Source organism: Bradyrhizobium sp. 21 (genome assembly GCF_023073335.1).
Classification (GTDB): Bacteria; Pseudomonadota; Alphaproteobacteria; order Rhizobiales; family Xanthobacteraceae; genus Bradyrhizobium.
This window is the reverse complement of the sequence record NZ_JADPJG010000035.1, coordinates 521706-577812: the sequence shown is the minus strand read 5'-3', so window position 1 is coordinate 577812 and position 56107 is coordinate 521706. Positions and strand designations below refer to the sequence as shown.

Annotated in this window: 51 protein-coding genes (1 of these 51 running past the window's edge); 23 read left to right on the top strand and 28 right to left on the bottom strand. The window is 64.6% G+C overall.

The features are described 5' to 3' along the window. Together IVB31_RS31360 and IVB31_RS31355 are read right to left on the bottom strand one after the other, a co-directional pair. Window positions 1-778, bottom strand: a 778-nt coding sequence (locus IVB31_RS31360) for an S-methyl-5'-thioadenosine phosphorylase (RefSeq protein WP_247331842.1), incomplete at its 3' end; no start/stop codon positions are given. A 260-nt stretch (window positions 779-1038) separates the two neighbouring features. Then, window positions 1039-1311: a phosphopantetheine-binding protein gene (locus IVB31_RS31355; RefSeq protein WP_247331839.1), complete on the bottom strand. Its 273-nt coding sequence runs from the start codon at window positions 1309-1311 to the stop codon at window positions 1039-1041. Window positions 1312-1668: 357 nt separating this feature from the next. Here IVB31_RS31355 and IVB31_RS31350 point away from each other — a divergent pair, with 357 nt between their 5' ends. The 4 genes from IVB31_RS31350 to IVB31_RS31335 all read left to right on the top strand — a co-directional run bounded on the left by IVB31_RS31350 (window position 1669) and on the right by IVB31_RS31335 (window position 8040). Beyond that, complete coding sequence (locus IVB31_RS31350; RefSeq protein WP_247331837.1) at window positions 1669-2886, top strand: acyl-CoA dehydrogenase family protein; 1218 nt, start codon at window positions 1669-1671, stop codon at window positions 2884-2886. Between the two features lie 73 nt (window positions 2887-2959). After that, on the top strand, window positions 2960-3940 hold the full coding sequence (locus IVB31_RS31345; RefSeq protein ID WP_247331834.1) for an amino acid--[acyl-carrier-protein] ligase: 981 nt from the start codon (window positions 2960-2962) through the stop codon (window positions 3938-3940). A gap of 37 nt (window positions 3941-3977) precedes the next feature. Further along, entirely contained in the window at window positions 3978-4853 is an 876-nt protein-coding gene (locus IVB31_RS31340; protein WP_247331832.1) for an acyl-CoA acyltransferase, read from the top strand. Window positions 4854-5172: 319 nt separating this feature from the next. After that, window positions 5173-8040 carry a PAS-domain containing protein gene (locus IVB31_RS31335; protein ID WP_247331830.1) on the top strand — a complete coding sequence of 956 codons (2868 nt, stop codon included), beginning with the start codon at window positions 5173-5175 and terminating at the stop codon, window positions 8038-8040. Window positions 8041-8086: 46 nt separating this feature from the next. Here IVB31_RS31335 and IVB31_RS31330 read toward each other — a convergent pair whose 3' ends face one another. Continuing rightward, window positions 8087-9781 (bottom strand): bifunctional diguanylate cyclase/phosphodiesterase, encoded by a 1695-nt coding sequence (locus IVB31_RS31330; protein ID WP_247331829.1) that lies wholly within the window; start codon window positions 9779-9781, stop codon window positions 8087-8089. Between the two features lie 221 nt (window positions 9782-10002). Here IVB31_RS31330 and IVB31_RS31325 point away from each other — a divergent pair, with 221 nt between their 5' ends. Further along, window positions 10003-10263: a hypothetical protein gene (locus tag IVB31_RS31325; protein ID WP_247331828.1), complete on the top strand. Its 261-nt coding sequence runs from the start codon at window positions 10003-10005 to the stop codon at window positions 10261-10263. Between the two features lie 6 nt (window positions 10264-10269). On the opposite strand, the gene IVB31_RS31320 is transcribed toward IVB31_RS31325, so the two are convergent. From IVB31_RS31320 to mtgA, 3 genes are all read right to left on the bottom strand, one after another. Continuing rightward, window positions 10270-10920 (bottom strand): hypothetical protein, encoded by a 651-nt coding sequence (locus IVB31_RS31320; protein ID WP_247331827.1) that lies wholly within the window; start codon window positions 10918-10920, stop codon window positions 10270-10272. Window positions 10921-11062: 142 nt separating this feature from the next. After that, window positions 11063-11245 (bottom strand): 50S ribosomal protein L32, encoded by a 183-nt coding sequence (rpmF, locus tag IVB31_RS31315; RefSeq protein WP_007598106.1) that lies wholly within the window; start codon window positions 11243-11245, stop codon window positions 11063-11065. A gap of 168 nt (window positions 11246-11413) precedes the next feature. After that, window positions 11414-12088, bottom strand: a complete 675-nt coding sequence (gene mtgA / locus IVB31_RS31310) for a monofunctional biosynthetic peptidoglycan transglycosylase (protein WP_247331826.1) — start codon at window positions 12086-12088, stop codon at window positions 11414-11416. A 160-nt stretch (window positions 12089-12248) separates the two neighbouring features. Here mtgA and IVB31_RS31305 point away from each other — a divergent pair, with 160 nt between their 5' ends. Together IVB31_RS31305 and IVB31_RS31300 are read left to right on the top strand one after the other, a co-directional pair. Then, window positions 12249-13172, top strand: coding sequence for a polyprenyl synthetase family protein (locus tag IVB31_RS31305; RefSeq protein WP_247331825.1), 924 nt, complete (start codon window positions 12249-12251; stop codon window positions 13170-13172). Between the two features lie 7 nt (window positions 13173-13179). Continuing rightward, complete coding sequence (locus IVB31_RS31300) at window positions 13180-13872, top strand: DUF1345 domain-containing protein (protein ID WP_247331824.1); 693 nt, start codon at window positions 13180-13182, stop codon at window positions 13870-13872. A gap of 155 nt (window positions 13873-14027) precedes the next feature. Here IVB31_RS31300 and IVB31_RS31295 read toward each other — a convergent pair whose 3' ends face one another. Together IVB31_RS31295 and IVB31_RS31290 are read right to left on the bottom strand one after the other, a co-directional pair. Then, on the bottom strand, window positions 14028-15860 hold the full coding sequence (locus IVB31_RS31295) for a caspase family protein (protein WP_247331823.1): 1833 nt from the start codon (window positions 15858-15860) through the stop codon (window positions 14028-14030). 181 nt (window positions 15861-16041) lie between these two features. Continuing rightward, window positions 16042-16470, bottom strand: coding sequence for a GFA family protein (locus tag IVB31_RS31290; protein ID WP_247331822.1), 429 nt, complete (start codon window positions 16468-16470; stop codon window positions 16042-16044). 94 nt (window positions 16471-16564) lie between these two features. Here IVB31_RS31290 and IVB31_RS31285 point away from each other — a divergent pair, with 94 nt between their 5' ends. The 5 genes from IVB31_RS31285 (at window position 16565) to IVB31_RS31265 (ending at window position 20210) form a co-directional block, all read left to right on the top strand. Continuing rightward, on the top strand, window positions 16565-16939 hold the full coding sequence (locus tag IVB31_RS31285; protein WP_007598116.1) for a nuclear transport factor 2 family protein: 375 nt from the start codon (window positions 16565-16567) through the stop codon (window positions 16937-16939). 189 nt (window positions 16940-17128) lie between these two features. Next, window positions 17129-18010, top strand: coding sequence for a class A beta-lactamase (bla, locus tag IVB31_RS31280; protein ID WP_247331821.1), 882 nt, complete (start codon window positions 17129-17131; stop codon window positions 18008-18010). 47 nt (window positions 18011-18057) lie between these two features. Next, a complete protein-coding gene (locus tag IVB31_RS31275) occupies window positions 18058-19665 on the top strand; it encodes a Na+/H+ antiporter (protein ID WP_247331820.1) in 1608 nt (535 codons plus the stop codon). Between the two features lie 37 nt (window positions 19666-19702). Further along, window positions 19703-19933: a hypothetical protein gene (locus tag IVB31_RS31270; protein WP_247331819.1), complete on the top strand. Its 231-nt coding sequence runs from the start codon at window positions 19703-19705 to the stop codon at window positions 19931-19933. A gap of 85 nt (window positions 19934-20018) precedes the next feature. Further along, on the top strand, window positions 20019-20210 hold the full coding sequence (locus IVB31_RS31265; protein ID WP_247331818.1) for a type II toxin-antitoxin system RelE/ParE family toxin: 192 nt from the start codon (window positions 20019-20021) through the stop codon (window positions 20208-20210). Between the two features lie 12 nt (window positions 20211-20222). Here the strand turns inward: IVB31_RS31265 and IVB31_RS31260 are convergent, their stop codons facing one another. After that, the gene (locus tag IVB31_RS31260) at window positions 20223-21050 is read right to left on the bottom strand and encodes an N-acetylmuramoyl-L-alanine amidase (RefSeq protein ID WP_247331817.1); all 828 of its coding nucleotides are present in this window, start codon (window positions 21048-21050) and stop codon (window positions 20223-20225) included. A 3-nt stretch (window positions 21051-21053) separates the two neighbouring features. Beyond that, the gene (locus IVB31_RS31255; protein WP_247331816.1) at window positions 21054-22391 is read right to left on the bottom strand and encodes a Rieske 2Fe-2S domain-containing protein; all 1338 of its coding nucleotides are present in this window, start codon (window positions 22389-22391) and stop codon (window positions 21054-21056) included. A gap of 170 nt (window positions 22392-22561) precedes the next feature. Here IVB31_RS31255 and IVB31_RS31250 point away from each other — a divergent pair, with 170 nt between their 5' ends. Further along, window positions 22562-23428, top strand: coding sequence for an FRG domain-containing protein (locus tag IVB31_RS31250; RefSeq protein ID WP_247331814.1), 867 nt, complete (start codon window positions 22562-22564; stop codon window positions 23426-23428). Between the two features lie 9 nt (window positions 23429-23437). Here IVB31_RS31250 and IVB31_RS31245 read toward each other — a convergent pair whose 3' ends face one another. The 4 genes from IVB31_RS31245 to IVB31_RS31230 all read right to left on the bottom strand — a co-directional run bounded on the left by IVB31_RS31245 (window position 23438) and on the right by IVB31_RS31230 (window position 27270). Further along, the gene (locus IVB31_RS31245; RefSeq protein ID WP_247331813.1) at window positions 23438-24334 is read right to left on the bottom strand and encodes a TauD/TfdA family dioxygenase; all 897 of its coding nucleotides are present in this window, start codon (window positions 24332-24334) and stop codon (window positions 23438-23440) included. Between the two features lie 156 nt (window positions 24335-24490). After that, complete coding sequence (gene ispG, locus IVB31_RS31240) at window positions 24491-25774, bottom strand: flavodoxin-dependent (E)-4-hydroxy-3-methylbut-2-enyl-diphosphate synthase (protein WP_247331812.1); 1284 nt, start codon at window positions 25772-25774, stop codon at window positions 24491-24493. A 12-nt stretch (window positions 25775-25786) separates the two neighbouring features. Next, a complete protein-coding gene (locus tag IVB31_RS31235; protein ID WP_247331811.1) occupies window positions 25787-26740 on the bottom strand; it encodes a DMT family transporter in 954 nt (317 codons plus the stop codon). A 35-nt stretch (window positions 26741-26775) separates the two neighbouring features. Next, the gene (locus IVB31_RS31230; RefSeq protein WP_247331810.1) at window positions 26776-27270 is read right to left on the bottom strand and encodes a transcriptional repressor; all 495 of its coding nucleotides are present in this window, start codon (window positions 27268-27270) and stop codon (window positions 26776-26778) included. A 154-nt stretch (window positions 27271-27424) separates the two neighbouring features. On the opposite strand from IVB31_RS31230, the gene IVB31_RS31225 reads away from it, so the two are divergent. From IVB31_RS31225 to IVB31_RS31215, 3 genes are read left to right on the top strand one after another with little or no spacing between them, the layout of a single operon-like run. After that, on the top strand, window positions 27425-27907 hold the full coding sequence (locus IVB31_RS31225) for a MarR family transcriptional regulator (RefSeq protein ID WP_247331809.1): 483 nt from the start codon (window positions 27425-27427) through the stop codon (window positions 27905-27907). Continuing rightward, window positions 27900-29075 carry an HlyD family secretion protein gene (locus IVB31_RS31220; protein ID WP_247331808.1) on the top strand — a complete coding sequence of 392 codons (1176 nt, stop codon included), beginning with the start codon at window positions 27900-27902 and terminating at the stop codon, window positions 29073-29075. Before IVB31_RS31225 ends, IVB31_RS31220 begins: the two co-directional genes overlap by 8 nt. Before the next feature lie 4 nt (window positions 29076-29079). After that, window positions 29080-30636: an MDR family MFS transporter gene (locus IVB31_RS31215; protein WP_247331807.1), complete on the top strand. Its 1557-nt coding sequence runs from the start codon at window positions 29080-29082 to the stop codon at window positions 30634-30636. Between the two features lie 163 nt (window positions 30637-30799). On the opposite strand, the gene IVB31_RS31210 is transcribed toward IVB31_RS31215, so the two are convergent. The 6 genes from IVB31_RS31210 to pcaF form a co-directional block, all read right to left on the bottom strand. After that, a complete protein-coding gene (locus tag IVB31_RS31210) occupies window positions 30800-31891 on the bottom strand; it encodes an ecdysteroid 22-kinase family protein (protein WP_247331805.1) in 1092 nt (363 codons plus the stop codon). Between the two features lie 48 nt (window positions 31892-31939). After that, window positions 31940-33631, bottom strand: a complete 1692-nt coding sequence (locus IVB31_RS31205) for a HAMP domain-containing methyl-accepting chemotaxis protein (protein WP_247331803.1) — start codon at window positions 33629-33631, stop codon at window positions 31940-31942. Window positions 33632-33830: 199 nt separating this feature from the next. Further along, window positions 33831-34418 (bottom strand): protocatechuate 3,4-dioxygenase subunit alpha, encoded by a 588-nt coding sequence (gene pcaG / locus IVB31_RS31200; RefSeq protein WP_247331802.1) that lies wholly within the window; start codon window positions 34416-34418, stop codon window positions 33831-33833. A 15-nt stretch (window positions 34419-34433) separates the two neighbouring features. Then, the gene (gene pcaH / locus IVB31_RS31195; RefSeq protein WP_247331801.1) at window positions 34434-35135 is read right to left on the bottom strand and encodes a protocatechuate 3,4-dioxygenase subunit beta; all 702 of its coding nucleotides are present in this window, start codon (window positions 35133-35135) and stop codon (window positions 34434-34436) included. A gap of 95 nt (window positions 35136-35230) precedes the next feature. After that, on the bottom strand, window positions 35231-36124 hold the full coding sequence (locus IVB31_RS31190) for a dioxygenase (RefSeq protein ID WP_247331800.1): 894 nt from the start codon (window positions 36122-36124) through the stop codon (window positions 35231-35233). Window positions 36125-36241: 117 nt separating this feature from the next. Further along, window positions 36242-37450, bottom strand: a complete 1209-nt coding sequence (gene pcaF, locus IVB31_RS31185; protein ID WP_247331799.1) for a 3-oxoadipyl-CoA thiolase — start codon at window positions 37448-37450, stop codon at window positions 36242-36244. Between the two features lie 216 nt (window positions 37451-37666). Between pcaF and mutS the strand changes: the two genes are divergently transcribed. Both mutS and IVB31_RS31175 read left to right on the top strand, forming a co-directional pair. Then, complete coding sequence (gene mutS, locus IVB31_RS31180) at window positions 37667-40405, top strand: DNA mismatch repair protein MutS (RefSeq protein ID WP_247331798.1); 2739 nt, start codon at window positions 37667-37669, stop codon at window positions 40403-40405. A gap of 141 nt (window positions 40406-40546) precedes the next feature. Then, the gene (locus tag IVB31_RS31175; protein WP_247331797.1) at window positions 40547-41473 is read left to right on the top strand and encodes a hypothetical protein; all 927 of its coding nucleotides are present in this window, start codon (window positions 40547-40549) and stop codon (window positions 41471-41473) included. A 396-nt stretch (window positions 41474-41869) separates the two neighbouring features. Here IVB31_RS31175 and IVB31_RS31170 read toward each other — a convergent pair whose 3' ends face one another. The 6 genes from IVB31_RS31170 to IVB31_RS31145 all read right to left on the bottom strand — a co-directional run bounded on the left by IVB31_RS31170 (window position 41870) and on the right by IVB31_RS31145 (window position 48065). Beyond that, entirely contained in the window at window positions 41870-43546 is a 1677-nt protein-coding gene (locus IVB31_RS31170; RefSeq protein WP_247331792.1) for a PAS domain-containing methyl-accepting chemotaxis protein, read from the bottom strand. A gap of 239 nt (window positions 43547-43785) precedes the next feature. After that, window positions 43786-44586 (bottom strand): hypothetical protein, encoded by an 801-nt coding sequence (locus IVB31_RS31165; RefSeq protein WP_247331787.1) that lies wholly within the window; start codon window positions 44584-44586, stop codon window positions 43786-43788. Between the two features lie 158 nt (window positions 44587-44744). Next, complete coding sequence (locus IVB31_RS31160) at window positions 44745-45254, bottom strand: OsmC family protein (RefSeq protein ID WP_247331785.1); 510 nt, start codon at window positions 45252-45254, stop codon at window positions 44745-44747. A gap of 69 nt (window positions 45255-45323) precedes the next feature. Then, the gene (locus tag IVB31_RS31155) at window positions 45324-46109 is read right to left on the bottom strand and encodes an ABC transporter ATP-binding protein (protein ID WP_247331784.1); all 786 of its coding nucleotides are present in this window, start codon (window positions 46107-46109) and stop codon (window positions 45324-45326) included. A gap of 17 nt (window positions 46110-46126) precedes the next feature. Beyond that, window positions 46127-46972 carry an ABC transporter permease gene (locus tag IVB31_RS31150; RefSeq protein ID WP_247331783.1) on the bottom strand — a complete coding sequence of 282 codons (846 nt, stop codon included), beginning with the start codon at window positions 46970-46972 and terminating at the stop codon, window positions 46127-46129. Window positions 46973-47093: 121 nt separating this feature from the next. Continuing rightward, entirely contained in the window at window positions 47094-48065 is a 972-nt protein-coding gene (locus IVB31_RS31145) for an aliphatic sulfonate ABC transporter substrate-binding protein (protein WP_247331782.1), read from the bottom strand. A gap of 188 nt (window positions 48066-48253) precedes the next feature. On the opposite strand from IVB31_RS31145, the gene IVB31_RS31140 reads away from it, so the two are divergent. Further along, window positions 48254-51043 carry a [protein-PII] uridylyltransferase gene (locus IVB31_RS31140; protein ID WP_247331781.1) on the top strand — a complete coding sequence of 930 codons (2790 nt, stop codon included), beginning with the start codon at window positions 48254-48256 and terminating at the stop codon, window positions 51041-51043. A 10-nt stretch (window positions 51044-51053) separates the two neighbouring features. On the opposite strand, the gene IVB31_RS31135 is transcribed toward IVB31_RS31140, so the two are convergent. Beyond that, complete coding sequence (locus IVB31_RS31135) at window positions 51054-51584, bottom strand: methylated-DNA--[protein]-cysteine S-methyltransferase (protein WP_247331780.1); 531 nt, start codon at window positions 51582-51584, stop codon at window positions 51054-51056. Between the two features lie 95 nt (window positions 51585-51679). On the opposite strand from IVB31_RS31135, the gene IVB31_RS31130 reads away from it, so the two are divergent. From IVB31_RS31130 to IVB31_RS31120, 3 genes are all read left to right on the top strand, one after another. After that, window positions 51680-52036, top strand: a complete 357-nt coding sequence (locus IVB31_RS31130; RefSeq protein WP_247332341.1) for a DUF1304 domain-containing protein — start codon at window positions 51680-51682, stop codon at window positions 52034-52036. Between the two features lie 149 nt (window positions 52037-52185). Then, window positions 52186-53427, top strand: a complete 1242-nt coding sequence (locus tag IVB31_RS31125; protein WP_247331779.1) for an ABC transporter substrate-binding protein — start codon at window positions 52186-52188, stop codon at window positions 53425-53427. Window positions 53428-53652: 225 nt separating this feature from the next. Beyond that, on the top strand, window positions 53653-54879 hold the full coding sequence (locus tag IVB31_RS31120) for an ABC transporter substrate-binding protein (protein WP_247331778.1): 1227 nt from the start codon (window positions 53653-53655) through the stop codon (window positions 54877-54879). A gap of 178 nt (window positions 54880-55057) precedes the next feature. Here IVB31_RS31120 and IVB31_RS31115 read toward each other — a convergent pair whose 3' ends face one another. Continuing rightward, window positions 55058-55483: a DUF1330 domain-containing protein gene (locus IVB31_RS31115; protein WP_247331776.1), complete on the bottom strand. Its 426-nt coding sequence runs from the start codon at window positions 55481-55483 to the stop codon at window positions 55058-55060. Window positions 55484-55659: 176 nt separating this feature from the next. On the opposite strand from IVB31_RS31115, the gene IVB31_RS31110 reads away from it, so the two are divergent. Next, window positions 55660-56107: the 5' end (the start) of a penicillin-binding protein 1A gene (locus IVB31_RS31110; RefSeq protein WP_247331774.1), read on the top strand. Its footprint extends 1766 nt past the window's final position; 448 of the gene's 2214 nt are visible here — the first part of the coding sequence; the start codon lies at window positions 55660-55662; the stop codon falls past the right edge of the window.

Here is a 56107-nt window from a genome sequence, read left to right as displayed (position 1 = left end):
GGTCCGAGCCGATCGGGCACGGCTCGTGCTCGCGCGGAAAGTCCTTTGCCAGCCGCGCCACTAGGGCCTTGGCCTTGTCGGCGTTGGACGTCAGCACGCGGATGATGTCCTGCACCGTGACGGCGTCGTGATCGGGATGCCAGCAATCGAAATCCGTCACCATCGCGACCGTCGCGTAGCAAATCTCGGCCTCTCGCGCGAGTTTTGCCTCGGGCATGTTGGTCATGCCGATCACGGAATATCCCAACGTCTTGTAGGTCATGCTCTCCGCGTAGGTGGAGAATTGCGGCCCCTCCATGCAGACATAGGTGCCGCTGCGTCCGATCGCGATGCCCTCGGCTTCCGCGGCCGCGGCAAGATGGATGCGCAGCCGCGGCGAGACCGGGTGCGCCATCGACACATGCGCGACGCAGCCCCGGCCGAAGAACGAGCTCTCGCGCTTGTGGGTGCGGTCGACGAATTGATCGACGAGAACGAAGGTGCCGGGCGACAGTTCCTCCCTGAAGGAGCCGCACGCCGACAGCGAGATCAGGTCGGTGACGCCGGCGCGCTTCAGGACGTCGATATTGGCGCGATAGTTGATGTCGGAGGGCGACAGCCGGTGACCCTTGTCGTGGCGCGGCAGGAACACGATCGGCAGGCCGGCAATGGAGCCCCGCCGCAGGGGGGCCGATGGCTCACCCCAGGGACTCCTGATCACCTCTTCGCGAGCGTCCTCCAGTCCCGGCAGGTCGTAGATGCCGGAGCCGCCGATGATGCCCAATACCGCCTGCGCCATGCCTGCTCCACCCCGTTCGCCACGTGCGACATGGCTAAGCTATGCCAGTTTTGCGGCGGTTTTGGAACGGGGGCGGTAGGGTGGGGTGTCATCAAGAGAATGGCACTGCCCACCACACATTCGGTGTCGTCCCGGCGCAGGCCAAGACCCATACCGCGAGGTCTCTCGACGGCAGATGGTATTAATCCCGAACGACCAGTCTTCGCCAAACTACTCCCTGGGGTAATGGGTCCTGGCTTTCGCCAGGACGACCCCGATCGCTAAGCCGCGTTCGCCGGCTGCAGCTGGGTCGCAACCATGCGCTCCAGCGTCTCGACGGACTGGAAATTCTCCGGCGTGATCTCGGACTGCGGGATGGTGAAGTCGAACTCGGCTTCGACGCCGAGCATCAGATTGACCATGTCCATCGAGGTCAGGCCGACATCGACGAGCTTGGCCTGCGGCGTGATGTCGGCGGTGAGCGAGTTCTGTGCGAGGATGCCCTTCACCAGCTTGATGATGCGATTGCGCAATTCGGTGTCGAAAGCCTGCATCGGTAAATTCCCATCTGTCGATAAAGGTCGGACCGGTTGCCGGCTACGATGGGCACGGTAAGCCGATCCCGCAATGGGCGGCATCATTACTTCGCGTTTCTTAGTAAACGATGACTCAGATTGTCTGGAATTCCCGCTTCTTACAGATCCCTAACGCGATCGCGGAAATCCGGGCGATGCAAACAACCCGAACTTAACTGTTCGTTCGGAATTGGGCTTTGTTTACCCTCTATTTCATCGACGAATTTGAATTAAATCCGTAGCCTCATCTCATAAGCAAAGATGGTCGAAGGATCGCTCAAGCGGCATCGCGAATGATGCCGGCGATCCTGAACGGCAAACCGGAGGCGGACGAGCATGAACGTGCGTGAAGCAGTCCTCACTGTCGACGAAACGCAGACGAGCTTTCTCGAGCAGGGTCCATCCCTCGTCGAGCGCGCCGCCCGGACCGCCGCCGCAGCGGCAGCCGACGCAGACGGTGTCGATCGTGACGCCCGCTTCCCCCACAAGGCTTTCGAGGTCGCGCGTGAGCAGAAGCTGCTCGGCGTCATGATCCCGGTCGAGTTCGGCGGCTTCGGTGCCTCGGTCCACGACGTCACCGACATCTGCTACACGCTCGGGCGCGCCTGCGCTTCCACGGCGATGGTCTACGCGATGCACACCACCAAGGTTGCCTGCGTCATCCGGCACGGCCACGGCATTCCGTGGATGGAAACCATGATGCGCCGGGTCGCCCGCGACCAATGGCTGCTCGCCTCCTCCACCACCGAAGGCCAGAACGGCGGCAACATCCGCGCCAGCGCGGCGGCGGTCGACCACGCCGGCGACACCGTCTCGCTCGTGCGCGACGCCACCGTGATCTCCTACGGCGCCGAGGCCGACGGCCTCGTCACCATCGCCCGTCGCGCCACCGACGCTTCCGCGTCCGACCAGGTGCTGCTGGCGCTCGCCAAGGACGATTATTCGCTGAAGCAGACGCAGGGCTGGGAAACGCTCGGCATGCGCGGCACCTGTTCGACCGGCTTCGAGCTGAAGGTCGATTGCCCCGCCGACCGCGTCTTCCCCGAAGCCTATGACAAGATCCACGCCCAGACCATGACGCCGTTCGCACATCTGTGCTGGTCCTCGGCCTGGGCCGGCATCGCGGCAGCCGCAGTGACCCGTGCGCAGGCCTTCGTCCGCAAGGCGGCGCGCGGCTCCGGCGGCCAGATGCCGCCGGCCGCAGCACATTTCACCGCCGCAAAGATGTCACTGGCCAAGCTGCGGGCGTTGATATCGGCCAATATCGACGCCTTCGCCCACGCCGAGCACGACGAACGCGCCCTCGGCTCGCTCGACTTCCAGTCTTCGATCACGCTGTTGAAGGTGCAGGCTTCCGAGCTCGCGGTCGAGACCGTGATGCATGCGATGCGCACTGCCGGCCTTTCCGGTTACCGCAACGACGGTGAGTTCACCATGGGCCGCCATCTGCGCGACGTGCTGTCGTCGCCGATCATGATCAACAATGACCGCATTCTGGCCAATGCCGCGACCTCCACGCTGATGAGCGGCGTGCCGTCGAGCCTTCGTGACTGACGTGCCTTTTCATAACTGACGTGCCTTGGCGACCAAACCAACAAGAATAATTTCAGATAGCAGGAAGTCGAACATGAACATTGCTGTTCTGCCCAATTCGCCCGAGACCGCGCCGCAGGCTGTCGATCCGCTCGATCATCTCGCCGACAAGCTGTTCCATTCCATGGGCTCGGACGGCGTCTACGCCCGCACCGCGCTCTATGAGGGCGTCGTCGAGAAGCTCACCGCGCTGATCACGAGGCATCGCGAAGCCGGCACCGAAGTGATGCGCTTTCCGCCGGTGATGAGCCGTGCCCAGCTGGAGAAATCCGGCTATCTCAAGAGCTTTCCGAACCTGCTCGGCTGCGTCTGCGGCCTGCACGGCACCGAACGCGAGATCAACGACGCGGTGAGCCGCTTCGATGCGGGCGGCGACTGGACCAGCTCGCTCTCGCCGGCAGACCTCGTGCTGTCGCCGGCGGCCTGCTATCCCGTCTATCCGATCGCCGCGAGCCGCGGACCTTTGCCGAAGGGCGGCCTGCGCTTCGACGTCGCCGCCGACTGCTTCCGCCGCGAGCCGTCAAAACATCTCGACCGGCTGCAATCGTTCCGGATGCGCGAATATGTCTGCATCGGCACGCCCGACGACGTCGCCGATTTCCGCGAGCGCTGGATGGTGCGCGCGCAGGCGATCGCGACCGATCTCGGCCTGACCTTCCGCGTCGACTATGCCAGCGACCCGTTCTTCGGCCGCGTCGGCCAGATGAAGGCGGTGAGCCAGAAGCAGCAGCAGCTCAAGTTCGAGCTGCTGATCCCGCTACGCTCGGAGGAGCAGCCGACCGCCTGCATGAGCTTCAACTATCACCGTGAGCATTTCGGCATCACTTGGGACATCCAGGACGCCAATGGCGAGCCGGCCCACACCGGCTGCGTCGCCTTTGGCATGGACCGGCTGGCCGTCGCCATGTTCCACACCCACGGCACTGATCTTGCCGCCTGGCCCGCCAAGGTGCGGGAAATCATCGGCCTGCAGCCGCCGGCTCCGGCCGATGCCCATGGCGAAGGCTGGCGCTAACTGAACGAGGCCTGTCATTTCCACGGGAAAGACGAGTGTGATCCATACCAAGGTCCGATGCCGCGAGATCACCGAGGCCGACGTCGATGCGGTCGCGGACCTGCTGACGCGCGGCTTCGTCGGCCGCTCGCGCAACTATTGGATCCAGGGCCTGCGCCGGCAGGCCTTCCGGCCCGTGCCGGAGGGCTATCCCCGCTTCGGCTACATGCTCGACAATGACGGCACGCCCGTCGGTGTGCTGCTGCTGATCTACACGGCGCGAAAGGACGGCGATGAGACCGCCATCCAGTGCAATTTGTCGAGCTGGTATGTCGATCCGGCCTACCGCAACTACGCCCCGCTGCTGACCAAGATCGCGCAGCGGCACAAGGACGTCACCTATCTCAACATCAGCCCGGCGCCGTGGACCTGGCCGATCATCGAGACGCAGGGCTTTCGCGCCTATTGCCGCGGCATATTCTTCTCGGTGCCGGCGCTGGCGCGCCCCCCGCGCTGGAGCAAGATCGAGGTCATCTCGCAGCACGCCAAGGCGATCGACGGACTATCCGAGGCCGAGACCGAGCTCTTGACGCGGCATGCGCGCTACAATTGCCTCAGCCTCGTCTGCCGCACGCCAAAGGGAACGTTCCCCTTCATCCTGCAACCGGTGCGCATCCGCCGCGGCTTCATCGCGCCGCCCGCGATGAAGCTGATCTACTGCCGCAGCGCCGCCGAATACACCGAATGCGCCGGCCGCATCGGCCGGCTGCTGCTGCGGCTCGGCAAGATCTCGGTCGCCGTCGATTCCAATGGCCCGGTTCCCGGCCTCGTCGGCATCTACACCGAGCGGCGCGGCCGCAAATATTTCAAGGGCCCGCACCGTCCGCAGCTCGCCGACCTCACGGACACGGAACTCGTCCTGTACGGGCCTTGAACAGGGCCGCAGCTCGCACCCTAGCCCCGTCACCCTGAGGCGCTCGCCGCGCACAGCGCGGTGAATCTCGAAGGATGAACGGCCGGGATGCAGCCGGGCCCGTCGCCCTTCGAGGCCTCCGCTTCGCGCCGGCGCCTCAGGGTGACGGTAAACTGCAACCTGCATTCAAGCGTCGCACCGTGTCAGCACACGCTTCTCTCCATCGCTGGTCACCCTCCGTAAACTACTGCGCTTAAGGGAATTTTCCCGCCTCTTCGCTACCCTCGGCAGCGGAATTACGTTGCGTTAAGTCAATTGCCCGCCGAGACCCAGCCGCCCCATGACATCGATCCGCGACAACGAGCTTGGTGCATGCCGCGAAGAGGGCCCGGAGGCCCTCGTCGGGTTGAGCCAGCTTGCGCTCGACCACATGGAGCAAGGCGTCTGCGTCTACGACGCCGACAACAGGATCGTGCTGGTCAACCAGCGTTACCTCACGCTGTTCAACATGTCGGCCGAGATCGTCCGCGTCGGCACGCGCTATCGTGATGTGCTCGGCCACAGCGTCGTGCTCGGCAACATCCCGGCAGAGGCGGTCGACGCGCTCTACGCTTCGCGAATCGCATTGATCGCGGCTGGCAAACCCTTCCGTACCCGCCAGACACTGCCAAGCGGCCTTGTCATAACACTCGAACTGAAGCCGCTCCCCGACGGCGGCTGGATGACGATCTGCGATGATGTCAGCCGGCTCGCCCGACTCGAGGCTGAGCTGCAGCTTCAGACCGAGCGCAGCCAGCATGCGCTCGCCAACATGTCGCACGGCCTGATCATGTATGATGCCGATAGCCGCATCGTCGTCTGCAACGAGCGCTTCCTGAATCTCTACGACCTCGACCCCGACATCGTAAAGCCGGGCGTCACCCACGGCACGCTCATCGACCACTGGCTCTCGCGCGGCAACATGCCGGGCATGTCGGCCGACGAGTTCCACGACACGCGCCTGGACGACGTGCGCGGCAGGAAGGCAAAGACCCTGCTGGTCATGCGCTACGACGGGCGGATGGTGCAGGCGGTCTCCCGCTTTCTGCCCGACGGCGGCTGGGTCACCGTGCACGAGGACGTCACCGAACGGCTGCAATACGAGGAGACGCTGAGACAGCAGAACTTCATGCTCGACGCGGCGCTGGAAAACATGGCGCACGGGCTCGCCTTCTACGACAGCGACATGCGCCTGCGCGTCTGCAACACCACCTACCGCAAGATCTACCGGCTGTCGCCGGAGGAAACCCGGCCCGGCACGCATCTCGGCGAGCTGATCCAGCGATCGATGGAGAACGGCGCGTTCGCTTCGGAATACACCCCGCAGCAGATCCTGGAAGCCGCCCGCGCGCGGATCGCGGACCGCGATTCCTCCCCGATGCGCCGGAGCATGTCGAACGACACCGTGATCTCGGTGCGCTATTGCGCGCTGGCCGAGGGCGGCTTCGTTGCCACCTACGAGGACATCACCGAGCGCGAGCGCGCGGTCGAGGAGTTGAGCGAGCAATATCGCCGGTTCGACGCGGCCCTGAACAACATGAGCCAGGGCCTGTGCATGCTCGATCCGAGCCTGCACGTCATCGTCTGCAATCGCCGCTATATCGAGATGTATGGCCTGTCGCCCGACATCGTGAAGCCCGGCGTCTCGATGCGCGAGATCATGGAGCACAGCTGCGATCTCGGTATCCACCCGAACACGACGGGCGCGAAGATCTACGCCGACTATGTCGAAAGGTTGCGCGAGGGTGAGCACACGTTGCACCGCCATTTGAGCGATGGCCGCATCATCAAGCTCAATCACAAGCGAATGGAGCACGGCGGCTGGGTCGTCACCTATGAGGACGTCACCGAGCGCCACAAGGCGCAGGCCCGCGTCGCGCACATGGCGCGGCACGATTCGCTCACCGACCTGCCCAATCGCACGCTGTTCCGCGAGAAGATGGGCGAGGGGCTGAACCAGGTCGCGATCGCCGGCGGCGCGATGGCCGTGCTGTGCTTCGACCTCGACAATTTCAAGACCGTCAACGATCGCCTCGGCCACGCCGCCGGCGACCGGCTGCTGCGCTGGGTGGCGGCACGGCTGAAGGAGAATGTCGGCGAGCACGACACCGTTGCGCGCCTCGGCGGCGACGAGTTCGCCGTGCTCCAGCGCGGACCGCAGCCGCAATCGGCCGAACGCCTCGCGCGCCGTCTGGTCGAGATCATCGGCCACCCGCCGCCGCTGGAAAGCCAGTCGATCCATGTCGGCGTCTCCGTCGGCATCGCGGTCGCACCCGATCACGGGCTCGATGCCGACGAGCTGATGAAATGCGCCGACCTTGCGCTGTACCAAGCCAAGGCCAAGGGACGCGGCGCCTATCAGTTGTTCGAACCCGAGATGGAGGAACAGGCGCGCAGCCGGCACGCGCTGGAATACGATCTGCGCGGCGCGCTCGAGGCCAACGAATTCCACCTGGTGTTCCAGCCGCAAGTGCGGCTCGACAGCACCGAGCTCACCGGCTTCGAGGCGCTGCTGCGCTGGAAGCATCCCTCACGCGGCCTCGTCTCGCCGGCCGAATTCATTCCGATCGCCGAAGACAACGGGCTGATCGTTCCGATCGGCGAATGGGTGCTGCGCACGGCCTGCGCGACGGCCGCCGCCTGGCCGGATGTCACGGTCGCAGTGAACCTGTCGCCGGTGCAATTCCGCGCGCGCGGGCTGGTGACGATGGTCACCAGCGCGCTTGCCGAGGCCGGCCTGCCGCCGCGGCGGCTCGAGCTCGAGGTCACCGAGACGGCGCTGCTCGACGACAGCGAGGCGACAATCGAGATCCTGCACCAGCTCCGCGCATTGGGAGTGCGCGTCAGCCTCGACGATTTCGGCGTCGGCTATTCCTCGCTCAGCTATTTGCGCAAGTTTCCGTTCGACCGCATCAAGATCGACCGCTCCTTCGTCGGCACGCTCGGCGAAAGCCCGGAGAGCGTCGCCATCGTCCGCACCATCGCGAGCCTCGGCTCGGTGCTCGGCGTCGAGACCACGGCGGAGGGCGTCGAGACGATCGAGCAGCTCGATTTCGTACGTGAATGCGGCTGCACCGCCGTGCAGGGATATTATTTCGGCAGGCCCTGCCCGGCAGCGGAGGTCGGCCACACGATCGAGCGTCTCAACACAGTTCGGCGGGTGGCGTGACGATCTGCGTAGGCTGGCCTTACTGCGTAAGCCCACCCTAGATTCATCAGCTTGCCGCGGGCAGTGCGCTGTCCGGAGGCGCGCCCCACGGGCGCTCGCCGGAGGCCAGCCCGATCAGGCGGCCCTGGATGTAGTCGCAACCCCAGTCGCGCAGCATGTTTGCGGCCTCTTCGTCCTGCACCCATTCGGCCACCGTCTTGATGTCGAGGCGGCGAGCGAGGTCGATCAGGGTCTGCACGAAAGCGCGGTCGTCGGCGGAACGGGTAATGTTCTGCACGAACGCGCCGTCGATCTTGACGATGTCCACGCCGAGCTTGCGCAGATTGCGGAACGAGGTGTAGCCGGCGCCGAAATCGTCGATGGCGATGCGGCTGCCGAAATTCTTCAGCCGCGTGACGAAGCCGCGGACATCATCGATGTCCTGGATCGCGACCGTCTCGGTGATCTCGACGATCAGCCGCTCGGCGACGCCGGGATGGGCCTGCATCAGCGATTCGATGCTCGCCCACCAGTCCGGATCCATGGTCGTATCCGGCGAGATGTTGAGGCTGAGACGGATGTCGGGCGCGGTCGCGAGCTCGGCGACCACGAGCTCGAGCACGCGATGATCGACCAGGCGGATGAGGCCGAGCCGCTCGGCCACCGGCACGATGTCGGGCGCGAGCAGCACCTGGCCGTCGCCCTGGTCCATCCGCACCAGGCATTCGTGGAACGCGCCTTCGCGCGAGGCGGCCGAGACCACCGGTTCATAGGCGAGCTTGATGCGGCGCTCATTCAGCGCCGTGACGATCTCGTCGGTGACGCGGATGTTGACGCGGCGTTGCGCGTCGCGCGCGGCATCGGGACGCCAGGCGGCGAAGGAGCCGACGCGGCGTTGTTTTGCTGCGTCCAGCGTCTCATGGGCGCGATTGACGGCCTCATCGGCAGTGCGGGCATAGCGCGGCAGGCTGACCGCACCGATCGAGGCGGTGACCGACACCGGGCCGGATTTCGTCGGCACCACCTCGTCGCGGATGCCGGCGAGGAAGCGCTCGGCGGCGACGTTCATGTCGTCGACCGTGCAGTTCTTCAGGATCAGGCCGAACTTGTTGCCGGAGAAGCGGCCGAGCACGTCGCCACCGCGCAGGCGCGCGCGGATACGCTTGGCGACGTCGAGGATCACGGCATCGGCAACGTCGAAACCGAAGGCCTCATTGACGCGCGCGAGATGATCGATGTTGACCAGCATGAAGGCCGCGGTCGAGCGGAAACGGGTCGTCTCCTCGATCGCCTCGGCCAGCGCCGCGATCAGATGCGAGCGATTGAGCTCGCCGGTCAGCGGATCGAGCCGGGCCAGCTTCGTCAGTTCCTCGTCGCGGGCGTGGCGCTCATTGTTGATGCGAACGGAGCCGATCGCACGCACCGGGCGGCCGTCGGGACCCGAGAACCAGCGGCCGGTCTCCTCGATCCAGACCACGGGATCGGCAGCGCTCATGCGCACGCCGTACTCGACCCGATAGGGCGTGCCGTCGGCGCCATGCACGGCGGAGGTCTGCGCCAGCGCGGCGGTCCGTAGCGATTGCGCGGGCTCGATCAGCTTGGCAAATTCGGCGCCGGTGGCCAGCCGCTCGGCGGGAATCCCGGGGAAGACGGCGCTGACCTGCTCGCCCCAGACGATGGCATCGTTGGCGATGTCCCAGGCGAACACGGCCTGGCCGAGGGCGGCCAGGATGTCGGAGGCTTGCGGCAATGCGGGGGTCAAAATCGCCTCGTTCCGGGACAGCGGGGAGTCCTGAGTCGGCACAGGATAAAGCCAGATTCGCCATTGACCCTAGGCAAAGTTGATAAACAATTTGGAAACCACGTTTCCTCACGCCGCGGGAACCAAACGGCCCGCCCGGCATAGGCCTTGCGAGTACATGACACGCACCGGCGCCAGCGTCCCGAAACGCGACAGGCCTTGCCGGATCAACGGTGATAGCGATGTTGAGTACCGACCGATCGGACCAGGCGGACAACGGCACGGGCACGGCCCTGGTGCCGCAGCTACCGATGTTGCAATGGGTCAACAAGGCGCCGCTGCCGCGCCCCGATCCCAGCTTCGTCACCCAGCTCATCGCCAATGCCGAGCATCTGCCCCAAACGAGCCGGCTTCGACGCGCGTCTTCCGGGGATGCGCAGGTCGCCTATGGCAGCAAGCATCCACTTCCGAGCGTCACTGCGCGCACGCGGCAGGTGGCTTGAAGGTGATCAGCGCGGCGCGTCGGGAGACGACGGCGTGCCGTTGCCGGGCTGAAGATGCGGCGAGGGGATTTCCGGTGAGGACGTGCTCTGAACCGGCTTCGGCGCGGGGTGATCCATCAGCACGGATTCGGCGACGGATTGCGCCGTGGAGGCAGGCGGCGCCGCTGGTGCCGGCTGTGGCGTGATGACCGGCTCGAACTTGGGCTCCGAAATCGCTTCATCGGCCGCAGCTTCCACCTGACGTTTCGCCTTGCGCGGAGCGGGCGCCGTTGTCTCGGCGACATAGGCAACGCGGCGGCGCGTGCGCTGGGCGATGCCGCCGAGGAAATCGGCCATCGCGAGCAGCACCAGAAGGAAATAGGTGGAGTTGCCGAATTTCGGCCACATCACGAATTCGGCCGCGGCCGCGCCGAACACGATCAGCGACAGCAAATGATCCATCAGGAATTTCGAGCCGGGCCGCGCGCCCTTGACCACTTCGAGCAGCAGCAGCACGATCCCGAGCGCGAGCATCAAATCGCCGAGCGTGACCGGCCAGGCCTCCCCCGTGATCATCGGCACCTTGAACAGCGCGTCCGTAAAGGACACGCCCGGCATCAGGAAGGCGATGCTGTTGTAGACCGCGAGCGGAATCAGGAGCAGCGGGAAACCGACCATCGGCGAAATGCCTTCTCGATCAAGATATCCAGACAGGACAATGCGGCGGCCAAGCATTCGCTCCGCCGCCGTCACTGTCATATCTCATGGGTTGGCCGAAATCAGGCAGGCCAAATCGTCCCGCCTGAAGAAAAAGTCCTGCTCAGGACTCTTTCTTCTTCAGGACCTGACGGCCCTTGTACATGCCGGTCTTGAGGTCGAGATGGTGCGGACGACGGAGCTCACCGGAGTCCTTGTCTTCCACATAGGTCGGCTTCTTGATGGCGTCTGCCGAGCGGCGCATGCCACGACGCGACGGCGAGGTTTTTCTTCTCGGAACGGCCATTTCAATATCCTCTAGGGATTGGTGTTTTGGGGCATCGTCCGCGAGGGGACGGCTCAGCACCCGCAAACCGAGGCGAGCTGAATGCCGGTCAAGGCCGGGCTTATAGAGGAAGGCCGGCCTTAAATCTAGGGTTCTGGGCCGGAAAATACGCCCGAAAAGGACCCGAAATCAGCGATTTTCCCGCCAGCAGGTCGAAAGCGAAGAGGCCTGCGCCCGCGCCACATAGGTCCCGGCGAGCCGCCGCACGCCGGGCCCGGGGGTCCTGGCGCTGCGTTTGACCGGATTCGGCAGGATCGAGGCCAGGAGGGCCGCTTCCCGGGGCGAGAGGTCCTCGGCCGACTTGCCGAAGGCATAGGCGCTGGCCGCCTCGACGCCAAACTGGCCCTGCGGGCCGAGCTCGGCGATGTTGAGGTAAATCTCCAGGATCCGCGCCTTGGGCAGGACCAGGTCGATCCACAGCGCCAGCGGGAATTCCAGCGCCTTGCGGACGAAATCCCGCCCCTGCCAGAGGAACAGGTTTTTCGCCACCTGCTGGGTGATGGTGGAGGCGCCCCGGAACGGCGTGCCGTCCTCCTTCGCGTCGTCGATGGCCTCCCGCAGCGCGCCCCAGTCGATGCCGTGATGCTTGCAGAAATGGGCGTCCTCGGCCGCCACCACCGCGCGCGGCAGTGCGGGCGACATCGCCGCCAGATCGATCCATTCCCGCTGCATCGGCGCGCCGCGGAGCGAGCGCCAGACCATCAGCGTCGAAACGGGATGCCCGGCGCGGTAGAACGGCGCGACCACATAGGGCGCGAGAGCCGCGACCGCGAGCACCAGGAGAAGGATTTTGACGACGCGCAAATCAACCTTTCCAGCGCAGAACGAAACGCGGCCACGGGCCCGGCATTAAGTCTGTGATAATTCGGGCCTTTTCCAGCACTTTTTAGGCCTTCCAAACGATTGACTGAGGCGGGCGCATAAAGGATTGTCCCGCCGAATTTTAGTTCTGGAGCCCTTCTTGATGACCGGCACGTCCCCGTCCGATTTCGCCAAACGTCTGGACAAGACCGCTGATGACACCGAGGCCCTGCTCGGGCGCCTGTTGGCGGACGACATTCTGCCTGATGAGATCGCCCGGCCCAAGCGACTGATGGACGCAATGCGCTATTCGAGCCTCAACGGCGGCAAGCGCCTGCGGCCGTTCCTGGTGGTCGAGAGCGCGGCCGTGTTCGGCGTGCCCCGCGAAGCCGCGCTGCTCGCCGGTGCGGCGCTCGAATGCATCCACTGCTATTCGCTGATCCATGACGATCTGCCGGCGATGGACAATTCGGACCTGCGCCGCGGCCGTCCGACCCTGCACAAGAAGACCGACGACGCCACCGCGATCCTCGCCGGCGACGGCCTCTTGACGCTCGCCTTCGACATCATCACCCGCGACGAGATTCACCGCGACGCCAATGTGCGGCTGCTGCTGACGCGCGCCCTGGCGCGCTGCGCCGGCATCGGCGGCATGGTCGGCGGCCAGATCCTCGATCTCGCCGGCGAAGGCCGCTTTGGCGATCGCGAGCCGGTCGATGTCGCCCGTCTTCAGCAGATGAAGACGGGTGCGCTGCTGCGCTACGGCTGCATCGCCGGCGCGATCCTCGGCCAGGCCTCGCAAAAGGAATATCAGGCGCTCGATGATTACGGCCGCGCACTCGGCGAAGCCTTCCAGATCGCCGACGACCTGCTCGACGTCGAGGGCGATGCGGCCGCGCTCGGCAAGCCCTCGGGCCAGGACGCAGCGATGGGCAAGACCACCTTCGTCACCCAGCTCGGCATCGATGGCGCCAAGCAGCGCGTTCGCGACCTGCTCGCACGCGCCGATAGCGCGGTGTCGATCTTCGGCGACCGGGCCGCCGTGCTGCAAGCGGCTGCGCGGTTCGTGGCCGAACGCAAGAGCTAGTCGCGCGATGGCGAGCGGCAGCAAGGAAGATCCCGCCCTCGCCCGCTTTCGCAAGATGTCGCGGCCGATGCGGCTGATTTATGCGAGGCCGCGGACGTTCATCTCGCTGGCCGTCGGTGTCCTCGTCTGCCTGCTGATACCGGGCTCGCACCGGCTGGTGACGCGGCTGCTGTTCGGCTGGGATGCGCTGATCGCGGTGTATCTGGTGCTGGTCTATACGATGATGCTGTGCAACGACCACCAGCACATCCGCCGCAGCGCCGCGATGCAGGACGACGGCCGGTTCGTGATCCTGCTGGTGACGGCGATCGGCGCCTTCGCGAGTATCGCGGCGATCGTCGCCGAGCTCGGCACGCCGCATCGCGGGGCGTGGGAGCTGACCATCGCGATCACCACAATCGCGTTGTCATGGGCCGCCGTGCACACGACTTTCGCGCTGCATTACGCGCATGACTATTACCGGCACGCCAAGCCAGGCGGTCTTGAGTTTCCGAGTGGCGACAAGGAAGACCACGCCGACTATTGGGACTTCGTCTATTTCTCGTTCGTGATCGGAATGACCGCGCAGGTCTCCGACGTCGGCATCACCGACAAGACCATCCGCCGCACCGCGACAGCGCACGGCATCATCTCTTTCATCTACAACACGGCTTTGCTGGCGCTGACGGTGAACATCGCCGCGAGCGCGATCTCGGCTTGATCTCCCTCTCAAGGGAGTCGTCCTGGCGAAAGCCAGAACCCATTACCCCAGGGAGACGTCGCAGCGCTCAGTTGCCAGCCACAAGTTTTCGCAAAACCAAGGTTGGTGGTTATGGGTCCTGGCTTTTCGCCAGGACGACCATGTGGACCGCAATCCTAGTTACACACCTCGGCATTGGCATCGTTGCCGGGGCCGCCACCGCCGCGATATTCGAGATGGCAACCACGGTTGACCGCACGACAGCCGGTGTTGTTGCAGAATAGCTGTCCGCCACTCGAGCGGCGGCCGGCGCCAGCGGCAGCAGCGATGCCCGCAGCGCCGCCAAAGCCGCCCGCCGCTCCGGCAGCCTCACCGCCGGCCTGACGGCGCTGCCGTGCCGGACGCTCATCGCCGTCGTCACGCTTGGCGGTTGCGGGCTTGGCAGTTGCCGGCTTGGCGACACGCTGCTTCTCGCACTCATTGTCGTCGTTGATCGCATAACCGTCACGGCAGACAATCTTCGTGCACTTGTCACCGTCGGTCTTGAAGCCATGCTCGCAAACCAGCGGGCACACGCGCGACGGCTTGGCCTTGACCGTATCGAGCGCGTCGGTGCTCGCCACCTTCACGTCGAGCTTGGTGCCGGCGTAACGGTTGAACTGCGACAGCGACCGCTGCGAGGACGTCGTCCAATTGCCATCGGCCTGCCCGGAGTAGCAGCCGACGCGGCCGAGCTCGGTCTGCACCGAACGGCTGAGATCGGCCGGCGCAGTGGCCGGCGTCAGCGACGCGACGTTGGGGCCGGTGGGGCTCGCCGCGCTGGCGGGCGCGGCACTCGGCGCCGCGGCAGCGAGGTTGACGCGCTGCTGCTCGGCGGCGGCCGCCTGCTGCTGCGCCTGTTCCTTGGCCTTCTGCGCGACAAGCTGCGCCTGCTCGGCGGCCTTTGCATCCGCGGTGGCCCTGGCCTGCGCATCCTTCTGCGCACCGACGGCGACGAGGCGATCACGCTCGGCTTCGGCCTGCTTCGCCTTCTCGGTGGCAGCCGCATGGGCCTGCTCCGCGCCGATTTTATCGAGTTGAAGCTTGGCAAGGTTGGAATAGAAGCCGTCGGGATGCTGGGCGAGGAACGCCTCCCATGCCGCTCTGTTGCCGACCTGGAGCGAGAGCTCGTAGTCGCGGCGGATATCGGCCTGCGGGTTCGCCACAGGCGCTGCCGTTGCTGCGGCCACCACCTTGACCGGAACCAGCGGCACGTCCTCGCCGCCGAGCGAACCGTATACGAACGGCTCCTGCTTGTTGGCGGTCGACTTGAGCACCTCGTCACGCACGAAGCCGAAGGCGCGGCGGACGTCGAGGCCCGGCGTCGTCAGATGCTTCGACAGCGCAACCGTAAAGGGGCTGTTGGCGCCGTCGCCATCCTGCGCCGTGAAGCCGGCCTTGGCCGAATAGGCGATCAGCGTGTTCGGGCTGGTCGGCTCGACCTGTGCGAGGCCGCGGCCAATGCCGCGCGAGGCGACCGTGCGCTTCATGGTCCTGCCGAACGGATTATCACGGCAGGCATCCAGAATCACCAGGCGAAGCTGCTTGGCAGGCTCGACCGCGACCAGGACGCGGTCGAGCGAGAGCGCCTCGTCATAGACGTCGGTGTCACGCTCCAGCTTGGCGTCGACAGGGATCAGATAGTTCGAGCCTTCGACCTCGATGCCGTGGCCGGCATAGTAGACCACGGCGATGTCGGCATCACGGGTCCCGTCGGCGAATTCGCGCAGCACGCGCCGGGTCTCCAGCGCCGTCAGATCGTGCCGGGAATCGACGATGTCGAAACCAGCCTCCTTCAGCGTCCTGGCCATCACCGAACCGTCATTGACGGGGTTGGTCAGCGACGGCGCATGCTGATAGGCCGAGTTGGCGATCACCAGCGCGACGCGCTTCCCGGCGAAAGCCGGCCCGGCGCCGAACAGCAGCGCGACGGCGAGGAGAAGGGGGCAAAGTCTGAGCAGATTGCGCATGACACGACTTCCGGGTTCAGGGCAGTTCGAGTCCCTTTGGTATGGCTTTAGCAGGGTCCGCCGCGGGCGCTTGTGATGGAAGTCACGAAAGGCAGCGCCGTGGGCAGGCCGAAAGACCCCTTTTGTTTGTCGCGCCAGTCCGCTCGCGGTTCGCGGGGAAATAGGAGCGCGGCGGGTTCCCCTAGACATCCCCAACGTGCCCCCGATATTGCGGCAGATCGTCCGTAATCTCATGCCAGGGCGCCTTCGAACCGACGAAAATGTGGGCGCTCGGCCTGATCGAGGGAGCGTCGACCAGGGTTCCCATGGCGACATGGACCCATTTTCCCTCGCGCACCCGGGAATAAAGCAGCGAGCCGCAGCGGGCGCAGTGGGCGTCATGAGTGGTGCCGTCACCGTAGATGATGCGCTGGTCCTCGCCGCTCACGAGGCGGAGCTTCTCCTGCGCGATTCCGGCGAACGGCTTGAAGGCGGCGCCAGTGGTGCGGCGGCAATTCGAGCAGTGGCAGTTCATCGCATAGGAGAACGCGTCCGCCACCTCGTAGCGCACGGCGCGGCAGTAGCATTCGCCGATCAGGATACGAGCGTTCGAATTCCCTGATCCGGTCATCACAGTGTCCTCGCGCAAATGGTACGCACTCCCATAGCGCATTTTGATGCGTACGACTAAGTTCGACCCGAGCCATCATTCAAAGGGATGACCCATGAGCCAGAACCGTTCGAGCGTCGAAGCCGTCGTGCAATCCTATTTCGACGGACTCTACGAGGGCGATGCCGAAAAACTCGGCGCCATCTTCCATCCCTCCGCCGATTTGCGCTGGGTCGAGAAGGGCGAGCTGCAGGTGCTGACCGTGCCGGACTGGCTCGACCGCGTGCGCAAGCGCCCCTCCGGCAAGGCGGAAGGAAAGCCGCGCGAGGATTTCATCGTCACCATCGACCGTTCGGACGACAAGACCGCCTTCATCAAGGTCCGGTGCCAACTGCCGCCGCGGTTCTTCACGGACTATCTGGTGGCGATGAAGCTGGCTGACGGCTGGCAGATCGTGTCGAAATCGTATCGGTATGATTTGAGGGAGTGAGGGGCGCGACCTTCCGCTGCCCGAAATCTGGCGCACTCGTCCCACATCCTCCGTCATTGCGAGCGCAGCGAAGCAATCCAGAGTCTTTCCGCGGAGGCAGACTGGATTGCTTCGCAGCGCTCGCAATGACGATGCGGATGGAGTGCATGCCGCATCTCCACCCCGCCCCGTCTCGCCCAAGAGTTCCCCATGCATCTCGACCGCCGTTCGCTGCTCGCCTCACTGTGCTGGATCGCCGCCTCCCCCGCGCTCGCCGCAGACGCGCTGCCTGAACTCGAAGTCTACGAGCGCGAGAGCGGCGGGCGGATCGGCGTCTATGCGGAGAACCTCGCGACCGGTGCAAAGCTCGCATGGCGCGCCGACGAGCGATTCGTCATGTGCTCGACCTTCAAGGCTTCGCTTGCGGCCTGCGTGCTCGCGCGGGTCGATCGTGGCCAGGACCAGCTTGCGGCCATGATCTCCTACGGGCAGGCCGACCTGCTGGAATACGCACCGGTCGCCAGGCAAAACCTTGCCGCCGGCGCAATGTCGGTCACCGAGATGTGCAAGGCGATCGTCGAGCTCAGCGACAACACTTGCGCCAATTTGCTGCTGGCGCGGATCGGCGGTCCCGCCGCGCTCACAGACTTCTGGCGGTCGCTCGGCGATAGCATTTCGCGGCTCGACCACAACGAGCCCGAGCTCAATCGCTCGCCGCCCGGCGACCCCCGGGACACCACGACGCCGGCGGCGATGGCCGGCAATCTGAAGCGACTGGTGACGGGCGATGCACTGTCGCCGGCCTCACGCGCGCAGCTCACCGAATGGATGGTGGGCTGCAAGACCGGCGCGAACCGGCTGCGCGGCGGGCTTCCCGCAAGCTGGACAATCGGCGACAAGACCGGCAACAACGGCAAAGATGCCTCCGGCGATATCGCGGTGGCCTGGCCCAAGACCGATGCCAAGACCGAAGCCAAGACCGACACACCGATCCTGATCGCAGCATACACCCAGGGCGGCACGCCCAACGCTACGCAGTTCGAAGCCGTGTTCGCACGCATCGGCCGCATGGTGGCTGAGCGGCTGGCGTAGCCGCACGCATTGACCTTGCGACCGCTTCCGGGTGAAGACAGATCATCATGGAAGCAAAATTTCAGACCTTTCTCATCCTGCTCGCCGTGCTCGCGGGTACCGCGCTTGTTGCCCGCCGCTTCAACATCGCGCCGGCCATTCTGCTGATGCTCTCCGGCGTGGGCCTCGCTTTCGTGCCGGGCATGCCGCCGGTCGAACTGCCGCCGGAACTGGTACTGCTGATGGTGCTCCCGCCGCTGATCTACTCGGCGAGCGTCGCCATGAGCTGGCGCGAATTCAGGAACAATTTGCGCCCGATCGTGCTGCTCGCGGTCGGCGCGGTGATCTTCACCGCGGCGCTGGTAGCGACCGCGACGCATTATCTGATCGGCCTGCCCTGGACCATCGGCTTCCTTCTGGGTGCCATCGTTGCGCCGCCCGACGTGGTGGCGCCGCTCGCGATCGCGCGCCGGCTGAACCTGCCGCGCCGACTCGTGGTCATCCTCGAAGGCGAGGGGCTGGCCAACGACGCCACCGCGCTGATCCTCTACCGCTTCGCACTTGCCGCGATCACAGTCGGCCATTTCTCGCTGCCATTGGCCGCCGGCGAATTCTCCCTCATCGTCGCCAGCGAAATCGCCTTCGGCATCGGCGTCGGCTGGCTCTCCCTTCGGTTCCGCAAAAGGGCCCACGACCCTCAGGTCGAGCTGACGCTGTCGCTGATCACGCCCTACGTCTCCTATTGGCTGCCCGAGCATGTCGGCGGCTCCGGCGTGATCGCGACGGTGGCCTGCGGCCTCTATGTGAGCTGGAACGGCCCGCTATGGATCTCCGCCTCGACGCGGCTGCAAGGAATCTTCTTCTGGGACCTCGTGATCTATCTGATCGAGGGCCTGCTGTTCCTGCTGACCGGCTTCCAGATGCGCGCGCTCTACGAGAAGTCGAAGGCATTCCCGCTCGACGACATCCTCATCGCGACCGCCGTCGTTCTGTTGATCATCGTGATCGCGCGCTTCGCCTGGCTGTATCCCGCGACCTATCTGCCACGGATCCTCTCCAAGTCGCTGCGTAAGCGCGATCCGTCGCCGCCATGGCAATGGCCGTTCGTGCTCGCCTTCACCGGCGTGCGCGGAGCCGTCTCGCTCGCGGCTGCGCTGGCGCTGCCGTTCACGCTGCCTGTTGGCGAGGCCTTTCCGTATCGCGACCTGATCCTGTTCGTCGCCTTCGGCGTCATCTTCGTCACGCTGATCGGCGTCGGCCTGACGCTGCCACCGCTGGTGCGCTGGCTCGGCGTCGCCGAGGCCGGCCGCAACGAGCATGTCGCCGAGCACGAAGCCGAGATCGCCGCACGCCGCCAGGCCCTCGATGCCGCACTGAAATCGCTCGACGCATTGACCGCGGAAAAGGACGTTTCCGACGAGGTGGTGCTGCTGCTGCGCGCGCGCCACGATATCCGCGTCAACCAGCTCCCGGATTCGCTCGACCCCGCCCACCACGACGTCTCCGCCGCCGGCACCGCGCTAACCCGCGACCTGATCGCCGCCGAGCGCAAATTCATCCACGACCTCCTGCGCGACGGCCAGATCACCGACGAGACACGGCGGCGGATCGAGCGCGATCTGGATCTGGAGGAGGCGAGCTTGGCGAACCGGGAGTATCGGGGAACGCCGCTGTAGGGGTGCAAGTCACCCCGCCATCTGCTACTATTGTCGGATGACAAAGGAAGCCCTCGAAATCCTGCTGGAACGCGTGTCCGCCTGGCCCGAGGAGGCTCAGGAAGAGCTGATGCGGTCCGTAACCGACATCGAGAACAGGCATCTCGGCATCTATCGGCTCAGCGACGACGAACGAAATGCCGTGCGGCGCGGCCTAAAGGATATGCGCGAAGGCAGGTTGGCAAGCGACGAGGCCGTCGCTGCTGTCTTCAATCGCTACAGCGCATGAGGGTGCGCTGGTCCGAAAGCTCGCTTTCGGACATCGAGACATATTTTCGTACATTCACGAACGTAATCGCACAGCTGCGGCCGCCGTGGTCGAGCGCATCAAGGCGGTTGCTAGCCTGCTGCAGGAATTTCCTGACGCTGGTCATCTGACCGACGAGCCCGGCGTCCGCATGTTCCCAACCGTTCGGTACCCATATCTCGTCTTTTACACGATCAATCCTGCCGACGCCGAGGTCATTCTCCACGTACGGCATGGAGCTCAGGAACGTCGACCCTAAATGCCGGGCGATCTACCGCCTCTCGCAAAATTCCTCCACCGCCGCCGCGACGGCTGCCGCTATCATCTCCCGCCGCTCCGTTGAGTTCATCTCCATCTCCTCGTCGCGGTTGATGATCGAGCCGGCCTCGAGCAGCACTGCGGCGCTGCGGGTTTGCGAGAGTACGACGAGCCCGTCATAACGGTAGACGCCGACATCCTTGTCCAGCAACTGACGCCGGTAGCGGCCCATCAGGGGCAGGGTGTATTGGCCGGCATAATGCAGGCCCTGCTCCTTCAACTGCTTGCCGATCATCCGGGCCAGCATCAGGCTAACCGCGAAGTGCGGATTCCGCTGCGATACGAACAGCGAGTGGCCTGAGAAGCGATCGCTGAAATAGCTGTTCGCGCCGTCGAACTCCCAGGTCTCGAGCAGCTTGTCCGGCACCGAATCGTGATGGATCGACAGGAAGAGATCGGCCCGGCCGTCATTGGCGGCACTGACGCGTTTAAGCAGGCTCGGCCGCGCCTTGCCGTCCGTGACGAGCAGGCGGGTCGCGGCGAATCCTTCGGACTTGAGCTTCGCCGCGATCAGCCTTGCGAGCCGGAGGTTAAAGCCGAACTCCGGATCGTTGCGCGCGCTCAACGCGCCGTAGGAGTCCGGGGTATGCCCGACATCGACGACGATCCGGAATTTCGGCATCTCACATTTGGCCGGTGGCTGCGGCGGCCTCGGCCTGGCTTGCGCAGCCTTTGGCGCGACGGCAGCATGACCGGCCTCGGCAGGCGCCAGCGACAATAGCAGAATCGACGCGACGAGCGGCAAGACGAGACTTGCGATGATGCTGCGCGATTGCTCCAAGCGCTACTCCGCTGCCGCAATCCTGGGACGGCCGACGAAGCCCGCCACATCGCCGAAGCGTTCGTGCATCACCGCGGGCAGGTCCTTGGCCTTGCTGGTGACGCAGGCGCCAGAGCGGACGGCGTAGCGATCCTGATGCGCAGCCTGCGGCGGCGGCTCGCCCTGCTGGAGCGCACGGGCCAGCTCCATCACGACTTTCCGGAAATGCATGATGCCGAGATCGGTCGGGCCGAGATGCTCGCGGGTGCGGTCGGCGATCGGGCCCTGACTGTCCTGCACGGCGGCATCCTGCTCGGAAACGCCCTTGATGCCGGTGTAACTTCTGGTCTTCTGGAGCTTGCGGTCGATCAGATAGTCGTTGCCCTTGTGGCGCAGCGGCACGTAATTGTCGTCGACCTCCGCGATCACGCCATTGCCGCGGGCAAAGGCGTCACGCTCTCCTTGTGTCAGCGGGCGCTCCGGATTCCAGGCATAGGTGTAGATCCAGCAATTCGTGTCGGTGACGGGCACGAAGGTCTGGCCAAAAATGTTCTCGCCCGGCATCGCGCTCGGCGCATAGGCGTGGAACGGCATCAGGAATTGCGCGATGCGCCAATAGATGTTGTCCCCGCCGGTGAGACGCCCACCGGCAATCGTCAACCCCGCGTCGTGCGGCTGGATCTTGATCACGGGCCGCGGATCTTCCGCAATCCAGCGCATGTGATCGCTCGACATCCGCGCGATCGGATTCACAAAATGCTTCTTGATGTCCAGAATCTCGTTCTCTTCCTTGTCGAAGGAGAGATGCGCAAAGGTGAAATGCGCCGTGTCGATCGAGCCTTCCAGCACCTGCACCCAGTTGCAGTCCTGCCATTTCTTGCTGACATAGCGGTGCGGTGCCGGCAGCAGCGCCATTTCGAGATCGGGCAACTCGGGCATCGCGTCAGCCGGGCCCATATAGGCCCAGATCATCTCGCCCCATTCGCGCACAGGATACGACTTGATGCGGATGAGGTCTTTGGCGTTGAGGTCGGGATAGGAGGTCGGCATGTCGACGCAGCGACCGTCGGCATCGAACTTCCAGCCATGATAGACGCAGCGGATGCCGCACTCTTCGTTGCGCCCAAGCCAGAGATTGGCGCCGCGATGCGGGCAATACTGATCGATTAATCCGACAACGCCGCGCGTATCGCGAAACGCGAGCAGCTCCTCGCCGAGAACGATGATTTTCTTGGGCTCGCCGTCGGGCTCGGGCAGTTCTTCGGACAGAAGCACGGGAATCCAAAACCGGCGCAACAATTCGCCCATACCCGTTCCGGGGCCCGACTCGGTTAGGAATTTGTTGTCCTCGGCGCGGAGCATGGCGGATCCTCCCGATCTGTTTTTGGCAAGATTGGCGCAGAGTGACGGCATCGTCAATGCGATCGCCATCATCGGCCACGCCACCGCAACAGTCGCCTGATACGGTGGAAGACAACTCAATCCGAGCGTGTTAATATCAGATCGTACTTTTTCGCAGGGGAGCGTGACCAATGCCTCTGGAGATGAAGAAAGATCGCCTGGTCGAGAGCTGGGACCAACTGCACGCGGCGCTGTACGGAATCAAGGTCGATCGTCACAACAGATACCGTTCCGACTTCGTCTATCGCGGTGTCAGCGATAGAAATTGGCACCTGGACACGAGTCTGCAGCGGCTGGGAAGCCATTATGGCACCGTCGAAGGCCCGCTGCTGCGAAACTTCCTGAAATATGCCGGACCCGACGAAGTCGATTCGGATGCTTTGCTGTATCGGCTCGCCCTCGCACAGCATCACGGACTTCCGACACGCGTGCTCGATTGGACGACATCGCCAAAGGTCGCCGCTCACTTCGCCACGTGGGAAGAGGCGCATTTCGACAAGGATGCTGCGATCTGGTGCGTGGACGTCGTGCAGGCGCGCGAACTTTTGCCGCCGGACCTGCGCAACAAGCTGCGTGTCGAGAAGGCCTTTGTGTTTTCAGTGGAAATGCTCGACGACTACAAAAGGCTCGCTCAGTTCGACGAACTGGGCGGCGAGTTTGCCTTGTTCTTCGAGCCTCCGTCGCTTGACGGGCGTATCGTCAACCAGGCCGCCATCCTCTCCATGATGCCCGGCGCGGGCCTGGACATGAAGGCGTTCCTCGAAAAGTACGACCACTTGTATGAGCGTATCATCATCCCCGCAGCGCTGAAGTGGGAATTGCGCGACAAGCTGGACCAGGACAATGTCACGGAACGAATGCTGTTTCCCGGCCTGGACGGCACTTCGCGCTGGCTGAAGCGCTACTACAGCGTCGGCCCCAAAGGCCCGGACGCGCGCGTCAGTGTCAATGTCGAACCGAACCGGCCAAGCGCTGCCGGGAATTCGCCAACCATTTGACGTTCGGGCTCACACCGGCCTTTCTCCCTTCACCGTCACGCGCGTCCCCGAGCGTGTGTGCGGCCAGTAATCCCACATCGCGCGGTGCTGGGCGCAGCGGTTGTCCCAGAACGCGATGGCGTTCTCGGTCCATCGGAAGCGGCACTGGAACAGCGGGTTCTCGGCATGCTGATAGAGATAGGCGAGCATCGCGTCGCTCTCGTCGCGCGGGATGCCGTTGATGTGACGGGTGAAGCCGCGGTTGACGTAGAGCGCCTTCTTGCCGGTGACCGGATGCGTGCGCACCACCGGATGCTCGGCGTTCGGATATGCGGGACGGTCGGCGACGCCGTAGTTGGCATAGAGGCCGCGATAGATCGGCTCGCCGTCATGCAGCGCGGTCAACCCGTCGAGATAGGCCTTCATCCGATCCGATAGTGCCTCGTAGGCGGCATACATGTTGGCGAACAGCGTGTCGCCGCCGCGCGGCGGGCACTGCTTGATGTAGAGGATCGAGCCCATCGGCGGCTCGAGATCGCAGGAGACATCGGAATGCCAGCCCTCGCCGTTGGCGCGCGGCGAATTCGCATCCGCATAGATCTTCATCAGCGCCGGGTCTTCATCCTCATGCGGCGCGGCAGGATGGAAATGCAGCTCGCCGAACTTGCGGCCGAAGGCGAGATGCTGCTGTGGCGTGATGTGCTGGTCGCGGAAGAAGATGACGAGGTTTTCGGCGAGCGCGCGATGGACCTCGTCCATCTGCCGGTTAGAGCGCGCATCGTCCGAGACCAGCTTGCCGATGTCGACGCCGGAGATTTCCGCGCCGATGATGGGGGTCAGCTTTTCGACCGCGATGGTTTCATACGGCGCACCATCCTCGGCCGCGTGGCGATAGCGCGGACCCTGCTTGCCGGCGAGTGAGCTCATGGGCGCTGCTCCCAATCATTATTGATTGGAGGCATGGTAGCCCGGATGGAGCGAAGCGCAATCCGGGAACGGCTTGTCAGCATCTGACGGGCCCCGGATTTCGCTTCGCTCCATCCGGGCTACATTGCAGCGCAAAGCGCGGCGAACGGAGCTAAATCACTCCGCCGCGGTCACCGGCACCTTGGCGCCTTGGCCGTAGCGCTGCTCGATGTAGTCGATCACGAGCGCCTTGAAGTCGGCGGAGATGGTCGGGCCGCGCAGGGTGCGGAACTTCTTGCCGTCGACGAACACCGGGGCAGCCGGCGCTTCGCCCGTGCCCGGCAGCGAGATGCCGATATTGGCGTGCTTGGATTCGCCGGGGCCGTTGACGATGCAGCCCATCACGGCAACGTTGAGCTCTTCCACGCCGGGATATTTCGTCTTCCAGGTCGGCATCTCGTCGCGGATGAAACCCTGGATCGATTGGGCCAGCTCCTGGAACGTGGTCGAGGTGGTGCGGCCGCAGCCAGGGCATGCCGCAACCAGCGGCACGAAGGTGCGGAAGCCCATGGTCTGCAAGAGCTCCTGGCCGACCTGCACCTCACGGGTGCGGTCGCCGCCGGGCTCCGGCGTCAGCGAGATACGAATGGTGTCACCGATGCCCTGCTGCAGCAGGATGCCCAGCGCGGCGGAGGAGGCGACGATGCCCTTGGTGCCCATGCCGGCTTCGGTAAGGCCGAGATGGATGGCGTAATCGGAACGGCTGGCGAGAACCTCGTAGACCGCGATCAGATCCTGCACCGCCGAGACCTTGGCCGACAGGATGATGCGGTCCTTGGGCATGCCGAGCTCTTCGGCGCGTGCCGCCGAGAGCAGCGCCGACTGCACCATGGCTTCGCGCATCACCGCGCGCGCATCGCGCGGATTGGCCGAGGCGGTGTTCTCATCCATCAGCCTGGTCAGCAGCTCCTGGTCGAGCGAGCCCCAATTGGCGCCGATGCGGACCGGCTTGCTGTTCTTGTTGGCGATCTCGATGATGTCGGCGAACTGGGTGTCGCGCTTGTCCTTGAAGCCGACATTGCCGGGATTGATGCGATATTTGGCGAGCGCCTCGGCGCAGGCCGGATAGGCCGCGAGCAGCTTGTGGCCGATATAGTGGAAGTCGCCGATCAGGGGCGTGGTGAGACCGAGCTTGAGCAGGCCGTCGCGGATATGCGGAACGGCAGCTGCCGCCTCCTCGCGGTCGACGGTGATGCGGACCAGCTCGGAACCGGCGCGGGCGAGCGCTGCGACCTGGGCAATGGTGCCGTCGATATCGGCTGTGTCGGTGTTGGTCATCGACTGCACGACGATCGGCGCACCGCCGCCGACGGCAACGTCGCCGACCTTGACCTGGGTGGTGTGATGACGCGGCGCAGGCCCCGCGATGTCGGAATCGATGGTGTTTTCGAGCTTGTTCATGGCGTCCAAATATCAGGTTTTGGTGACGTTCAGCAATGCATCACGCGGCGCCGCCGCGGATTGGCCGGGACGGTTAACCAGAAAAAGCCCAGCAATTACAAGGACCGCAGCGGCCCCGAATGTCAGGCTCAGGGTGTCGTGCATGATGAAATAGCTACCCACCACGCCAAACAAAGGGGTGATGAAGGTAAAAGCCGACAATTTGCTGGCCGAATAGGTCTTCACCAGTGCGAACCAAAGCGTGAACGTGGTTCCTACCACCCAGATGGCCTGGAAGGCCACGAGCACGATCGACTGCGTTGACGGCGCGTGGGGGATGGTCTCGCCGAACAGCCAGGCGGCCAGCCCCAGAATCGGGATCGAGGTCGCGACCTGATAGCCCAGCGCCTTTTCCGGCGCGGCGAAGCGCAGCCGCGTGCCCTTGGCAATCAGCGTGGTCGCCGCCCACAGGCTGGCACCGCCGACGATCATGAGGTCGCCGAGCAGGACCCAGGCATCGACATCCGGCTGCGGCACGCCGATTGCGAGCGCGACGCCAGCAAAGCTCACGGCCAGACCCAGCCATTGCACGCCGCCGAGCCGCTCGCCGAGCACCTGGTAGGAGCCGAGCGCGACGAAGAACGGCGCGGTGTAGAGGAACACGACCGCCCGTGACACCGAGGTGAAGCGCAGGCCCTGGTAGATCAGCACGAACTCGATGCCGAACAACACTCCGGCAACCAGGCCGGGCTTCCACGTGCCATCGCGCTCGAAGAATTTGACGCCGCGCAACGTGCCGATGATGAACAGCACCGGCAATGCACCCATCGAACGGATCGTGGCCTGCAGCATCGGCGGGATTTCCGGCAGCACCAGCTTCACCGCGATCTGGTTGAAGCCCCAGGTCAGACACAGCATCAGCATCAGGGCGATGGCGCCGGCACTGAGAGGACGCCCGGCGGACGGATTTGCTTGAGGTGAGGACATTTCTTCCTGGAAACCGGCTTCACGCCGTTGTTGATTCAAGATGTTTTCTGACAATGGGTACAGATGCCCGTGATCTCGACCACGGACAGCTTTGGTGCGAAGCCTGACGCTCGCGCCGCGGCGTTGAGATCCCCAGCGAAGGACGCGGACGGGATCTCGCCGACAAGGCCGCAGCGCTCGCAGATCAGGAACGCCACCGCCGAGGTCGCGTCATGGTCGTGAGCGGCGCAGGCGAGATAGGCGTTGCGGCTTTCGATGCGGTGCACGAGGCCGTTGGCCATCAAGAAATCGAGAGCACGGTAGACCGTGATCGGCGCCGGCCGCGACATCGATTTTGCCAGTTCGTCGATCACCTCATAGGCCCCGAGCGGCCGGTGGCTGGAGAGCAGGGCCGCCAGCACCTGACGGCGGATTGGTGTGAATTTCTGGGCGCGCTGCGCACAGACGGCCTCGGCATGCGACAGCGCGTCCGCAGTGCAGCGGCCGTGGTCGTGGTCAGGCGCGGGAAAGGCTGGCTTGGCGAGGCTCATGCCGGCGCGTTCTAGCATTTCGGCCCGGGAACCCAAAGGCCGGGCCGCGCGCGGCGATCAGCCATGCTTTTCCGGCGGGGCAGCGGCGCGTCAACCCGCCGTGAAAAAATCATAAGCTTGCTTATTATAGTCAAGCTTATTGGAGACGACGCTTATGGGCCGTGGGTCCGTCGACCAGAACTTCCTCTTTACGCTCGGGGAACTCTACCGCCTGCTGCGGGTCTATGCCGACAAGGAGGCATCTCGCTTCGGTATTACCCGCGCGCAATGGGCCGTGCTGTCCAAGGTCGAGCGCAGCGAGGGCATGAAGCAGTCCGAACTCGCCGAGCTGCTCGAGATGCAGCCGATCACGCTGACGCGCCTGATCGACAAGCTCTGCGACAATGACTGGATCGAGCGTCGCAACGATGCCTCGGACCGCCGCGTCAAACGCCTCTATTTGAAGAAGGCGGGCCGGACGTTGCTCGGCCGGATGAGCGGGCTGAAGTCCGAAATCACCGCCAACGCGCTCGAAGGCATCAGTCCGGCGGACGCCAACCGTCTCGTCAACCAACTCGAGGCAATCAAGGAAAACGTGCGTGACGCGATCCAGACGAGCGGAGCGGAACAAGCACGCAAGGAGCAGCGCTATGGCTGATCAGGTTCTCAAGTTCCAGCCCGAGCAGAAGAGCGACAGCGGCAAGCCCACCAAGAAAGCCGGCACCAATCCGCGCCGCCGCCTGCTGGCGGGCCTGCGCCGCTATCGCCGCGTCCTGCTGCTGGTCGTGCTGCCGGTCGTCGTCGCGGTTGCCGGCTTCACTTTCTATCTCAATGGCGGCCGCTACGTCGGCACCGACGACGCCTATGTCGGCGCACAGAAGGTTTTGGTGACGCCGGACATCTCCGGCAAGATCGAAAAGGTCGTCGTGAAGGAAGGCCAGCTGGTCAAGCAGGGCGACGAGCTGTTCGAGATCGACCCCGTGCCGTTCCGCCTCGCGGTGGACGAGGCCAAGGCCCAGCTCGCGCAGGCGCGTACGACCTATGACAACCTCGTCGCCAACATCAAGATCTACGGTCAGATGGCGGACCTTGCCCAGCAGGGCATGGACCTGAAGCAGCGCGACGTCGAACGCAAGCAGGCTCTGGTAAAGAACAACTACGGTTCGCAGCTCGACCTCGACAATTCCTCCACTGCCTATGTCACGGCCGGCGCGCAGGCCCAGTTCGTCAAGCAGCAACTTTCCAATGCCAAGACGCAGCTGCTCGGCAAGGCCGACCTTCCGCTGGAAGAGTTCCCGCCTTACGCGCAGGCCAAGGCCAAGCTCGACACCGCCCAGCGCAACCTCGACCACACCGTGCTGCGCGCGCCGATGGATGGTGTGGCAACCCAGGTCGAGCAGATCCAGCTCGGCCGCTACGTCGCCGCCGGCACGCCGGTGTTCTCCATCATCGATGTCGCTCATCCCTGGGTCGATGCCAATCCGAAGGAGAGCGACCTCACCTACGTCACCGAAGGACAGCCGGTTACGCTCGAGGTCGACGCGTTCCCGAACCATCTCTTCAAGGGCAAGATCGGCTCGCTCTCGCCCGGCACCGGCGCGCAATTCGCGATCCTGCCGCCGCAGAACGCCAGCGGCAATTTCGTCAAGGTGGTGCAGCGCGTGCCGATCCGCATCTATTTCGACGAGGCCGACAAATACGTGCGCAAGCTGAAGGCCGGCATGAGCGTCTATGCCACCATCGACACCGGCCATCGGCGTTCGCTCGCCGGCCTGCTCGGCCTGTCGGCGACGGCAAGCCAAGATAAAGACCAGGACAAGGACTGATCCGATGGCGGAGTCCAATCCCGCCCTGATGGTCCCCGGCCTGCGCCGGAACATGGTGACGATCTGCGCCATGACCGCGACCATCATGCAGGCGCTGGACACCACCATCGCCAACGTGGCTTTGCCCTACATGCAGGGGACGCTGTCGGCGTCGCAGGACCAGATCAACTGGGTGCTGACCTCCTACATCGTCGCCGCCGCGATCATGACCGCGCCGGTGGGCTGGATCTCCAACCGCTTCGGCCGCAAGCGCATCTTCATCATCTGCGCTGCCGGTTTCACCTTCGCGTCCGTGCTGTGCGGGCTCGCGCAGGACATCAACCAGATGGTGCTGTTCCGCCTGCTGCAAGGCGTGTTCGGCGCCGCCCTGGTGCCGCTGTCGCAATCGGTCATGCTCGACTATTACACGCTGCAGGAACGCGCCAAGGCAATGTCGATCTGGGGCATGGGCGTGATGATGGGACCGATCATGGGACCCTCTCTCGGTGCCTGGCTCACCGAGACCTATTCCTGGCACTGGGTGTTCTTCGTCAATTTGCCGTTCGGCGCCATCACCGTGCTCGGGCTGATCGTCTTCATGGACGAGACCAGGAAGGATCTCAGCCTCAGATTCGACTGGTTCGGCTTCGCGGCGCTGGCGGTCGCGATCGGCTCGCTTCAGCTCGCGCTCGACCGCGGCGAGCAATTGGGCTGGCTCGAATCCGGCGAGATCATCGCGGAGTTCATCGTCTCGGCCGTCGCCTTCTACTTCTTCGTCGCACACTCCTTCACGACCGCGACGCCGTTCATCCGCTTCGCGCTGTTTCGCGATCGCAATTTCGTCACCGGCTGCATGTTCATGGTCGTGATGGGCCTCGTGCTGTTCTCGACCATGGCGCTGGCCTCGCCCTACATGCAGAACGTGATCGGCTATCCCATCATCACCGCCGGCCTGCTGCTGGCGAGCCGCGGCTTCGGCACCTTCTTCGCCATGATGCTGGTCGGCCGCATGATGCGCTATATCGAAGCGCGTACGCTGATCATCACCGGCCTGACGCTGACCGCGGCCTCGCTGTACCAGATGACCGGCTGGACCGATTTGACCCAGGTGCCGGAGATCGTCACCGTCAGCGTCATCCAGGGCTTTGGCTTCGGCCTCGTCTTCGTGCCGCTCTCGACGGTGGCGTTCCTGACCCTGCCGAACCAATTGCGCACCGACGGCACGGCGATGCTGACCCTGATGCGCAACGTCGCGAGCTCGGTCGGCATTTCCGTCGTCATCGCCGAGCTGACGCAGGGCACGCGCAAGACCTACGCGATCCTGTCCGAGCACATCAACCCGTTCAACCACGCGCTCCAGATGCCTGACGTGCGCGGCATGATCAATCTGTCCACCGATGCCGGCCGCGCCATGGCCGACCGCATGGTCAGCGTGCAGGCGCAGATCATCGCCTTCGCGCACGACTACCAGCTCGTGATGTTCTTCATCCTCTGCACCATCCCGCTCGCTTTGTTGATCGGCTCGACCAAGGCCACGCTGCGCAAGCAGGCGGCGGGGCCGGAACATGCGGTGATGGAGTAAGTTGAGCCGGAGCGTCAATCTCCGCCGTCGTCCCGGCGAAGGCCGGGACCCATAGCCACAGGATTGGGTTTGGCGAAGACTCGGAGTTAACAGCTCGCGCTATAACTTCTCCCTGTGGTTATGGGTCCCGGCCTTCGCCGGGACGACACCGATGATGTCGCGCCTACCCCAACAACTCCTCGCATCCCAAATCCTCGACCGCCATCATCACCCGCTCCAGATTATTCCACCAGATCACCGGCGGAATGTTGATGCTCCACTGCCAGACCGGCTTGGTGATGTGCCAGAGCACCGACCAGCGGTAGTCGCGATCGAGCGCGCCGCGCGTGTAGCCGCTGACACCATTCTCGATCAGCGTCTCATGGTAACGATTGAGTAGCGTCCGCTCGAGCGCCTGCCGGCGCTCTGGATACCATTGCACGGCCATCATATAAGCGAGGTCGTTCGTCGGCACATTGATGCGCCACTGGTCGAAATCGAAGATGCGCACGGCGTCCATGACACCCGCGCGCGGCAGCAGGAAATTCCAGGTATGCGCATCGCCATGCGCGACGGTTACGTGGCAATGCGAGTGATATCGCTGCAGCAGCCGCTCCGCCTTCTCGATGAAGCGCCGGTAGAGGATATGCCGCTCTTCGCTGAGACGGGTGCCGAGCAGATCGGCGAAGCGGTCGTAGTGGCCGGCGAAGATCTCCATATGCCTCGCGCTGTCATCGGCGCTCGCCCAGATGCCGACGGTGTCGCCGAGACTCGGATGGTCCCACCAGGCCGCATGCCACCGCGCGAGCGCCATCACAATCTCCATCGCCTGATCGCGCGAGGGCGGCAACGGCCAGTCGGCTGCGACCTCATGGCTCTCGGTTAAGTCCTCGAGCAGAAGGTGCCAAGCCTGGCTCTCCTCGTCGAAATGGCCGTCGTAGCAGCGCGGCACGATCTGCAACGGCATGTTCGGCGCAACTCGGGTGTAGAAGGCCACCTCTTGCCTACCGGAATTGGCCAGCGCCTTGGCATAGGTCGAATGCGGCATCTTGAGGATGATGGAGTGCGGGGCCCCCGCGGATTCCCCGACATAGCGCAGCCCAAGGCGGATGACGTGCGATACGATGGCTGGGTGCTGATGCAGCACCTTCACCTCGCGCACGGCACCCGCGTCCAGCACGCCGCTCCTGCGCAACGCAGCCGTCAGGCGGGCCGGCTCGACGACGGCCGGCAGTTGTGGAGGTGTCATAGCCATGATGCCCCTGCCCGGCGGCATACTGCACGATCACAAGTCCGGGCACCAGCAGACGGCCGGATGCCGGGCTCAAGCCGCGGCGGTCGAGTCCCGCACGGTCCGGACCACAACCGACCGCAACTGTTCGAGATTGGCCGCCATGCCGGCGATCGCCTGCCTGACCTCCGCGGCGCGCTCGTTGACGGAGGCGGCGTCGCGGCTGACATCGCCGATCTTCGCCGAGACCTCCTTTGCCGCGGAAGCCGATTCGGAAATCGAGCGCGTGATCTCGCGCGTCGCGGCGTCCTGCTCTTCCATCGCGGCGGCAACCGAGGTGGCAACGCCGTCGATCTCGACGATGTGGCTTCCCATGGTTTCGACGGCATCGACCGCAGCCTGCGTCGAGGCCTGGATCTCGGCAATCAGTCGCCCGATCTCCTCAGTGGATTTGGCGGTCTGATCGGACAGGGATTTCACTTCGGCGGCGACCACCGCGAAGCCGCGGCCGGCCTCGCCGGCCCGCGCGGCCTCGATCGTGGCGTTGAGCGCCAGCAGATTGGTCTGGCCGGCGATGCCGCCGATGAGGTCGGAGACCTCGGCGATCTTCTTCACCGATCCGGCCAGCGCCTGGATGGTCGAGCGTGCCTGTTCACGACCTGCGACCGCCGATTTGGTGACCGTGCTGGTCCGCGCGACCTGGGTGGTGATCTCGCGGATCGAAGCACTCAATTCCTCGGCCGCGGCCGAGACGGTCTGCGAGCTGCCGAGCGCCTGGCTGGAGGCCGCGGCGACCGCCTGCGACTGCGCGGAGAGCGACCTTGCGATCTCGGACAGGCTGGAGGCGGCGCGCTCCACGCCTTGTGTCGCCGCGCTCGCGCTGTCGACCGAGCGGCCGGTCTCCCGCTCGACGGTCTCGGCCATCTGGTGCAGGGCCCCACGCTTGGCGAGCGCCGCCTCCTGCTCCTGCTGCAGCTGTTCTTCGCGCAGCCGGGAATTGTCGACCGCCGCCTGCTTGAACACCAGCAGGGCGCCCGCCATCGACCCCACCTCGTCCTGACGGTGTGCGAAGGGGATGTCGGCGGCGAGATCGCCGGTCGCAAGCTTCTGCATGGTGCCCGTCATGCGCACGATCGGGCGCACCACGCCAAGGGCGACGCCGAGCAGGCCCGCGGCAATGAAGGCGAGGACGGCGGCGGAAACGCCCAGGAGGATATAAAGCATGGAGCTGTCGCGGTCCGCGGCCAGCTTCTCCATGTCGGCATTCTGCTTGTTGGCGCTCTCGACGATGCTGTCGATGACGGCGCGATGCGCGGTGTAGGCATCCTTGAGCTGCGCGTAAGCGCGCTCGGAAGCAGCAATGTCCTTGGCCTTGAGGGCTGGCAGGAGCTGGTCGGACAACAGCTTCCAGAACTTCTGCACCTCGGCGTCGGATTTCGACACCAGGGCGGTCTTCAGGTCGGCCGAGAGGCTGGAGGTGACCCAGAAGGCTTTGCGCTCGTCGTAATCCTTGCGGAGCTGGACCAGGCGGTCGCCGTGCGCTCCCAGTTGGTCCGGCTCGCGCATAGCGAGGGTGGCCTCGAGATAGGCCTCGATCACGTATTCCGGCGGCGGCAGAATATCCGCGATGAGGTCATTACCGAGCTTGATGTCGGAATAGAGCGGGCCACCGACCTTGAGCTCGCGCACCGCGTAGAGGCTGGTGGAGACCACGGCCGTGAAACCGATGGCCAGAACGATGCCGAAAGCAATGATCGCGGAGGAAAGCGACAGACGAATTTTCATGGAACAATCCGATGGGGCCGCGCCTAATCCAGCGGACCCTAAGGGACTACGGTAAACACGGACTTTCTTCGCGCAGAAATTGCGTCGCAAAGGCCCCGGGAAACTACGGGAATGGTCTACGAGGAGCCGCTTCCGGCGGGACGCCCGACGCTCCATCGTCCCTGACAGGCTCAGGCGCAGGTCCGGGACGCCGCTGGAGTTAAACGTCGAAGAACACCGTCTCGTCGTCGCCCTGGAGCCGCAGGTCGAGGCGATAGACCGCCTTGCCGGCTTCGCGCACGGCCGTCAGCGTGGCGCGGCGGTCGGCCGGCACCAGCGTCAGCACCGGATCGGCGGCATTGCCGGCCTCGTCGCTGAAATAGATGCGGGTATAGAGATGCCGCAGCATGCCGCGGCCGAACACCGCAAGCAGGATGTGCGGTGCCTGCGGCCTGCCGTCGGGATCGGGCGCGGCGCCCGGCTTGATGGTGTCGAAGGAATAATGGCCGTCCTTGTCGGTGCCGCAGCGGGCGAAGCCGCGGAAGCTGGCATTCGGCAGCGCGCGCTTGTCCTGCGGATCGGCAAAGCGACCCTGCGCATCGGCCTGCCAGATCTCCAGCATGACATCGGGCACAACGACCCCGTCGCCGTCGAACACGCGGCCCTCGATGCGGACGCGATCGCCGGTGACGTCCGGGGTCAGCGTCGAGTTCGTGAACGCATCGTTCCACGCGTAGTCGCCGGTCGGCGTCAGGCCATATTTGAAGAATGGGCCGACGGTCTGCGATGGTGTGATCCCATTGTCCATCTCGCTTCCCTGCACTTAATGGTTCTCCGTTGGCGTGGCGTTCTTGCCGCGCAGCACGATGTCAAAGCGGTAGCACAGCGCCCATTCGGGCTGGGTGTTCTCGAGATCGAATGAGGAGACCATCCGCGCCCGCGCCTTCTCGTCCGGCACCGAATTGAAGATCGGATCGAACGGGAACAGCGGATCATTCGGGAAATACATCTGCGTCACCAGCCGCGTGACGAAGGAATAACCGAACACCGAGAGATGGATATGGGCCGGCCGCCACGCATTGTGGTGGTTGCCCCAGGGATACGCGCCGGGCTTGATGGTGACGAAGCGGTAGTAACCGGAGGCATCGCTCACAGTGCGGCCGGCGCCCGTAAAATTCGGATCGAGCGGAGCCGGATGCTGGTCGCGGACGTGAACGTAGCGGCCACAGGAATTGGCCTGCCAGATCTCGACCAGCGAGTTCGGCACGCCGCGACCGTCCTCGTCACGGACATGGCCGTGCACGATGATGCGCTCGCCGAGCGGCTCGCCGGTGTGCTGGGTGGTCAGGTCGCTATCGCCCTCGCGCACGGTCTCGTGGCCGTAGACCGGGCCGGTCAGCTCCGACAGCGTATGGCGCATCGGGATCAACGGCTTGTTCGGCGCGCGCTTGATCGAGCTCTTGTATTCGGGCGACAGCGGCAGCGGATGCGCCTGATTGCTGTCGACGGGATAGATCAATGTCATTGGCGAACTCCTCCCCGGTCCTTGTCGTCCGGCCGGTCAACGCTTCCGCCAATCATTATAGGACATAACTAATTTGGGGAAGCGGGTTTGGGCCCCTATTTGATCGGCGGACGCGGCAATACGGCTTCCCCGGCTTCGAGCCGGTAGACATGATCGAGCGAATACCAAGGCGTCGCGACGTCGCGTTCGGTCGGATGTGGCGCGTCATGACGCAGGAACTTGCCGATGAGCGCCTTCGTCACGCCGAACTGCACGTCGCTGTCGATATGCGGATCAGCGGGGTCGTAAACCTGCGAGATCAGCACCTTGAATCCGGGCTTGAAGACCAGGGCGTGCAGGTGCGCGGGACGATACGGATGCCTGCTCTGCGCCTCCAGGAGACGGCCGACCACGCCATCGGTCGGAATGGGATAGCCGACCATCATCACGGAGCGGAAAGAGAAGCCCCCGTCCAGGTCGGTCGTAAACTTGCCGCGCAGGTTCATGTCGGCCTGCTCGGGGTCCTGGTTTTCATAGAGACCAACGGGCGACGCGTGCCAGACGTCGACCTCGGCGCCGGGGACGGGATGGCCGTCCTTGTCCACGACACGGCCGTTGACGAACAGCGGCGCGCCCGGCGTCTCGGAGCGGACGATCGATCCGCCATTCTCCACCCGCGGCGCGTTCAACCGCCAGAACGGTCCGAGCAGCGATTGGTCGGTTTCCGTGTTGCCCTGATCGCCATTGTTCAGCAGGCACACCAGCGGCGAGACGCCGAGCGAGCCCGCCATCAGCACGACCTCATTATGCGTGTCGGTCGAGAGCTTGCCGAGCTCGGCGATAACAGCCGTGGCGTCGCGGAATTCCTTCTCGGTCAGGCGAACGTCGCGGACAAAGCCGTGCAGATGCTTGACCAGGGAGACCATGATCTGGCGCAACCGCGGATCGGATGTCCGCTCCATCACCGCCAGCGCGGCGGCCGTGACGTCCTGCTCACGCGCGATGACCATGGAACGATCCCTTTCTCTGTCATTCCGGGATGGTCCGAAGAACCAGACCCGGAATCTCGAGATCCCGGGTTCAGCCCTCGCGGGCTGCCCCGGGATGACGAGACGCGACGCGTCCCGTTAGTTCAGTTTCTCGATCGCGACCGCGACGCCCTGGCCGACACCGACGCACATGGTGGCGAGCGCGAGCTTGCCGCCACGCTTTTCCATGCCGTGCACGGCGGTGAGCACGAGACGCGCGCCGCTCATGCCGAGGGGATGACCAAGCGCGATCGCGCCGCCATGCGGATTGACGAAATCGGCCTCATCGGCGACGCCGAGCTGGCGCATGCAGGCGATCCCCTGCGAGGCGAAGGCTTCATTGAGCTCGATCAGGTCGAAATCGCCGATCTTCTTACCCAACCGCTCCATCAGCTTGCGGGTCGCGGGCACAGGTCCAATGCCCATGATGCGCGGCGGCACGCCGGCCGAGGCGAGGCCGAGAATGCGCGCGCGCGGCGTCAGGCCGTGTTTCTTCACGGCAGCCTCGGACGCCAGGATCATCGCGGCGGCGCCGTCATTGACGCCGGAAGCATTGCCGGCGGTGACCGTGCCAGGATTGCGCACGATCGGCTTCAGTTTTGCCAGGGCTTCGAGCGTGGTCTCGGGGCGCGGATGCTCGTCCTTGTCGACCGTAACAGGGCCTGCCTTGCCACCGGGAATGGTGATCGGAATGATCTCTTCCGCGAAATAACCGGCCGCGATCGCCGCGCCAGCGCGCTGCTGCGAGCGGATCGCGAAGGCGTCCTGATCGGCGCGCGAGACCTGGAATTCCTCGGCGACGTTCTCGCCGGTTTCCGGCATCGCATCGACGCCATACTGCGCCTTGAGCAGCGGATTGATGAAACGCCAGCCGATGGTGGTGTCGAAGATTTCGGCGGAGCGCGAGAAGGCCTCCTGCGCCTTGCCCATCACGAAGGGCGCCCGGGTCATGGATTCGACGCCGCCGGCAATGGCCAGCTCGATCTCGCCGGAGCGGATGGCACGGCCGCCCGCACCTACCGCGTCGAGGCCGGAGGCACAGAGCCGGTTCAGGGTCTGGCCGGGAACCGAGTCCGGGAGACCCGCAAGCAGCAGAGCCATGCGCGCGACGTTGCGGTTGTCCTCGCCGGCCTGGTTGGCGCAGCCGAAGAAGACCTCGTCCACCTGTGCCCAGTCGAGATTGGGATGCTTGGCCATCAGCGCCTTGATCGGGGCTGCGGCGAGGTCGTCGGCACGCACCTTGGCGAGCGAGCCGCCGAAACGGCCGATCGGGGTCCGCACGGCATCGCAGATAAAGACGTCACGCATCGTTGTTCTCCCTGAATGCCCCGGTTCGGCCAGAATTCTTCAATGACGGCGGAGTTTTAGGAGGGCGCCCGCGGCAGGTCAATTGACTGATACACGCGCGTTCCGAGGGGGGCGCACGCCAGTGGCGCATGCCGCGGTGCGGACAACGTGGAAAACCTCTCCTCCCCGGCCAAAGCGATAGGAGCAGGTGCCGAAATTTTGTAGGTTGCGCCGCCCATGACCATGCAACAGCCGATACCCGTACCGCCCCCCGACGACACGCTCGCGCCGCAGGCTGAAGCCGCCGCGCGCGTCACGCCGATGATGGAACAGTATCTCGAAATCAAGGCGGCGCATCAGGGCCTGCTGCTGTTCTACCGGATGGGTGATTTCTACGAGCTGTTCTTCGAGGACGCCGAGATCGCCTCGAAAACGCTCGGCATCGTGCTGACCAAGCGCGGCAAGCATCAGGGTGCCGATATCCCGATGTGCGGCGTGCCGGTGGAGCGCTCCGAGGATTATTTGCATCGTCTGATCATCGCCGGCCACCGGGTCGCCGTATGCGAGCAGACCGAAGATCCCGCCGCGGCGAAAGCGCGCGGCAACAAGAGCGTCGTGCGTCGCGGCGTGGTGCGCCTGGTCACGCCGGGCACGCTGACCGAGGACAATCTGCTCGATGCGCGCGCCAACAATTATCTGATGGCGCTCGCGCGCGCGCGCTCATCGGCGGGCGGCGACCGCTTCGGCCTCGCCTGGATCGACATCTCGACCGCCGAATTCATGGTGACGGAATGTTCGGGCGGAGAACTCGCCGCAACGCTGGCGCGCATCAATCCGAACGAGGTCATCGTCGCCGACGCGCTCTACAACGACAGCGAACTCGGGCAGATCTTGCGCGAGCTGCCGGCGGTGACGCCGCTGACCCGCGACGTCTTCGACGGCGCCACTGCCGAGAAGCGCCTGTGCGATTATTTCGCCGTCGCGACCATGGACGGACTGGCGCAGCTTTCTCGTCTCGAAGCCACCGCCGCAGCCGCGGCCGTCACCTATGTCGACCGCACCCAGGTCGGCAAGCATCCGCCGCTGTCGCCGCCCGCGCGCGAGGCATCGGGCGCGACCATGGCGATCGATCCGGCCACCCGCGCCAATCTCGAATTGACGCGCACGCTGGCGGGCGAACGCCGGGGCTCGCTGCTCGATGCGATCGACTGCACGGTGACCTCGGCCGGTTCGCGCCTGCTGGCACAGCGGCTCGCCGCACCGTTGACCGACGCGCCTGCAATTGCGCGCCGGCTCGATGCAGTCGGCGTCTTCGTGGCGGACTCCGCTGCGCGCGAAGACATCCGCAGCATTTTGCGCGGCGCGCCCGACATGTCGCGGGCGCTGGCCCGTCTCTCGGTCGGCCGCGGCGGGCCGCGCGACCTCGCCGGCCTGCGCGATGGCATCATCGCCGCCGACCAGGTGCTGGCACGGCTTGGCGAGCTCGATCAGCCGCCGCAGGAGATCGCCGCGGTCATGGCGGCCCTGCAGCGCCCGTCGCGCGAGCTCGCATCCGAATTTGCCAGCGCACTCGACGAGCAGCTGCCGCTGATCAAGCGCGACGGCGGCTTCGTCCGCCAGGGCTACGAGCCCACGCTGGACGAAACGCGCAACCTGCGCGACGCCTCGCGTCTCGTGGTGGCCTCGATGCAGGCGCGCTACGCCGACAACACAGGCGTCAAGGGCCTGAAGATCCGGCACAACAACGTGCTGGGCTATTTCGTCGAGGTCACGGCGCAGCATGGCGACAAGCTGATGTCGGCGCCGCTGAACGCGACCTTCATCCATCGCCAGACGCTGGCGGGCCAGGTGCGCTTCACCACCTCCGAGCTCGGGGAGATCGAAGCCAAGATCGCCAATGCCGGCGACCGCGCGCTCGGGCTCGAGCTCGAGATCTTCGAGCGGCTCTGCGCTAAAGCGCTCGATATCAGTGAGGATCTGCGTGCCGCCGCCCACGGCTTCGCGCTGCTCGACGTCGCGACGTCGCTGGCCAAGCTGGCGATCGACGAGAACTATGTGCGACCCGAGGTGGACTCGTCTCTCTGCTTCGCGATCGAGGCCGGCCGCCATCCCGTGGTCGAGCAGGCGCTCAAGCGCAATGGCGAGCCGTTCATCGCCAATGCCTGCGATCTGTCGCCGAGCCCTGCGCAAAAGTCCGGCCAGCTCTGGCTGCTGACCGGTCCGAACATGGCCGGCAAATCGACCTTCCTGCGCCAGAATGCGCTCATTGCCTTGCTTGCCCAAATCGGCAGTTTCGTGCCGGCCTCGCGCGCACGGATCGGCATCATCGATCGCCTGTTCTCGCGCGTCGGCGCCGCCGATGATCTCGCCCGCGGTCGCTCCACCTTCATGGTGGAGATGGTCGAGACCGCTGCGATCCTCAACCAGGCCGGCGAGCGCGCGCTGGTGATCCTCGATGAGATCGGCCGCGGCACGGCGACCTTCGACGGTCTCTCGATCGCCTGGGCCGCGATCGAGCATCTGCACGAGAGCAATCGCTGCCGCACGCTGTTCGCCACGCATTATCACGAGCTGACCGCGCTCTCGGCAAAACTGCCGCGCATGTTCAACGCCACCGTTCGCGTGAAGGAGTGGCAGGGCAATGTCGTGTTCCTGCACGAGGTGCTGCCGGGCTCGGCCGACCGCTCCTACGGCATCCAGGTCGCCAAGCTCGCCGGCCTGCCGCCGGCCGTGATCACGCGCGCGAAATCGGTGCTGGCAAAGCTGGAAGCCCAGGACCGCGGCCAGACCGCGCGCGCGCTCGCCGACGATCTGCCGCTGTTCGCGGTACCGTCGCGCGCCGCCGCGGAAGCCGCGCCGCCGAGCGAAGCCGAGCTGCTGATGGAAGCTGTGAAGACGCTGCACCCGGATGAGATGTCGCCGCGCGAAGCGCTCGATGCGCTCTATGCGTTGAAGGCCAAGCTGCCGAAGCAGTAGAGAAACGGGCTACGGACCCCTTCATCAACCAGAGAATGCTGCCATGCTGAGGACATGTCATCGTCCTCACTGCCAGTGCTCTCGCCAATACTTTCGGCCAAGCTTGCTTCTCTGGCGAGACCGACGGCGACCAACCACGAAGTGGACGACATCCTGAGCGAACTCGCTGCCCTACCGGCGCAGCTTGTCGTTCGGGCCAGCCGGGAAATTGCGGCCGGTGCAGGTCTCGGCTGGTGGCAGTTCGATAGGAGGCCGCGCGAAGTTCTCCGCACACATTGGGCGCGTCTCCCTTTCCTTCGGGTCAGAGAGTGGTTCTGGCCAAAATCTATTTCTGAGCCCGTTCCATCTGACCACGAACGGCTTGCCGCGAATGCGAATCTTGCTTGGCTGTTTCTGTTTCACCCCAGCGGATATCTTCGGGCGGCTGCGCTCCACTCCATCAACGTTGCTCCGACCTCGCCATTTTTTCTTGCCGCACTGGCATGGCGGCTCAACGATTGGGTTCCTCAGGTTCGAGAGGCCGCGCGGCTTTGCGCCGAACGCGAATTGCCTCTCGTCGATGCCCGTGTAGCCGCGGTAGCTGCGCCGTATCTTCTTGGCCGCCGGATTGCGTGGCACCGCTGGACGCACGAACAGGACACCCTCGACCAAGTATTTGCGCGTAAGGATGTACTGGAAGCACTGGCTGCGCAGTTGCGGGCCGGAACGACCGGACCGCTGGCTGCTTGCCTCCGCCACACGATGCGATTTGCCGCTATCGATGTGCATTTGATCGAACTGGCACGGCAAGCCCGAGAACCGTCAGTACTCGCTCTTGCATACCGATGTCTGATCTCCGGCCGAGCCGACTGGGTCGTCGGTTTCGAATGGACGTGGATCGACAAGGTCTACTTCCAGCGGCGACAAGTCCCCAAGCTCGAAACGAGATTGATCGTGCGAGTTGAGAAAGCTGCCGACCTCGTCAAAGAGGCGGCGCGCGACAAATCAGCGATCGTGCGAAAGATCGCCGCCGACGCCTTGATTGCCAAACAGTGTCAATTGCCGGACCAGGAAAGTTTCGTTGCATGACTGGCGAATGACAAGAGCGCGGCCATCCGCTCGCGGGCCGCCTACCTGCTGCGCCACCTGCCATCGGTGGATACTCTGGCTGACAAACCATGAAGCGAGCCGCAATGCCGGGCTGGACGCTGAAGGGCAAGCTGCCGAAGCAGCGATAGTGCCGTAGCCCGGATCAGCGAAGCGACATGGGACCACCGCTCCCGCATATCGCTTCGCTCATGCGGGCTACGACGCCTTCTGCGCCGAAAGAAGGTGCTGCAGGTGGGCAAGGCGGCTTATCCGCTGTAGCTCGAAGAGCGCAGGCGGAAGCGAGCGCCACCATGCAAAGGCGAATCCGCCGATTGATAGTGGGCACGGCGCGCGAGGGGCGCGCCTTTGCCCACCCTACGATTCCTGTGCGCTTGGCTACGCCCTCGCCGCGATCGCCGCTGCCTCCGCGGCGGCGCGCTGCATGCTGGTCGACATCTCGCTCGTGACCGTGCTCTGCTCCTCGACGGCGGCGGCCGTGGACGTCACGTATTCGCTGACGTTGTTGATCGCCTGCTTGATCGAGCCGAGCGCGCTGACGACGTCGCCGGAGATGCCGTTGAGGCTGCCGATCTCCTGGCCGATCTTGTCGGTTGCCTGCTTGGCCTGGTTGGCGAGGCTCTTCACTTCGGACGCAACCACGGCAAAGCCGCGGCCGGCTTCGCCGGCGCGGGCGGATTCGATCGTGGCGTTCAGCGCCAGCAGATTGATCTGGCCCGTGATGCTGTTGATCATCTCGACGATGCCGCTCATTGCCTGAGCCGCCTCGGTGAGGCGCTGGGCCTGCGCGTCCGCGGCGGACACCTGCTCCACCGCGCTCATCGCGGTCTCGCGCGACTTCGTCATCGCCGCGGAGATCTCCCGCACCGAGGCGTTGAGCTCCTCCGAACCCGCGGCGACGGATTCCATCATGGCGCGGACGCGCTCGTTGCCCATGCGGACCAGCACCTGCTTGGTGGTGTCGGTGGCGTATTTCACGACCTTGAACGGCTTGCCGTTGAGGTCGAGGATCGGGTTGTAGGAGGCCTGGATGTAGACCTCCTTGCCGCCCTTGCCGATGCGCTTGTATTCCGCCGCCTGGTACTGGCCGCGGCCGAGCGCCGCCCAGAACTCGCGATAGGCGGCACCGTCGCGCTCGCTGGGATCGACGAACATGCTGTGGTGCTTGCCTTGGATCTCGGCCAGCGAATAGCCGAGCGCCCCGAGGAAGTGGGGGTTGGCGGTGATGATCGTGCCGTCCATGTTGAACTCGATCACGGCTTGCGCCTTGTCGATCGCCGATATCTGGCCAGCGAGATCGGCGTTCTTCAGCTTCGTCGCGGTGACGTCGGTCGCGAACTTGACGACGCCATACGGCTTGCCGTTGTCGTCGAGCAGCGGATTGTAGGAAGCGAGAATCCACACCTCCCTGCCACCCTTGCCGATCCGCTTGAACTCGCCGGCCTGGTAGTCGCCGCGGTTGAGCCCGGCCCAGAATTCGCGATAGGCCGTGCCGTTGCGGTCAGCCTCGGCCACGAACAGGCTGTGATGCTTGCCTTGGATCTCGGCAAGCGAATAGCCGAGCGTCTTGCAGAAATTCTCGTTAGCCGTGACGATGGTGCCATCGAGCTTGAACTCGATCACGGCCTGGGCGCGGCCGATAGCGGCGATCTTGGAGGCGTCGGTCATGCTCCGGATCTTCTTCGCAGTGATTTCGGTCGCGATCTTGGCGACCATCACCGCCTTGCCGTCGCCGTCGAGCACCGGATTGTAGGACGCTTCGATCCAGACCTCGTGGCCGTCCTTCGCGATCCGCTTGAACTCGCGCGCCTGATACTCGCCCCGGTTCAATGCGGCCCAGAACGCCTTGTACTCGGCGTTGTCGCGCTGGTCGGCGGGCACGAACATGGAGTGATGCTTGCCCTGGATTTCGTCCAGCCGATAGCCGAGGGCATCGAGAAAATTCTTGTTGGCCGTGATGATCGTGCCGTCAAGCTTGAATTCGATCATCGCTTGCGAACAGCCGATGGCGTCGAGCCGCGCCTGTGCATCAGTGTGGGACTTACGACCGAACATCCAAATGTCTCCTCGTTGGGAAATCGTTTTTGCACGCGCGGCGTCGCCCTCGCGCTTGAAATTTTCGCCCCGCCGTTCACGCGGGTGTCCTGCTGGAATTGTAGCCCGTCATTCAACGTCGGCCGTCTCGACGGCTGACGAGTAAGGTTAGGGTCAAGGCGCAAAGATTAAATTAACAATGGATCGGAATCGCGCACACCGCAGAAGGCTGATCCCGGTAAAACATCGGTGTGAAATGCTTACGCTTCAATGCGCCGACTTCTGCGCCCATTCCACCAAAGCGTCAGATTCCACATCACGCAGGTTGCAAGCGCAAGAAAAAGACCAATCGCTGATCCAAATTCCACCACTGCGACGTGCATAACGGCAATCGCCATTCCGAATCCGAGCAAGCCCCAGGCGGAGTTGGCGAGCACGGCGGCCGTCGGCGGACCGCCGATGCGCGGATGCAGGATCACCATGATGCTGGTGAACACGACCGGATACAGCGCGATGATGCCGCTGATCCTTGGGCCGACCCAGCCCGACGTCGAGACGACGATGGCGACGAGGGTCGCAACCAGCGAGGCCCGCATCGGGATGTCGTACCAGCGGCGCGTCACCAGCGGCATCTTCACATGGCGGTAGCCTGCCAGGAGCGGAATGCAGACGCCGAACGCGATCAGATTGGCGGCGAGCCCGGCCGTCAGGCTCCAGTCAAACATGCGGATGATCGAGGCAATGGCGATCCAGACCGCGAACGCGCTGCCACAACTCACCACCAGGCTGCGCCGCTGCGCCAGCATCACATAGGTGAGGCACATGAAGATCGTCGCAGCATTGATCGGAAGGCTCGACAGAGCACCTTGCGCGATGAAGGCGGCGTCGTGGTCGAGCGCGAGGAAGACGTAGGACGGGCCTGCCGAGATCGGCAGGGTCGCCACCAGCCCGCCGATCACCGGGCCGGTGCGCTCGGCAATGAACGACGCCGACACGACGAACGCCGCGGCGATCGTCATGCGCAGAACGAGGAGAAGGATGAAGTGAAGCTCGGGGGACATCTGGCGCGGGATGATTTTTGTTGAGGCGAATTATCCGCGGGGTCGTTCACCTCTCCTTGAGGGAGAGGTCGATTTGCACAGCCAATCGGGTGAGGGCTTCAAGTCCCACTGGGAGCGCACCCCTCACCCGCGACCTCTCCCTGTTGGAGAGCCGACAGCTACATCCGCTGCATCGACACCGAGACCTTCGGGCCGTTCTTGATGGTCTGGTAGACCACGCAATAGCGCTCGGTGAGCTTGAGCAGCAGGTCGAGCTTGTCCTGCGGCGCATCGGTGTCGACCTCGAAGCGCAGGCGGATCTCGGCGAAGCCGACCGGGGTCTCCTTGTCGACCCCGAGCGTGCCGCGGAAATCGAGATCGCCTTCCGCATAGACGTCGCCGGTCTTGAGCGGCACCTCGATCGCGGTCGCGACCGACTTCAGCGTGACGCCGGCGCAGGCGACCAGCGCCTCGAGCAGCATGTCGCCCGAGCAAAGCTCGAGACCGGAGCCGCCGGTGGCCGGATGTAGGCCGGCCATTGCGATGGCCCGGCCGGTCTCGACTTTGCAGGCGATACCTTCGCTATCCGTCGAGCCCTTGGCCTTCAGCGTGATCATCGCGGTCTTGGGATCGGTCTTGTAGCGTTCCTTGATCGGGGCCTGCATCTGGCGCAGTTCTGCGGCGTCCATCTCGTTCTCTCCCGGAAAATCGTCTCTGCGAAGTACCGGCTTGCGATGTACCGGCTCGGAGAGAAATTGTCACCACCACATGGCCTGACCGGGACCCTGGGTTGCGTCGCGGTCGGGCACGCTGCGGTCGAGCGAACGGTCGAGTGACGTCAGCACACTTCGCTTGAAATTCTCGAACAGCGGCGAATTGCGGTCGCGGGGCCGGCCCAAATTGATCTCGATCTGGTCGAACAGTCGGCCCGGCCGCGGCCGCATCACCAGCACGCGGTCAGCCAGCACCACGGCCTCGTCGACGTCGTGGGTGACGAGAACGAGCGTCGGCCGCGTGTCGGCCCAGAGGTCAAGCAGATGATCCTGGAGGTCGCGGCGGGTGAAGGCATCGAGCGCCGAGAACGGCTCGTCGAGCAGCAGCACCTCGGGCTGCGGCACCAGCGCGCGGGCAATCGCGACGCGCTGCGCCTGCCCGCCCGAGAGTTCGCGCGGCCAGGCCTGCGCCTTGTCGGCGAGGCCGACGCGCTCGAGCGCGCGCGCCACCTTCTCGCGCCGCTCGGTCGCAGGCAGGTCGGCAAGACCAAAGCCGATATTGTCGGCGACGCTGAGCCAAGGCAGCAGCCGCGGCTCCTGGAAGATGATGCCGATCTTGGCGTGCGGCGAGGCGATCGCCTCGCTGTCGAGCGTCACGGTACCGGAACTGGCACGGTCGAGGCCGGCGATGGCGCGCAGCAGCGTGGACTTGCCGCAGCCGGAGCCGCCAATGATGGCGACGATCTCGCCTTGCCTGATCTCGGCGGAAAAGCGCGCCAGCGCATGCACACCGTTGGGATAGGTCTTGCTGACCCGGTCGAGCGCCAGCATCGCTTAAGTCCCCTTTGTCAAGTTTCTTTGGCGCGCCCGAAGGCGTCCTGCCAGCGCAGGAGGGGCGCGGACCCGACCTCGATGAGCCAGTCGGTGAGCTTGCCGAGAATGGCGAAGATCACGATCGCGGCGAGGATCTGCGCGGGCTTGCCGAGCTGCTGGCCGTCGAGCAGGAGATAGCCGAGGCCTTCGGAAGCGCCGATCAACTCGGCCGCCACCACGAACATCCAGCCAAGGCCGAGGCCGACCCGCAAGGAGACGACGTAAGCCGGCAGCACCGCGGGCAGCAGGATACGGCGGATCATGGCGGGTCCGGAGAGACGGAAAATGCGGCCGACCTCGACGATCTTGCGATCGACGGAGAGGATCGCGCCCATCACGCCGAGATAGACCGGGAAGAACACGCCAACCGCGATCAGCGCGATCTTGGAGGTCTCGAAGATGCCGAGCCAGAGGATGAACAGCGGCACCCAGGCCAGCGAAGGGATCGCGCGCAACGCCTGCACGGTCGGATCGAGCAGCCGGCGCGCCAGCGACCAATAGCCGGAGATCGCGCCAAGCAACGTGCCCGCGACCACGCCGAACGCGAAGCCCAGACCGACCCGCCACAGCGTCGCGGCGATGTGACGGAGCAACTCGCCGGAGCGGGCGAGCTCGGCGATGGTGGCGAACACGCGCGAGGGTGGCGGCACCAGCCTGCCGTTGGACCAGCCGGACCAGACCACGAGCTCCCAGCCGAGCGCGAGGATGAGCGGCAGCAAGATCCCCAGCATCGGCCGCGCGTAGCGCGACAGCCGCGAGGGCTTGGCAGCGGCTTCGGCTGGTTCCGAAGATTGTTGCAGGACGGGCGCGTCGGAGATCATGGCCGGTAGCAAGCGCGTCTGGTCGGGGAATGCAACAGTGTTGCCAAGCTCAACAGCTGTCGTCCCGGCGAAGGCCGGGACGACGATGATGGATGTTGCGCCAGCTCCTCTCTTACCGACCTCAATTCGTCGGCAGCGGAACCTGGTCGTCGATCAACGCATCCAGCATCGCCTTCACGTCGACCTTGGCGTCGACGACGCCGGCTTGCTGGAGGGCGAGGCCCGCGGCGAGGATCGACTCGCGCTGGGGTGTGCCAATGCGGCTGTGGGTGAGCTCGGTGCGCTCCTTGAGCTGCTTGTCGACGACGGCGTCGGGCAGCTTGGTAACGGCGATGAAGGTCTTCTTCAGCTCGTCGTAATTGCCCAGCGAATATTTTCGTGCGTCCTCGTAAACTGCCAGCACGCGGCGGACAACGTCCGGATTGTCCTTCAAGAACTGCTCGCGCACATTGAGGATGCCCCAGGTGTTGGCGTCGGCCTTGCGATAGAACAGCTTTGCGCCCTCCTCGACCTCGGCCTGCGCCATCATCGGATCGAGCCCCGCCCAGGCGTCGACGTCGCCGCGGATCAGCGCTGTCTTGCCGTCGGCGTGCTGGAGCAGCACCGGCGTGATGTCCTTTTCGGTGAGGCCGGCGCCGAGCAGCGCGCGTACCAGGAAGATGTGCGGATCAGTGCCGCGCGTCACCGCGACCCGCTTGCCCTTGAGATCGGCAACAGCAGCGATCTTGGAATCCTTTGATGTCACCAGCGCTGTCCATTCGGGACGCGAATAGACGTAGATCGATTTGATCGGGTTACCGTTGATGCGCGCCACCAGCGCCGCCGAGCCCGCGGTCGAGCCGAAATCGATCGAGCCGGCGTTGAGGAATTCGAGCGCCTTGTTGGAGCCCGCCGACTGCACCCAAATGACGGTGATGCCGTCCTTGGCGAACTCCTTCTCCAGCAGCCCCTTCTGCTTCAGGACCATCGACACCGGATTATAGGTCGCCCAGTCGATACGGATTTCCTTCAGCGGATCGGTTGCCCGTGCCGCGGGGGTCATTGCGAGCGCCACCGCTCCCGCCAGCAGAATGCGCCGTGTTATCCCAGTCATGCCCAGCCTCCTCCGAAACTTCATTGTTTTTCAATGAGTTATAACTAGAGGTCAACGAGAAAATCCGCCCCTTGAAAGCCCGCCGTCCGAGAACAGATTTGCTCCAAGCCGGCCTTTTCCAGCATGGATCGACTATTGCCAGCGAATGGCGGGTGACAGCGCCTGTCACCTCTTATATCCGGTGAAGCATGGACAGCGTCGCGACTGAGCAAAAGGCCGAGGTGGATGATCGCTTCGACACCGCGCGGATCACCGCCGCGGTCGATGCGCTTGCCGAAAAGCACCAGGGACGTGAGGACGCGTTCCGCACTGCCACGGCGCAACTGCTCAAGGCCGAGCTGATCGCGGCGCGCGCCGCGGCACAAACGATCCTGCTGAAGGACCGGCACGGCCGGCGCTGCGCCGAGCGGCTGTGCCACGTGCAGGACGAGATCATCCGCATCCTGTATTCGGCGGCGACCCGCCATCTTTACCGTTCGCCGATCCCGAGCGGCGCCGAGCGCATGGCAGTGGTGGCGACCGGCGGCTATGGCCGCGGCCTGATGGCTCCCGAGTCCGATATCGATCTCCTGTTCATCCTGCCCTACAAGCAGACCGCCTGGGGCGAACAGGTCGCCGAAGCCATCCTCTATTGCCTCTGGGACATGGGGCTGAAGGTCGGGCACGCCACGCGCTCGGTCGACGAGTCGATCCGGCAGGCGCGCGGCGACATGACCATCCGCACCGCGATCCTGGAGACCCGCTTCCTGACCGGCGACCAGCCGCTCTATGACGAGCTGGTCGAACGTTTCGACAAGGAAGTGGTGCAGGGCACCGCGTCCGAATTCGTCACCGCGAAGCTCGCCGAGCGCGAGGAGCGGCATCGCCGCGGCGGCCAGTCGCGCTATCTGGTCGAGCCCAATGTCAAGGACGGCAAGGGCGCGCTGCGCGACCTGCACACGCTGTTCTGGATCGCGAAATACGTCTATCGCGTGCGCGACACCGACGAGCTGGCCGAGCGCGGCGTGTTCGACGCGCAGGAGTACCGCACCTTCCGCCGCTGCGCCGATTTCCTCTGGTCGGTCCGCTGCAACCTGCATTTCTATTCGGGACGGCCGGAGGAACGACTGTCCTTCGACCTCCAGCGCGAGATCGCGGTCCGGCTCGGCTATACCTCGCATCCCGGCATGCAGGACGTCGAGCGCTTCATGAAGCACTACTTCCTGGTTGCAAAGGAAGTCGGCAACCTTACCGCCATCCTGTGCGCCAAGCTCGAGGACCAGCAGGCCAAGCCGGCGCCGGTGCTGAGCCGGATGATGGCGCGGCTGCGCCCGACGCCTGTGAAGCGGCGGGTGCCCGACAGCGACGATTTCGTCGTCGACAACAACCGCATCAACGTCGCCGCGCCCGACGTGTTCAAGCACGATCCGGTCAATCTGATCCGCATCTTCCGCCTGGCGCAGAAGAACAATCTCGCCTTCCACCCGGACGCGATGCGCGACGTGACGCGCTCCCTCGGCCTGATCAACGCGCAGATGCGCGAGAATCCCGAGGCCAACCGGCTGTTCATGGAGATCCTGACCTCCGACAACGCGGAAATCGTGCTGCGGCGGATGAACGAGACCGGCGTGCTCGGACATTTCATCCGCGCCTTCGGCAAGATCGTCTCGATGATGCAGTTCAACATGTATCATCACTACACCGTCGACGAGCATTTGATCCGCTGCATCGGCTTCCTCCAGGACATCGAGCGTGGCGGCAACGACGAATTCACGCTCGCCAGCGACCTCATGCGCAAGAGCCGGCCCGAGCATCGGTCGGTGATCTACATCGCGACGCTGCTGCACGACGTCGCCAAGGGCCGGCCCGAGGATCACTCGATCGCCGGCGCCAAGGTGGCGCGACGGCTCTGCCCGCGGCTCGGCTTCAGCCCGGCCGACACCGAGCTCGTGGCCTGGCTGATCGAGGAGCATCTGACGATGTCGACGGTCGCGCAGTCGCGCGACCTCTCCGACCGCAAGACCATCGAGAATTTCGCCGCCGTGGTGCAGTCGGTCGAGCAGATGAAACTGCTGACGATCCTGACCACCGCCGACATCCGCGGCGTCGGTCCCGGCGTGTGGAACGGCTGGAAGGCGCAGCTTTTGCGCTCGCTGTACTACGAGACCGAGCCGGTGCTGACCGGCGGCTTCTCGGAAGTCGACCGCGGAAAACGCCTCGCCGCCGCGCACGCCGAATTCCGCATCGCCTTCGCCGAATGGCCGACCGAAGAGCTCGACGCCTATATCGGCCGGCACTATCCGGCCTACTGGCTCAAGGTCGAGCTGCCGCGAAAAATTCGTCATGCCCGTTTCGTCCGCTCCAGCGAGCAGGCCGGCCACAAGCTCGCGATCAATGTCGGCTTCGACGAGGTGCGCGGTGTCACCGAGCTCACGATCTTCGCCGCCGACCACCCCTGGCTGCTGTCGATCATCGCGGGGGCCTGTGCGTCCGCCGGCGCCAACATCGTCGACGCCCAGATCTACACCACGACCGACGGCCGCGCGCTCGACACGATCTCGATCTCGCGCGAATACGACCGCGACGAGGACGAGGCAAGGCGCGCCACGCGAATCGGCGAGATGATCGAGGACGTGCTGGAAGGCAAGCTGCGCCTGCCTGAGGTGGTGGCGCGGCGCACGGTGCGCAGCAAGGCGCGGCCGTTCGTGATCGAGCCGGAAGTGACCATCAACAACCAATGGTCCGACCGCTACACCGTGATCGAGGTCTCCGGCCTCGACCGTCCCGGCCTGCTCTACGAGCTGACCACCGCGATCTCCAAGCTCAACCTCAACATCGCCTCCGCCCATGTCGCGACCTTCGGCGAGCGCGCCCGCGACGTGTTCTACGTCACCGACCTCCTCGGCGCGCAGATCAGTGCGCCAACCCGCCAGTCCGCGATCAAGAGCGCACTGACCCACGTGATGGCCGGCGACAAGGCGGTCCAGCCGGCGGCGTGAGTGGAGAGGTCTAAACCGCCACCCCCTCATGCCTGAGCAGCCAGCGCTTGCGCTCGAGGCCACCGCCATACTTGACCAGCGAACCATCCGCGCCGATCAGGCGATGGCACGGCAGCACCACGCTGATCGGGTTGGAGCCGTTGGCGTGGCCGACGGCGCGAATGGCTTTTGGCGTGTCGATCCTTGCGGCAAGCGCGCCATAGCTCATCGTGGTGCCGACAGGGATTTGCGCCAATGCATGCCAGACCTTCTGCTGGAACGGCGTGCCGGCGATGCGCCAGGCGATGCCTGAGAGCTGGCCGAGATCGCCGTCGAAATAGCCCGACAGCGCGGTGCGCATGGCTGCCGGCGCGGGCTGGTCATTCAACTCCACCACACCGTAATGCAGACGCAAGAGCTCGCGCATGCGGTGCTCGTAATCCTCCCAGTCGAGCGCGCGCAAGGCGCCCGCGGCGTCGGTGACCAGCAGCGCGATTCCGATCGGCGTCGCCAGGCGATCGAGGCCGAAGCTTACAGACGGTTTGGTTGATCGCGCGGGCATTGCGGCACCATGGCATCGAAACACGCCATCGCACTTGCCACGCCGGCCGTGCTAACGTCCACCCGAAAGCTGACGCTGGGGAGCTCAACTTGATCCTGATCGCGAATATCCTGGTGGCGCTGGTCGCCGCACTGCACGCTTACTTCCTGATCCTGGAGATGTTTCTCTGGGACAAGCCGCAGGGCTTGAAGGTTTTCCGCAACACGCCGGAGAAGGCCGCGATCACGAAGGTCCTGGCCGCCAACCAGGGGCTCTATAACGGCTTCCTGGCCGCCGGCCTGGTCTGGGGTCTGGTGCACGGCAATCCGGCCTTCGCGTTCCAGATCAAGGCGTTCTTCCTGCTCTGCGTGATCGTGGCCGGCGCTTACGGCGCGGCGACCGTGAGCACGCGGATCCTGATGGTGCAGGCGCTGCCGGCGGCAATCGCGCTGGTGGCGCTGTTCCTCGCCTGAGCCTCGTCACCTGAGACGCTACGGCGCAGCGCCGCGATCCTTGCGCGTCGGCGAACGTTCCTCCACAATCTTCGGCAGCGATGGCGACCGTTGGCAATCAACGGGACAAGACCGTCGGTCGGAAATTCCGTCAGGAGGAACAACCCCACATGAGCAATCGCAGAGCCTTCATCACTGCTACGGCGGCGCTCGCCTTCGCGTTCTCCGCCAGCCAGGCCTTCGTAACCGAAGCCGTCGCCCAAAAGAAATACGACACCGGCGCGAGCGACACCGAGATCAAGATCGGCCAGACCGTGCCGTTCTCCGGCCCCTATTCCGTCTACGCAAATATCGGCAAGACGCAGGCCGCCTACTTCAAGATGATCAACGATCAGGGCGGCATCAACGGCCGCAAGATCAATCTGATCCAGTATGACGACGCCTATTCGCCGCCGAAGACGGTCGAGCAGGTGCGCAAGCTCGTAGAGGGCGACGAGGTCCTCTTCACCTTCCAGATCATCGGCACCGCGGCGAACGCCGCCGTGCAAAAATATCTCAACGGCAAGAAGATCCCGCAGCTCCTGGCCTCGACCGGCGCCGCGCGCTTCAACGATCCGCAGAACTATCCCTGGACCATCGCCTTTAATCCCAACTACGTGTCGGAAGGGCGCATCTACGCAAAATACATCCTCGCCACTCATCCCAATGCCAAGATCGGCGTGCTCTACCAGAACGACGACATGGGCCGCGACTACCTCGCCGGGCTCAAGAGTGGCCTCGGCGACAAGGCCGCCGGCATGATCGTCGGCGAGGTCTCCTATGAGGTGACCGATCCGACGGTGGACTCGCAGGTGGTCAAGCTGAAGTCGCTGGGCGCCGATCTTTTCTACGATGCCTCGACACCGAAGTTCGCGGCGCAGGCCATCAAGAAAGTCGCCGAGCTCGGCTGGACGCCGGTGCACATTGTGGACATCAATGCGAGCCCGATCTCGGCGACGCTGAAGCCGGCCGGCCTCGACATCTCCAAGGGCATCATTTCGACCCAATATGGCAAGGAGCCCGGCGATCCCCAGTGGAAGGACGACCCGGGCGTGAAGGCCTTCTTCGCCTTCATGGACAAGTATTTTCCCGAAGGCGACAAGCTCAACACCGTCAACACTTACGCCTATTCGGTGGCCGAGTTGCTGACGCAGGTGCTCAAGCAATGCGGCGACGACCTGTCGCGCGAGAACGTGATGAAGCAGGTCGCCAACATCAAGGACTTCACGCCCAGCATCGCGCTGCCCGGCATCAAGGTCAACACCGGGCCGAACGACTACCGCGTCAACAAGCAGATGCAGATGATGAAGTTCAACGGCGAGCGCTGGGAGCTGTTCGGACCGATCATTGAAGATGCGGGTCCGGCGGGTTAGTCTGTAAGACTTCATAGGTGGGTCACGCCCCGGATGCGCTTCGCGCATCCGCTGGGGCTGGCCCACCTTACGAACCTGCTACGAAGCCGCGCATGCTACGAACGAGGGGCGCAAGCCCCGCTTGCGTTGCAACAATGCCTCATTCACACTCGCCCTCAGCGGTGACATCAGGTGCGCATGAGCGCACCCGATTGATCACCGGCAATAAACACTGAGGAAACGCGGATGAGGAATGGAATGCTGCATCTGGCCACGGCAACGGCGCTGACCCTGGCGCTGTCGGTCTCGGCGGCCAATGCCCAGAAGAAATACGATCCGGGCGCCAGCGATACCGAGATCAAGGTCGGCCAGACGATGCCGTTTTCTGGACCGGCGTCGGCCTATTCGTCGATCGGCAAGACCCAAGCCGCCTATTTCAAGATGATCAACGACCAGGGTGGCATCAACGGCCGCAAGATCAATCTGATCCAGTATGACGACGCCTACTCGCCGCCGAAAGCGGTGGAGCAGATTCGCAAGCTCGTCGAGAGCGACGAGGTCCTGCTGACCTTCCAGATCATCGGCACGCCGGTGAACGCAGCCGTGCAGAAATATCTCAATTCGAAGAAGGTGCCGCAACTGTTCGCGGCGACCGGGGCCTCGAGGTTCACGGATCCGAAGAACTTCCCGTGGACGATGGGTTTCAACCCCAACTACTTCGTCGAAGGCCGCATCTACGGGCAATACATCCTGAAGGAGTATCCGAACGCCAAGATCGGCGTGCTCTATCAGAACGACGACCTCGGCAAGGACTATCTGAACGGCATCAAGGCCGGCCTCGGTGACAAGGCCGCCAAGATGATCGTGACCGAGGCGTCCTACGAAGTGTCCGATCCCACGGTCGACTCGCAGGTTCTCAAGATCAGGGACGCCGGCGCCGATTTGTTCTTCAGTGCGACAACACCGAAGCAAGCCGCGCAAGCGATCAAGAAGATCGCCGAGATGGGCTGGCATCCGGTGCAGATCGTCGACATCAACGCCACTTCAGTCGGAGCGGTATTGAAGCCGGCAGGGCTCGATGCCGCCAAGGGCCTGATCAGCGTGAACTACGGTAAGGAGCCGCTGGATCCAACCTGGAAGGACGACGCCGGTCTGAAGAGGTATTTCGACTTCATGGCCAAGTACTATCCTGACGGTGACAAGGACTCCAACTTCAACACCTACGGCTACAGCACGGCGCAGCTGCTGGTCCACGTGCTGAAGCAGTGCGGCGACGATCTGACGCGCGAGAACGTGATGAAGCAGGCGGCCTCGCTGAAGGACGTCGTCAGCGACACCGCTCTGCCCGGCATCAAGGCCAACACCTCGCCGACCGACTACCGCGTCAACAAGCAGCTTCAGATGATGAAGTTCAACGGCGAGCGCTGGGAGCTGTTCGGCCCGATCCTGGAGGATGCGGGTCCGGCGGGCTAGTGGTCGACAACAACGGCTTCAACGACGTCATGCCCGGGCTTGTCCCGCCTGCGCGGCCGAAGCCGCTTCGGCGAGGCGAAGGCCCGGGCATCCAGTTTCTCGGCGCAGCAAAGGAAGTCGTGGATGGCCGGGTCGAGCCCGGCCATGACGATGGGGAGAGGTCGCCGCGTGAGCGCTCCTACTCCGGGACCTCGCCAAAGTTCTTCCCGACCGGCAGCACGGCGTGGCGAATCAACCGGGAGTCCTCCACCGCGGCCTGACGGTGCTTCACCGCTTCGCGGTAGACGGGATCGCGGATCATCTCGACGAAGGCTGAGACGCTCGGATATTCGGCGATGAAGCAATGGTCCCAACGCTCGTCCTCGGGGCCGATCAGCATCAGCTCGAATTTGCCCTGCCAGACGATGCGGCCGCCGAGGCGTTCGAACACCGGGCCGCTCTCGCGGCCATAGGCCGCATAGGCTTCCGCGCCGCTCGCCTTGCGGCCGTCGGGATAGGCGGCGTCTTTGCGCAGGCGCACCAGGTTGAGCATGTGGATCGGACCGGGGCGGTTATTGTCCCGGAACTGCGCAAAAATCTCCTTGGTCGGATCGATATGGCCCATCTGAGCTCCCTTCTGTGTTCCCACTTTGTTATGCGCGATCCTAGCGCCGGCCTCTGATCGGCGGAACTGCGTCGGGCGAATGCCGCACCTCCTAATCGCGCGTTAACGCCTGGGTAACCGGGCCTTAAACAGCGACCGCTAGCGTGCGCCGGGGCGGGCTGACCGGGCGTTTGCGTATGGGGTTGGGAAAGAAGAAGGGTGGGCGGAAGGAGCCGTTGTTCGGCTTGCCCGCGGCGCTCGCCGATCTGCGCCTGACCGCGGCCGACCGCGTCCCCGGCGGCGACGACAAGCCGAAGAAACCAACGAAATCACCTGCCAAGCGCAAGAGCGACGATGCCGGCGACGAGCCGCCGCGCGAGCGGAAGGCGGCACCGAGCCGCAGCGGCGCCAAGCGCCGCGCCAAGTCGCGCATCGGCGCAGGGCTCGGCCGCCTGGTCTATTGGGGCGCGGTGCTCGGCCTGTGGGGGGTGATCGCCGTGACCGGCGTCGTGATCTATGTCGGCGCCCATCTGCCGCCGATCCAGTCGCTGGAGATTCCAAAACGCCCGCCGACGATCCAGATCGTCGGCATCGACGGCAGCATGCTGGCGCAGCGCGGCGAGATGGCCGGCGCCAACGTTTCGC

Bases quoted from the DNA above. Each gene is read 5' to 3' on its own strand.
- rpmF (WP_007598106.1), bottom strand. From the start codon at position 11,245: ATGGCCGTTCCGAGAAGAAAAACCTCGCCGTCGCGTCGTGGCATGCGC.
- IVB31_RS31225 (WP_247331809.1), top strand. From the start codon at position 27,425: ATGGGCCGTGGGTCCGTCGACCAGAACTTCCTCTTTACGCTCGGGGAA.
- IVB31_RS31235 (WP_247331811.1), bottom strand. From the start codon at position 26,740: ATGTCCTCACCTCAAGCAAATCCGTCCGCCGGGCGTCCTCTCAGTGCC.
- IVB31_RS31295 (WP_247331823.1), bottom strand. From the start codon at position 15,860: ATGCGCAATCTGCTCAGACTTTGCCCCCTTCTCCTCGCCGTCGCGCTG.
- IVB31_RS31230 (WP_247331810.1), bottom strand. From the start codon at position 27,270: ATGAGCCTCGCCAAGCCAGCCTTTCCCGCGCCTGACCACGACCACGGC.
- IVB31_RS31220 (WP_247331808.1), top strand. From the start codon at position 27,900: ATGGCTGATCAGGTTCTCAAGTTCCAGCCCGAGCAGAAGAGCGACAGC.
- IVB31_RS31160 (WP_247331785.1), bottom strand. From the start codon at position 45,254: ATGGACGCCGCAGAACTGCGCCAGATGCAGGCCCCGATCAAGGAACGC.
- IVB31_RS31135 (WP_247331780.1), bottom strand. From the start codon at position 51,584: ATGCCCGCGCGATCAACCAAACCGTCTGTAAGCTTCGGCCTCGATCGC.
- pcaG (WP_247331802.1), bottom strand. From the start codon at position 34,418: ATGGACAATGGGATCACACCATCGCAGACCGTCGGCCCATTCTTCAAA.
- IVB31_RS31125 (WP_247331779.1), top strand. From the start codon at position 52,186: ATGAGCAATCGCAGAGCCTTCATCACTGCTACGGCGGCGCTCGCCTTC.
- IVB31_RS31345 (WP_247331834.1), top strand. From the start codon at position 2,960: ATGAACATTGCTGTTCTGCCCAATTCGCCCGAGACCGCGCCGCAGGCT.
- pcaF (WP_247331799.1), bottom strand. From the start codon at position 37,450: ATGCGTGACGTCTTTATCTGCGATGCCGTGCGGACCCCGATCGGCCGT.
- IVB31_RS31250 (WP_247331814.1), top strand. From the start codon at position 22,562: ATGCCTCTGGAGATGAAGAAAGATCGCCTGGTCGAGAGCTGGGACCAA.
- IVB31_RS31155 (WP_247331784.1), bottom strand. From the start codon at position 46,109: ATGCTGGCGCTCGACCGGGTCAGCAAGACCTATCCCAACGGTGTGCAT.
- ispG (WP_247331812.1), bottom strand. From the start codon at position 25,774: ATGAACAAGCTCGAAAACACCATCGATTCCGACATCGCGGGGCCTGCG.
- IVB31_RS31305 (WP_247331825.1), top strand. From the start codon at position 12,249: ATGACCGGCACGTCCCCGTCCGATTTCGCCAAACGTCTGGACAAGACC.
- IVB31_RS31300 (WP_247331824.1), top strand. From the start codon at position 13,180: ATGGCGAGCGGCAGCAAGGAAGATCCCGCCCTCGCCCGCTTTCGCAAG.
- IVB31_RS31335 (WP_247331830.1), top strand. From the start codon at position 5,173: ATGACATCGATCCGCGACAACGAGCTTGGTGCATGCCGCGAAGAGGGC.
- IVB31_RS31325 (WP_247331828.1), top strand. From the start codon at position 10,003: ATGTTGAGTACCGACCGATCGGACCAGGCGGACAACGGCACGGGCACG.
- IVB31_RS31350 (WP_247331837.1), top strand. From the start codon at position 1,669: ATGAACGTGCGTGAAGCAGTCCTCACTGTCGACGAAACGCAGACGAGC.
- IVB31_RS31120 (WP_247331778.1), top strand. From the start codon at position 53,653: ATGAGGAATGGAATGCTGCATCTGGCCACGGCAACGGCGCTGACCCTG.
- pcaH (WP_247331801.1), bottom strand. From the start codon at position 35,135: ATGACATTGATCTATCCCGTCGACAGCAATCAGGCGCATCCGCTGCCG.
- IVB31_RS31275 (WP_247331820.1), top strand. From the start codon at position 18,058: ATGGAAGCAAAATTTCAGACCTTTCTCATCCTGCTCGCCGTGCTCGCG.
- IVB31_RS31210 (WP_247331805.1), bottom strand. From the start codon at position 31,891: ATGCCGCCGGGCAGGGGCATCATGGCTATGACACCTCCACAACTGCCG.
- IVB31_RS31190 (WP_247331800.1), bottom strand. From the start codon at position 36,124: ATGGTCATCGCGCGTGAGCAGGACGTCACGGCCGCCGCGCTGGCGGTG.
- IVB31_RS31115 (WP_247331776.1), bottom strand. From the start codon at position 55,483: ATGGGCCATATCGATCCGACCAAGGAGATTTTTGCGCAGTTCCGGGAC.
- IVB31_RS31165 (WP_247331787.1), bottom strand. From the start codon at position 44,586: ATGTCCCCCGAGCTTCACTTCATCCTTCTCCTCGTTCTGCGCATGACG.
- IVB31_RS31245 (WP_247331813.1), bottom strand. From the start codon at position 24,334: ATGAGCTCACTCGCCGGCAAGCAGGGTCCGCGCTATCGCCACGCGGCC.
- IVB31_RS31150 (WP_247331783.1), bottom strand. From the start codon at position 46,972: ATGATCTCCGACGCGCCCGTCCTGCAACAATCTTCGGAACCAGCCGAA.
- IVB31_RS31290 (WP_247331822.1), bottom strand. From the start codon at position 16,470: ATGACCGGATCAGGGAATTCGAACGCTCGTATCCTGATCGGCGAATGC.
- IVB31_RS31205 (WP_247331803.1), bottom strand. From the start codon at position 33,631: ATGAAAATTCGTCTGTCGCTTTCCTCCGCGATCATTGCTTTCGGCATC.
- IVB31_RS31255 (WP_247331816.1), bottom strand. From the start codon at position 22,391: ATGCTCCGCGCCGAGGACAACAAATTCCTAACCGAGTCGGGCCCCGGA.
- IVB31_RS31320 (WP_247331827.1), bottom strand. From the start codon at position 10,920: ATGGTCGGTTTCCCGCTGCTCCTGATTCCGCTCGCGGTCTACAACAGC.
- bla (WP_247331821.1), top strand. From the start codon at position 17,129: ATGCATCTCGACCGCCGTTCGCTGCTCGCCTCACTGTGCTGGATCGCC.
- IVB31_RS31215 (WP_247331807.1), top strand. From the start codon at position 29,080: ATGGCGGAGTCCAATCCCGCCCTGATGGTCCCCGGCCTGCGCCGGAAC.
- IVB31_RS31270 (WP_247331819.1), top strand. From the start codon at position 19,703: ATGACAAAGGAAGCCCTCGAAATCCTGCTGGAACGCGTGTCCGCCTGG.
- IVB31_RS31285 (WP_007598116.1), top strand. From the start codon at position 16,565: ATGAGCCAGAACCGTTCGAGCGTCGAAGCCGTCGTGCAATCCTATTTC.
- IVB31_RS31140 (WP_247331781.1), top strand. From the start codon at position 48,254: ATGGACAGCGTCGCGACTGAGCAAAAGGCCGAGGTGGATGATCGCTTC.
- mutS (WP_247331798.1), top strand. From the start codon at position 37,667: ATGACCATGCAACAGCCGATACCCGTACCGCCCCCCGACGACACGCTC.
- IVB31_RS31170 (WP_247331792.1), bottom strand. From the start codon at position 43,546: ATGTTCGGTCGTAAGTCCCACACTGATGCACAGGCGCGGCTCGACGCC.
- IVB31_RS31145 (WP_247331782.1), bottom strand. From the start codon at position 48,065: ATGACTGGGATAACACGGCGCATTCTGCTGGCGGGAGCGGTGGCGCTC.
- IVB31_RS31355 (WP_247331839.1), bottom strand. From the start codon at position 1,311: ATGCAGGCTTTCGACACCGAATTGCGCAATCGCATCATCAAGCTGGTG.